The sequence below is a fragment of the Streptomyces sp. MMG1533 genome (assembly GCF_001279775.1).
Taxonomy (GTDB): domain Bacteria; phylum Actinomycetota; class Actinomycetes; order Streptomycetales; family Streptomycetaceae; genus Streptomyces.
The window spans coordinates 1-47,284 of sequence record NZ_LGDG01000265.1; the positions used below are offsets into that span (position 1 = coordinate 1).

The window sequence follows — 47,284 nt, forward strand, 5'->3', positions numbered from 1 at the left end:
GATCGCCCACCTGCTGGGCTCCGTCCCGTACCAGGAGGTGCCGCCGCCGGTGCTGGAGTTGCCCCCGCGGCCGCCCTCGACCGGCTACCAGCGCCCGCCGCGCGATCTGCAGACCTACGTCCCCGATCACGCGGCAAGCCTCTGAGCCGGTCACCGTGCTCACTCCGAGGCGGGTATGACGGCCACCGGGCAGGCGGCGTGGTGCAGCACCGCGTGGGCGACCCGGCCGAGGTGTCCGTGGCGGCCCCTGGAACCGACGACCAGGAGGTCGGCGTGGTGCGAGGCCTCCACCAGCACCCTCCAGGGGTGGCCCTCGGCAGTACGGCGGCGCACGTCCACGTCCTGCGGAGCGTCCCGCAGCGCCGTCTCCAGCGCTTCGACGGCCCGCTTCTCGTGCAGCCGTCCGGGCTCACCCGCGAGCAGGGGGTGGTCGGTGGCCTCGGGGGCGGGGCACCGCCAGGCCCGGACCGCCTCCAGCGGCACCCCGCGCAGCCTCGCCTCCTCGTAGGCGAAGCGCACGGCTTCCGACTCCTTGCCGTCCTCCCCGACGCCCACGAGCACCCGGCCGTGGCGCGGGGCCCGGTTCTGGTCGTCGTGGCTGCCGCGGACCACGATGACGGGACAGTGGGCATGCGTGGCCACCGTCAGGCTGACGGAACCCAGCAGCGCTTCGGCGAGGGCACTGCGGCCGCGGGTGCCGACCACCACCGCGGTGGCGTGCCGTCCCTCCCGCGGAAGGGTGTACTCCGGCTCCTCCGGCGCCACGTCCACGGACATCATCAGCGCCGGGTACCGGCTGCGGACCCGCCGGGCGGCGGCCGCGACGATGTCGTCGGCCATGACCTGCTCCGACGGCTTGTCGAGGTCCGCGGAGAGCGCGGCGCCCTCGTAGCGCTCCCACAACGAGGCGTACACCACCCGCAGCGGCACCCCGCGCAGCGCGGCCTCATCGGCCGCCCAGTCGACGGCCCGCAGGCTCGGCTCGGAGCCGTCCACTCCCACGACCAGGGGACGTTCCCTCATCGTCGTCACCGCCCCGCACCCAGGTCGAACACGATGCGGGCCTTGACCTCGCCGCGCAGCACTTCGTCGATGGACTCGTTGACGGAGGCGAGCGGACGGGTCTCCTGGATCACCCTGGTGCGTCCGGCGGCGTGCAGCCGGAAGACCTCGGCGAGGTCCTGCCGGGTGCCGACGATGGAGCCGATCACCGAGGTGCCGTTCAGCACGGTGTCGAAGATCGGCACCTGGATCGTGCCGTGCGCCGGCAGGGCGACCATGACGAGCTTGCCGCCGCGTCGCAGCCCGGAGTGGACCGCGGCGAACGCGGCCTCGTTCACGGCGAGGGCGATCGCGGCGTGCGCGCCGCCGTAGCGCTTGAGCGTCTCGCCCACGTCGTCCTTGCGGGCGTCGATGACGAGGTCGGCGCCGAGTTCCGCGGCGAGGTCGAGTTTCTCGTCGGTGACGTCGATCGCGGCGACCTGCGCGCCGGCGATCTTCGCGTACTGCACCGCGAGGTGCCCCAGTCCCCCGACGCCGGATATGGCGACCAGTTGCGTGGGCCGTACGCCGGCGACCTTCAGCGCCTTGTAGGTGGTCACGCCCGCGCAGGTCAGGGGTGCGGCGTCGAGCGCGGTGACGCCCCGGGGCACCGGCTGCGCGAAGTCGGCCGAGGCCAGCATCTTCTCGGCGTACCCGCCGTCGCAGCCGTACCCGGTGTTGACCTGCTGCTCGCACAGCGTCTCCCAGCCGGACAGGCAGTGCTCGCACCGCCCGCACGCCCAGCCCAGCCACGGCACCGCGACGCGCTGTCCCACCGCGAGGTGGGTGACGCCGTCGCCGAGCTTCTCGACCAGTCCGACGCCCTCGTGTCCGGGGACGAACGGCGGGTTCGGCCTGACGGGCCAGTCGCCGTGCGCGGCGTGGATGTCGGTGTGGCACAGGCCGGACGCCTCGACCCGGACACGGACCTGTCCGGGGCCGGGCTCGGGGTCCGGGCGTTCCTCGATGACCAGGGGCTCACCGAAGGCCCGTACGACCGCTGCCTTCATGATTGCTGCTCCTCGGATTGCTTCAGTCGTGCGGGACGACGGCGACGGGGGCGGTGGAGTGGTGCAGTACGGCGTGCGTGACGGGGCCGACGTGGGCGCCGAGCGGGCTGCGCCGGATCCGGCGGCCCACCACGACCAGAGAGGCATCGCGGGAGGCGTCCACCAGGTGGTTGGCGGGGCTGCCGGAGCGGGACTCCTCGACGACCTCGACCGCCGGGTACTTCTGCCGCCAGGGACGCAGCGCCTCGGTGAGCTCGGCGGCCTTCTGGCGGGCGATCTCGCCGTGCAGCTCCAGGTCGGCGGCCAGGCCGTAGACGTAGTACGGCGGCAGGTTCCAGCCGTGCACGACCCGCACGGAGGTGCCGCGGCGGACGGCCTCCTCGAAGGCGAACGCGAGCACCGCGTCGTCGGGGCCGTCCGTGTCGAGACCGAGCACGACGGGCCGGAACGGGGTCGCGGCGGAAGGGATGCCGGCCGGGTCCATCTCGTGCTCGTCGGCGGCCTGTTCACCGGCCCGGACCAGGACGATCGGCCGCTGGGCGTGCGCCACCACGGAGAGTCCCACCGAACCGACCATGAATCCGGCGACCCCGCTCAGCCCGCGCGTGCCGAGGACGAGCAGTTCCGTGTCCTTCGACAGGCCCGCCAGTACCTCGCCGGGCCGGCCGTTCAGCTGCTCGGCGATCACTTCCAGGCCGGGGTGACGCAGTCGGAGCCCTTCGGCCGACTCCCGGGGAATCCGCTCGGTCCAGTGCTGTTGTGTCTCGGCGCCGAGGAGCGGTGCCTGCGCCATGGGCTCCGGTACCGGCTCCCAGACGTTGACCAGCTTCAACGGCAGTTCGAGCAGCTGTGCCTCGCGGGCCGCCCATTCGGCGGCGGCCTGGCTCTCGGGTGAGCCGTCGAGGCCAACGATGACGGTGCGCGTCATGATCTCCACCTTCTGAATCGGGGGGCTCCGATTCGAGCATCGTCTTCCAACGGGGTCCTTTGCAGGGGCCGCAGGTCCTCCATGGGGGCCGACCGGCCCTACCGACGGGCCGGCACGGCGGACCCGGACCCCCCGGTGGGGTCCGCCGTGCCTCCCGAGGTCAGCGCAGCCGGCGGCTGCGGCGAACCATCGGGAGCCTGGCCCAGAGCTTGCCGACGCCCAGGGTGTCGCCGGCGGAGGTCACGGCCAGGGCGATCAGGACGACGGCGTAGACGACGTGGTAGTCGACGAACGGGTTGGTGGACATGCTCGGCGAGCCGTCCGACAGGTGTCGGGCGGGCGGCCACTCGGCGATCCACATCAGCGCCATCATCGCGACGCCCGCGAAGGCGGCGAGCCGCAGAGCGATGCCGCCGATCAGGGCCAGCCCGATGCCGAGCAGGCCGGCCATGAACAGCCAGTCCGCCCAGGTGTCCCCCGCCCAGGAGTGGAAGGTGGACTCCATCGGCCCTGCGGCGACACCGCTGAGGAAGCCCTTGGTCGGCGAGCCGCCGTCGATCCAGCCCTTGCCGGACGAAGTGGCGTAGCCGAGGCCGAACGCCTTGTCGAGGAAGGCCCACAGGAAGACGAACCCGGTGAGCAGACGCAGGGACGCGAGGGCGTAGGCCTGCACGGTCCGTGTGTCGCCGAGTGCCGACACGGCCGGCCCGGAGGAGGAGGCGGTCCGGCTCCTGCGGAAGGACGGCAGGCCAAAGCCCGGGCTCCGATGAGGGTGCTCGTGTACGGACATGGCGGTGATCCCTTCGGGGATGTCCGGTCGGTGCCTGACGCCCCTCACTCTGGTGTCGCGCGCCGGTGCCCGCCGGATGCCGAAGGTCCGCGGCCGCTGGGCTGAACGGCCCTGGCCGCGAGGCCCGTTGGGCCCGTTGTGGCCAACCTGACGGTTCGCCATCGGTGTATGTCTCGCGGCTGGTCGCGAGTCGGTGGATCCTGAGGTCATCCGGCGAAAGGTGACTCATGGTCCAGGGCTCGGGCGGGCACGCCTCGAGGTGGCTCCGGCTGGTGCCCGGGCTCGGCGTCCTCCTCGGCTACCGGCGCTCGTGGCTGAAGGGCGACCTGCTGGCCGGCGTCACCGTGGCCGCGTATCTCGTGCCGCAGGTCATGGCCTACGCCGGTGTGGCCGGGCTGCCTCCGGTGGCGGGACTGTGGGCGATCCTGCCCGCCCTCGGGCTGTACGCGCTGTTCGGTTCCTCGCGCCTGCTCTCGGTCGGCCCCGAGTCCACGACCGCGCTGATGACGGCCACGGTGGTCGGCCCGCTCGCCGCCGGAGACCCGGGGCGTTACGCCGCGCTGGCAGCTGCCCTGGCCGCCACGGTCGGACTGCTGTGCCTCGCGGCATGGGCGGTACGACTGGGCTTCCTCGCGGACCTGCTCTCCCGCCCGGTCCTGATCGGCTATCTCGCGGGAGTGGCGCTGATCATGATGGTGGACCAGCTGCCCAAACTCACCGGGGTGGGGACGACGGGGACCAGGTTCTTCTCTCAACTGTGGTCGTTCTTGGCGAATTTACCGGACGCGCATCCCACCACCGTCATCTTCTCGGCCGCCGCACTCACCTTCCTCTTCGTGACGGCACGGTACTTCCGTGCCGTGCCCGGCCCCCTGCTCACCGTGGTCCTCGGCACGGTGTCCGTGCTGGTCCTCGACCTCGACGACCGGCACGGCCTCAAGGTGATCGGCGACGTCCCGTCCGGGTTGCCCGACCTGGCCGCACCGGACCTGGGCGAGCTGCCCCACCTGGTCCTGCCCGCCCTCGGCGTGCTTCTCGTCGCGTACACCGACTTCATCCTCACCGCACGGGCCTTCCGCGGCCGCGACGACGACGGCCCCGGTCTCGACGCCGACCAGGAGTTCCTCGCCCTGGGCACGGCCAACCTCGGAGCCTCTGCGTTGCACGGCTTCCCGGTGAGCAGCAGTGCCAGCCGCACCGCCCTCGCCTCGTCGGCGGGCGCCCGCAGTCAGGCGTACTCCCTGGTGGCCGGAGCGGCGGTCCTCGCCGTCCTTCTCTTCCTCAGCCCGCTGCTCGCCCGGACGCCCTCCGCCGTCCTCGGCGCTCTCGTCGTCTACGCCGCGATCCGCATGATCGACCTCGCGGGCTTCCGCCGGCTGGCGTCCTTTCGCCGCAGAGAGCTGCTCCTGGCTCTCGGCTGTCTGGCCGGGGTACTCGCCTTCGGCATCCTGTACGGCGTTCTGGTCGCCGTCGGCCTGTCGGTGGCCGAACTGCTGACCCGGGTGGCGCGCCCCCACGACGCGGTCGAGGGACTGGTGCCCGGCGTGGCCGGCATGCACGACGTCGACGACTACCCGCAGGCCCGCACCATCCCCGGCCTGCTGGTCTACCGCTACGACTCGCCCCTGTTCTTCGCGAACGCGGAGGACTTCCGTCGTCGGGCTCTGGCCGCCGTCGACGAACAGAGCGACCCTGTCCGCTGGTTCGTCCTCAACACCGAGGCCAACGTGGAGGTCGACATCACCGCCCTGGACGCGGTCGACGAGCTGCGCCGCGAACTCGCCCGGCGCGGCGTCGTGTTCGCCCTCGCCCGGGTGAAGCAGGACCTTATGGACGACCTGAAGGCGTACGGCCTCGTGGAGTCCGTGGGGACGGACATGATCTTTCCGACCCTGCCGACCGCGGTGACCGCCTACCGGACATGGTGCGGCGATCAGTAGGCCGCAGACCGGATGGTCAGGGCGGGCAACCGTGCCGGCCGGCCCCGGCCCGAGGGCCGGGTGGCCCATGGCCCGTCACACGGAGCGGATTCACGCTGGGAATGGCAGTTCTCGGGTTCCGTCGGGAGGCACGCCATGACTGCTCCGCCCCCTACCCCCAGCATGTTGCGCGCGCTGCCCGCAGAGCACGGGCAGCGGCTCATGCGCATCGCCCGGGAGGTCTCCGTCCCGCAGGGGACGCGCCTCTTCGAAGAGGGCTTCCGCGCGGACCGGTTCTGGATCATCCGCACCGGCACCGTCGAACTCGACATGCACGTGCCCGGCCGCCGCGCAGCGGTCATCGAACGCCTCGGACACAACGAACTCATCGGCTGGTCCTGGCTGTTCGCACCGCACGTCTGGCACCTGGGCGCCCAGGCGACGACCCCGGTTCGGGCGTACGAGTTCGATGCCGCTGCCGTTCGCGCGATGTGCGAGGAGGACCCGGCCCTCGGGCATTCCGTCGCCCAGTGGGTCGGCGAGGTACTGGCCCACCGCCTGCGTTCCGCCAGGATCCGCCTTCTGGACCTGTACGCCCCCTATGGCTCGGGCAGTGTCGTCTGACCAGCCCTCGACCGGCAGTGACGGAGGAGTCACGATGCACGGCACCCCCCACGTCAGCGATGTCATGACCCACACGGTGACCGCCGTCGGCCGCAGGGCCACCTTCAAGGAGATCGTGCAGCTGATGCAGGACTGGAAGGTCAGCGCCCTGCCGGTCCTCGAGAGCGAGGGCCGCGTCGTCGGTGTCGTCTCGGAAGCCGATCTGCTGCACAAGGAGGAGTTCCGCGACAGCGACCCCGACCGGTACACACAGCTGCGGCGCCTGTCCGACCTGGCGAAGGCCGGCGCGGTGACCGCCGGAGAGCTGATGACCTCTCCCGCCCTCACCACCCGGCCCGACGCGACACTCGCCCAGGCCGCACGCACCATGGCGCACGCCAAGGTGAAGCGGCTCCCCGTGGTCGACGAGCTGGGCATGCTGGAGGGCGTCGTCAGCCGGTCGGATCTGCTCAAGGTGTTCCTGCGCGGCGACGAGGAGATCGCCGAGGAGGTCCGGCGGGAGGTCGTGGCCTACCTCTTCCCCGCCCCCGCGTCAGCGGTACGGGTGAAGGTCTGCGACGGAGTCGTGAACCTCGCCGGACGCGTCCGGGACACGTCCCTGGTCCCCGTGGCCGCGCGCCTGGTACGCGCTGTCGAAGGAGTGGTGGACGTGCAGTTCGAACTGTCCGGCCACGACACCCCGCCCGAGTTCGGGCGTGTGCCCTGAGGGAGCACCCACCCCCTCGTCGGACCGACCGGCCCGGCCTCCGCCCGACCTCCGCGAGGGCCGCCTCATCGGATGACCGCAGCCGGGAGGGGCCGCCGGACCGTGGCCGTTGAGCCGAATGCGGTCACTCCCCCGGTTCGATGGGGCCGGTCGGCCCTAGTGCATCCGGCCCCGGCGAGTGATGATCGTCGTCACGGACAGTCCGCGGTCCGTACGTCACGTCGTCGGGGAACCAAGGGGTCGTCATGGCCGAGGCACACACCTTCAGCGAGCAGCACCCCATCCGTGTGTTCCTCCTGGACGACCACGAGGTCGTACGGCGCGGCATCACCGACCTGCTCGACGCCGAACCGGACATCAGTGTGGTCGGCGACGCGGACACGGTCGAGCACGCACTCGTGCGCGGCCCCGCGCTGCGCCCCGATGTCGCCGTGCTCGACGTTCGGCTGCCGGACGGCGACGGCATCACGGTCTGCCGGGAACTGCGCAGCCGGATGCCCGAGCTGGCCTGTCTGATGCTGACGTCGTTCGACGACGAGGACGCCCTGCTCGACGCCATCATGGCCGGGGCCGCGGGCTACGTCCTCAAGCAGATCAAGGGCTCGGACCTGATCTCGGCGGTCCGCACCGTCGCCTCGGGCCAGTCGATGCTGGACCCCGCCACGACGGCCCGTCTGATGCGCTCGCTGCGCGCAGACCCGGCCGAGGCCCCGGCCGTGTCGCCCGAGCTGGCGAGTCTGTCCCCGCGCGAGCGGGACATCCTCACCCTGATCGGGGACGGGCTGACCAACCGCGAGATCGGCAAGAAGCTCTACCTCTCGGAGAAGACGGTCAAGAACCACATCAGCCGGCTGCTGGCCAAGCTCGGCGTGCAGCGCCGGGTCCAGGCCGCGGTCCTCGCCTCCCAGCTGGAGCAACCCGATTCGGGCGAACGCTCCGCACACTGACGAACGCCTGGGCCATCAGGGCCCGCAGAGGGCCCAACGGCCCCTGCCGGGCGCGCCCCCCCGGACGACACGCTGGAGCGGTCCCGAGAAGCTCCGTGCCCCGTAGGAGGCGTGGGGCGGGGAGGAGCTTCCCATGCCTTCGGCAGTGCTCGACGTCCCGACCCTGGAGACCCTCGTCTCCGCGGCCGTGGCCGCGCCCTCGATCCACAACACCCAGCCCTGGCGCTTCCGGCTCGACCCGGACACGCTCACCCTGGAGATCCGCGCCGTAGCGGAACGAGGCCTGCACCGCATCGACCCGACCGGACGAGCCCTGCATCTCTCCGTCGGCTGCGCCGTCCTCAATCTGCGGTTGGCGGTCGCGCACTTCGGCTGGGCACCCGTGACCCGGCTGCTCCCGCGCCCCGACCAGCCGGACCTGCTCGCCACCGTGCGCATCGGTGGCGCCGTCCACGGCACCTCACTCGGCCTGTACGACGCCCTGTGGCGCCGGCACAGCAGCCGCTTCCCCTTCTCCGAGCGGCCACCGCCCGCCGCCGTACTCACCGAACTCGCCGAAACGGCCCACGCCGAAGGGGCCCGGCTGCACCATCTCGCCACCCATCAGACCGAGCGTCTGCTGCAGCTGACCAGGGAGGCGGAGCACCGCAACACCGCCGATGCCGACCGTGCCGGCGAGAGCCGCCGCTGGGTGCACGCAGTGGACGACACCGCCCTGGGCATGCCGCCCGAGGCACTCGGGCGGCAGGACTTCCGCGACCACCTCCCGATGCGGGACTTCGGCGCCCACCGCCACCCGGACGTGCTGGCGGCCCGCCCCTTCGAGAAACACCCCTCCATCGCCGTCCTGTCCACCACCCACGATCGACGCACGGACTGGCTGCGCGCGGGTCAGGCCCTCGAACGCGTGCTGTTGGTGGCCACCGTCCACGGCCTACGGGCGTCCCTTCTGCACCAGGCGCTGGAATGGCCCGACCTGCGCGAGCACATCGCACCGCCGGCCGACGAGAGCCGTGCCCACGCGCAGATGGTGATCCGCCTCGGATACGGCCCCGAGGGTCCCGCCACGCCGCGTCGCACAGCCCGGCAGACGCTGGCCGAGGAGCACGCCGCACACAAGGCGGAGTAACCCTGCTCGCGGCGGAGCCGGGTCGAAAGCCCCGGAGGCAGGACGCCCCGACTCCTGCCTCCCCCTCCCCCAGCCACCACCCATGCACGTCTGCACGGTTCAGCGCACTCTTCCCCGAGGTTTCAGCGGCACCGGCGGAAGCGCGGGAGCGGGCAGCGGAGCGCCGTCGTACCCCTTCACCTCACCGAAGCGCGACCCCGTCATCCAGTCCTCGCGAGCCTGCACGATCTCTTCCTGGGACCGCCCGATCCAGTTCCAGAACATGACCAGCTCCTCCTCGAACGGCTCACCGCCCAGGAGCATCAGGTCCGCGTCGGACTCGGCGCGCAGCGGGAGTTCGGTGCGGCCGCAGCCGAGGTAGAGCATCGAGCCCGGCAGTACCGGCACACCGTCCACGTGCGCCTCGCCGGACATGGAGAGCACGGCGTACTCGAAGTCCGGTTCCAGCGGCAGGCGTACGTCCGTGCCGCGGGCGAGGGTGAGGTCGGCGCCGACGATCGGGGTGTACGTCGTGCCGGGCGAGGTCGCGCCGTCGAGGCTGCCGAGGATGAGCGTCGCCGTCAGGCCCGGTGCCGTGACGAGGGGCAGCTCGGCGTGGTGCTCGAAGTGCGGGTCGGTGTGGCGGTGGCCGTCCGGGAGGGCGACCCACAGCTGGGCGCCGTGCAGGAACCGGGCGTGGGGCCTGGGGCTCTCCTCGGAGTGGCTGATCGCCCGGCCGGAGGTCATGAGGCCCAGTTCGCGCGGTCGGATCGTCTGGAGGCTGCCTGTGGAGTCGCGGTGCAGCACCTCGCCCTGGTGCAGCCAGCTCACGGTCTGCAGGCCCATGTGGGGATGCGGCGGCACCTGCATGCCGGGTTCTTCGGCGATGTCGTCGGGGCCGTAGTGATCGACGAAGCACCAGGCGCCGACCATACGGCGGCCCAGGTTGGGCAGCAGGCGGCGGACCTCGGTGGACTCGCCGAGCTTGACGTGGCGAGGGCTGAGGAGTTCCCGGACGGGCTCGGCCACCACGAAGCCGCGGCCGCCGCACAGGGCGGGAACCGCCTCGCGATCAAGATTGCTCATGCCGCTCAACCTAGCTCCGCGCGGGCTCCCGCGTCAGGCCAACAACCCCCCGTTCATTAGTAGCCATGGATATAATATCCATGTACTGTATTCACGGAATCGAGGAGCCGTGAACCGAGGAATCGAGGAGCAGTCATGACCACCACCGCACCCACCGTCGGCGGCCGCACCATCGGCCTGGCCCACTACGCCGGACGCGCCGTACTGGAGAACGTCCTGGCCCGCTACGGATTGGTGTTCCAGCAAGGGGTGACCCTGCGACTCGTCGCGGTCGCCGACGGCCCCGTCGAGCGCGACGGACTCGTCGCGCAGGTCGTCGACAGTCTCAAGACCGAGGCTGCGGACGCGCACGGCGTCGTCGACGAGCTGGCCGCGAAGCATCTGGTGACGATCGATGGCCCGAAGGTGCTGATCACGGAAGCCGGACGGGATCTGTACGTCGAGACGAGCACCGAGACCGGGAAGATCTCGGCCCGCATCTACGCCGGCATCCCCGCGGAGGACCTGGCGATCGCAGGGCGTGTGCTCGCCCTGGTCACCGAGCGGGCGAACGCGGAACTGGCCGCGCTCGCCGGGCAGTCACCCAAGTAGTGGAATGTTTGACCATCTCGCGGGGTTGAAGGCGGCGAAGGAGGTCAGCAGTGGAGATGACGTACTACGACCACGGAACGCCGACGGAGCGCTGGGAGCGCGCGCGGATGTTCTTCGACGCGAAGGACTACGCCGCCGCGGCGCGTGTCCTGGGCGGGCTGGTCGAGGAGGTGCCGGAGCAGACCGGACCGCGGCTCCTGCTGGCCCGCGCCTACTATCACTCGGCCCAACTGCGGCGCGCGGAGAGCGAGTTGCGCGTGATCGTCGAGCGGGACCCGGTGGAGCACTACGCGCGGCTGATGCTGGGCCGCACGTTGCAGCGGCAGGGCCGGCACGAGGAGGCGGAGCCGCACATGCGCCTCGCCTCGGCGCTCGCGGGCGACTTCGAACAGCTCTGAACGGACTGCGGCCCGGGCCCGGTTCCCTTTCCCGGGAACCGGGCCCGGGCCATGTGTCACGCCGCCCTCCGTCGTGCAGGTCCGCTACTTCGCGTCGGCGCCGCTCGCCTGTGTGCTTCGCCCCCGCCGGTGGGCGATCTCGCCGAGCAGGACGTCCACGACGATGAACGCGGCCAGCGGGATGCCGAGCAGCGGCACGAAGTAACCGAGCACGGCGATCACCGCAACGCACGGCAGCAGGATCTGCGGAGGCACCTGCTGCCAGGCACCGCGCGGGATCGGCCGCCCGAAGGAGGAGCCGCGGCCGCGCTGCCACCACATGCGGTAGCCCAGCACGATCAGCAGGATCAGCGAGAGCGCGAGCAGCATCAGCCCGATCTGGTTGACCAGGCCGAAGAGGACTCCGGTGTGCAGGTCGATGCCCCAGCGGGTCAGCTTGGCCAGCACCGGGTAGTCGTCGAACCGCAGGACGTCGGTGACCTCGCCGGTGGCCGGGTCGACCGCGACCGCGTCCTGTTTCTCGGGCCAGCTGCGCTGCACCTGCTTCACCACGTACGCCGACGAGGCGTCCGCCGGCGGGACGATCTCGACGGGGTCCCCGAGCCCTTCCGCGCGGGCGGCGGCCAGGATCTTGTCGAGGCCCACGCCGTGCTCCGCGTCCCCGGCCGAGGCGGACTCGCCGTGGCCCGAGTGGTCGCCGCCGGCGGTCGCCGTGACCGACGGGGTGGACTGGCCGAGCGAGGTGCGCAGTTCGTCGATGTTCGCGCCGGCATAGGTCGACCAGGTCAGGCCGGTCGCCGACAGGAAGAAGAAGCCGATCGCGGCCCAGACGCCTACGGTGCCGTGCAGGCCGAGCGTGCGGCGCCGCCCACTGGTGCCGCGCACCTTGCGCAGCGCACGCCGGCGGGCGAACCACAGGACCAGTCCGCCGGCCGCGATCACCGACAGCCAGCTGGCGGCGAGTTCGCTGTAGAGGCGGCCGTTCTCCCCCAGGTGCAGATCGCGGTGGAACTCGTCGATCCAGGTGCGCAGCGGCAGCGCGCCGGTGGAACCGTACTGCTCCAGCGCGCCCCGCACCTTCGCGGTGTACGGGTCGACGAACACGGCCAGGGTGTGGTTCGGGTCGACGCCCTTGACGCCGGCCAGCAGCACCCTGGTGGTCGCGTCGTCCTCCGGCGAGGGACGTACCGCCGAGACCGTGCCCTCGGGGTGCGCCTCGCGGGCGGCGGCCACCTGCTCGGAGATCGGCAGCTTGGCGTCGCCGACGGCGGAGACGGTCATCTCGTCGGCGTAGACGATCTTCTCGGCCTGGAACGCGCCGGCGTACAGGAACCCGGTGACGGCGGCGACGAAAAGGAACGGCGCGACGAACACGCCGGCGTAGAAGTGCAGGCGCAGGATCAGCGGGCGCAGTGGGGACCATGTACTGGGGGACGGCGGTGCCGGGGCGGCGGCGGGTTGCGGGGCCTCGTCCGTGGTGGTCGAGGGAACGGTGGACATCGGCGGACTTCTCCCGGGGCAGGGGGCGGTTCTCGGCTGTAGCGGTCCAGAAGTCGGGGGAAAGGGGCGCCGAGTTCCCGAGGGCGCGTGTGGCGTGCGTCACTCGGGACGGTGAGAGGTGCTCGGCGGCGTCGTGGCATCCTGGCGCGATGGTTTCTTCCCGTGATCGCGCGCCCCTGGCCGAACAGGTCGAGGAACTCCTGGCCACGGACGGCCCGTTGCCCATCGTCGCGGCCGGCGATCCGGTGCTGCGGCGCGGTACCGAGCGCTTCGACGGCCAGCTGGAGCCCGCGCTGCTGGCCCGTTTCGTCGAGGCCCTGCGGGTCACGATGCACGCGGCACCGGGCGTGGGCCTCGCCGCACCACAGGTCGGTGTGGGGCTGCGGATCGCGGTCATCGAGGACCCCGCACCCGTGCCGGAGGAGGTACGGCTGGTGCGCGGACGGGTTCCGCAGCCGTTCCGGGTGCTGGTCAATCCGTCGTACGAACCCCTCGGCACCGCCCGTGCCGCGTTCTTCGAGGGCTGCCTGAGCGTGCCGGGCTGGCAGGCGGTGGTGGCTCGGCCCGCCGAGGTGCGGCTGACCGGCGAGGACGAGACGGGCCGGCCGGTGGACGAGGTGTTCGCCGGCTGGCCCGCCCGGATCGTCCAGCACGAGACCGACCACCTCGACGGCATGCTGTATCTCGACCGCGCCGAACTGCGCTCGCTGTCCTCGAACCAGGCGATGGTCCGGTGGTGGGCGCAGCCGACGCCTCAGGAGGCGGCGGCCTGCCTCGGCTTCGAGCTGCCCCGGTGACAGGCCGGGTCAGTTGTCCCGGTAGGCCTCCAGCAGCCGCAGCCACACCTCGCTGATCGTCGGATACGACGGGACCGCGTGCCAGAGCCTGCTGATCGGTACCTGACCGGCGACCGCGATCGTCGCCGAGTGGATCAGCTCGCCGACGCCGGGGCCGACGAAGGTGACGCCGAGGAGGATCTCGCGTTCGAGGTCGACGACCATGCGGGCGCGTCCCTTGTAGCCGTCGGCGTACAGGCCCGCTCCGGAGACGGAGGCAAGGTCGTAGTCGACCGCGCGGACGCGGTGTCCGGCCTGTTCCGCCTCCGCCAGGGAGAGTCCCACGGCGGCCGCCTCGGGGTCGGTGAAGACGACCTGGGGGACGGCCGCGTGGTCGGCGGTGGCCGTGTGGGCGCCCCAGGGGTCCGACTCCAGGATGGGGACGCCAGAGGCGCGGGCGGCGATGGCGGCGCCCGCGATCCGGGCCTGGTACTTGCCCTGGTGGGTGAGGAGGGCACGGTGGTTGACGTCTCCGACCGCGTACAGCCACTGGCTGCCGGTGACGCGCAGGCTGTCGTCGACGTCCAGCCAGGAGCCGGGGTCCAGGCCGATGGTGTCGAGGCCGATGTCGTCGGTGCGCGGGGCGCGTCCGGTGGCGAAGAGGATCTCGTCGGCCTCGATGCGGTCGCCGCTGTCGGTGACGACCACGACCGTGCCGTTCTCGCGGGTGACCGACTCGACGGAGGTGCCGGTGCGCACGTCGGCGCCGGCCTCGACGAGGGCTTCGGCGACCAGTTCGCCGGCGAAGGGCTCCATGCGGTTCAGCAGGCCCTTGCCGCGGACGAGGAGCGTGACCTGCGAGCCGAGGGCCTGCCAGACGGTCGCCATCTCGGTGGCGACCACTCCCCCGCCGACGACGACCAGCCGGCCGGGCGCCGTCTGGGCGCTGGTGGCCTCGCGGCTCGTCCAGGGCTTGACCTCGGCGAGGCCGGGCAGGTCGGGCAGGACGGCGCGGGTGCCGGTGGAGACGGCCACGGCGTGCCGGGCGGTCAGCACCTTCTGCTCGCCGTCGGGGCCGGTGACCGTGACCGTGCGCGGTCCGGCGAGGCGGCCGTGTCCGCGGTAGAGGTCGGCGCCGATGCCGTCGAGCCACTGGATCTGGCCGTCGTCCTTCCAGTGGGAGGTGTAGTAGTCGCGGTGGGCGAGGACCGCGGCCGTGTCGAGGGGGCCCTGCACCGCCTGGCTCAGGCCGGGTGTGCGGCGGGCGTCGGCGCGGGCGATGACCGGGCGCAGCAGGGCCTTGCTGGGCATGCAGGCCCAGTACGAGCATTCGCCGCCGACCAGCTCGCTTTCCACGACCGCGGTGGAGAGGCCGGCCGCACGGGTGCGGTCGGCGATGTTCTCCCCCACGGGCCCGGCACCGAGCACCACGACGTCGTACGCGATGGTTTCCGTTTCCGTCATGGGGTCAGTCTGGTGGGTGGTGTGCGCGGAGGCCACATGGGTAAGCGCGCGGAATATGTACCGGGGAGGCCGTGTTGTGCCAGCGGTTTCGCCCCCCACCAGGAAGAGGGATCACGCCATGAGCAGCACCGTGGAGCTCACCAAGGAGAACTTCGACGAGACGGTCACGGACAACGAGTTCGTCCTGATCGACTTCTGGGCGGCCTGGTGTGGCCCGTGCCGGCAGTTCGCGCCGGTCTACGAGAAGGCGGCCGCGGAGAACCCGGACCTGGTGTTCGGCAAGGTGGACACCGAGGCGCAGCCGGAACTGGCCGCGGCCTTCGGCATCCAGTCGATCCCGACGCTGATGATCGTGCGTGACCAGGTCGCCGTGTTCGCCCAGCCTGGCGCCCTGCCCGAGGCCGCCCTGACGGACGTCATCGGGCAGGCCCGCAAGCTGGACATGGACGAGGTCCGCAAGGCCGTCGCCGATCAGCAGGCGCAGGCCGAGCAGAACGGCGCGTAAGCCCCCCACCCGCTCTTAGAAGGGGTAGGGCGCCACGTCCGCGCGTACCGTCGTCCAGCGCACGTCGGTGAAGGCCTCCAGGTTGGCCTCGCCGCCGAAGCGGGCGCCGGTGCCGGACGCGGCGACGCCGCCGAAGGGGGCGACAGCCTCGTCGTTCACGGTCTGGTCGTTGATGTGGACGATGCCGGTCGGGATCCGCTCGGCCAGGTCGAGTCCGCGGGCGGCGTCCCGGGTGACGATGCCGAGCGAGAGGCCGTAGGGGCCGACCGCGGCCAGGGCGGCCGCCTCCTCGGGCGTGCCGAACGACCGCACGGGTGCGACCGGGCCGAACACCTCCTCCGCATAGGCGGGCGTGCGGTCGTCGACGTCGGCGAGGACCGTCGGCCGGTAGAAGAGCTCCTCGTGCCTGCCGCCCGCGGCCAGCTTGGCGCCCTGGGCCGTGCTCGCCTCCACCAGGCCGTGGATCTTTGCGAGCTGGCCCGAGTCGATGACCGGGCCGAGATGGACCTGACCGCGGAACGGGTCGCCGACGGCGAGCGAGTCGGCCTTCGCCGCCAGCCGCTCGACGTACTCGCCGTACAGCGACTCGTGCACCAGGTGGCGGCCGGTGGTCATGCAGATCTGGCCCTGGTGGAAGAAGGAGCCCCAGGCGGCGGTGGAGATCACCGCGTCGAGGTCGGCATCCTCCAGGACGATCAGGGCGGAGTTGCCGCCGAGTTCCAGGTGCGCGCGCTTGAGATGACGTCCGGCTGCCTCGCCGACGGCACGGCCGGCCGCGGTCGACCCGGTGAAGGAGATGACCGGCACCCGCGGGTCGGAGACCAGGGCCTGGCCGGCGTCCGGTCCGCCCGGCAGGACGTGGAAGAGCCCCTCCGGCAGGCCCGCCTCGGCGAAGACCGCGGCCAGTGACAGCCCGCCGCAGACCGCCGTACGCGGGTCCGGCTTCAGGAGGACCGCGTTGCCGAGGGCGAGCGCCGGGGCGACCGAGCGGATGGAGAGGATCAGCGGGGCGTTGAAGGGTGAGATCACGCCCACCACGCCGACCGGGACGCGCCGCGTGTAGGACAGCCGGGGTGCCTCGCTGGGCAGGACCTGCCCGGCCGGGCGGGAGGCAAGGGCTGCGGCCTCGTAGCACTCCTGGGCGGCGACGTGCAGTTCGAAGTCGGCCTTGCCGGGGATGGACCCGGACTCGCGGACCAGCCATTCGCGCAGTTCGTCGGCGTGTGCGGCGAACAGGTCGCCGGCCTTGCGCAGCACTGCGGCGCGGACGAAGTGGGGCACGCGGGCCCACTCCGCCTGGGCGGTACGGGCGGCCTCGGCGGCGGTCCGGACGTCCTCGGCGGTGGCGAGGGTGACGGCGGCGAGCGTGTCGCCGGTGGCGGGTTCGGTGACGGCGTGTTCAGGTCCCGACAGGGTGCGGGACTGCCAGGTCTTGGGGTCGAGCAACGGCATGACGGCTCTCCGTTCGGTCACCGGCGGGACTCACAGGGCGAGCGGAAGTCCCGAGTGGTTCGCGGCCAGTTCGGCCGCCGCGTGGCGGGATGCGGTGATCCGGCGCAGCCGTGCGAGCTGCATCCGGTCGTCGAACGCCTCCCCATTTGGTTGAGCGTGCAACATCCTAGTCATGTCGTACGAGAACCGGGGGCGCCTGCCCCACCCGCGCCAGGGACAACTCAAAACAGCCGTCCAGGAGCTGTCCGGACGCCGTGCGGTGCAGCACGGCGAAGGCCGGCGCGAGGACTCGGACGTCGGACACCGCGAAGTCGAGGCCCTTGGCTCCGGTCGGCCGGACGGTGTGGGCGGCGCCCCCGGCGAGCAGCAGCCGTCCGCGGCGCATCGGCTCGTGGATGTGACTGCGCATCGGCGTCACGGACTCGGCGGTGATCGGGCAGGGTGGGCGCCTGCCGTGCGGGGCGCAGCCACGCTCGCCACGGGCGTAGATCAACTCGTCGCGGGACGGCAGGACGTCGGCCAGGATCCCCGGCCAGGAGTACGGGCAGTGGCGGGCGTACGTCCGGCTCGCCTCCGTCGGGAAGGCGTCACGGGCGACACCGTGGGAGCCGTCGCAGCCGGCCACCCGGTCGCAGGTGAGCCTCCGCTCGCGGCCCTCGTGCCGGAAGCGTACGACGGGCCGCCCGCTCTCCGCCTTCACGACCGCCGGCGCCTGAGCGTCGGACAACAGCGGTGGCCCGCCGACCGGTTGGAACCCGACAAGGTCCCTCACGGTCTCGGTCCGGGCGTAGCTCGTGACGGTACGGCCGCCGATGAGGGCCGGGAAGTCGATGCGGTGGCGTTCGCCCGCGAACCGCAGCTTGATGCCGTGATGCACCGGCCCCTCGGTGTCGAGCCGGTCGGCGGCGCCCGCCTCGCGCAGGGCGTCGACCGTGCCCTGCTCCGCCATTCCGGCGCGCCGGCGCCGTTCGACGTACTCCCGTGTCCCGCTCTCCGGACCGCACAGCCGATGCCGGCCCGGTGCAGCAGACGGGCCAGGGGCAGTCCGGCGAGGCGGCCGCCGATGATGCCGACCGTCGTGCGCATGGCCCGCCTCCCTGGAGGTCAGCTGGAGTCGCGGTGCACCACCGAGGCTCCCAGCACCGTGTGCGTCTCGGGCGCGGCGCCGGGGTTGCGCACCGCGCGGTCGACCAGTTCGGCCAGGTCGCGGCCGGACGGCAGCTCGATGTGGACGGTACTCAGTCTGGGCCGCAGCAGCCGTCCGAGCATCAGGTCGTCGGCGCCGATCACCGCCGTCTCCCCCGGGATGGCGACGCCCTCGTCCTGCAGGGCGCTCATCAGCAGCATCGCGTACTCGTCGTTGTAGGCGAACACGGCGTCCAGGTCGAGCTCGCGCCAGCGGGCGGCGAGCCGTGCGGCGGCGTCCTCCTCGTAGGCGAGGGGCAGGTCGGTGACGGTTGCGTCGGTGCCGTGCAGAGCCCGTCGCACGCCTTCGAGGCGGGGCGCGGAGAAGGCGTCCAGGCCGGGTTCCCCGGGTACGACGACGCCGATGCGGCGCCGGCCGCGGGCGTACAGGTGGGTTCCGGCGCAGTGGCCGACGGCCTCGTGGTCCATGAGCAGGGCGTGGGCGCCCTCGACGGCCTGGGGACCGAGGGTGACCACGGCCCGGGCGCCGGAGCGCTTGAGCACCGTGACGTCCTTGGGGCCGAGGCCGGAGCCGGGCACCAGGACGGCGACCGGGCGCAGCTCGGCCCAGGCGCGGGCGGCCTCGTCGCCGTGCAGACCGACCGTGCCGAACTGCACGACCGTGTAGTCCAGGCGCCCCAGGGCCCACTGGAGTTCGCTGATGAACTGGGTGTAGAGCGGCCCTACCGGGAAGGTCGGCGCGGGCATCAGGACCATCCGGCTGTGCCCGGCGCGCAGGCTGCGGGCAGCCGCGTGCGGCACGTACCCGAGCTCCTTGGCGGCCTCGTGGACGCGGCGGCGCGTGGGCTCGCTGATCCGGACGGCGCTGGTGTTGTTGAGGACGTAGGAGACGGTCGCGCGCGACACGCCGGCGAGGCGGGCCACATCGGCGCTCGTGGGCACGGAGCGCGGTACGGGCGACGCGGGCGTGGGCGTTTTCGGTATCTGCACCATGACGTACCGCATCTTTGCAGAACCTGTGCGTGAGCTTTCGGGTGGGGGAACTTCGCGGCGAAATCGATGGTCAGCGCGACTGTTCGCCCGCGGTCGCCGTCACCCGGTCGACCAGGTCGCACCAGCCGGCCTCCAGGCGCTCCATCGGCATCCCGCACTGCCTGGTCAGGTGGTGGATCAGGACGGGGCTCAGATATCCCATCAGCGTGTGGGCGAGGAGCTCGCTGTCGGCGTCCGGGACGGCCTGCCGAAGGAGCATGGCCACGTGGCTGCGCAGGACGCGGCGGGGCGGGACGGAGAACCGGCGTTCCGGGCTCGGTTCGGCCGCCAGCTGCAGGTCGAGTTCGTCGACCGAGCGGCGCAGCAGGGCGCAGCCGAACGCCCGCAGCCGCTCGGCGGGGGGTGCCCCGGGGCCCAGCGGCGGGGCGCCGCCGAGGAACGCGGCCTGGAACTTCTTCTCGGAGTGGTCGAGCAGTGCGGTCAGCAGGCCGGTGCGGTCCCCGAAGCGCCGGAAGACCGTCCCCTTGCCGACCTTCGCCGCGGCGGCCACCGCCTCCATCGTCACACCGGCCGCACCGTGTTCCGCCACCAGCCGGGCGGCGGCCTCCAGCAGCCGGGCCCGGTTGCGCGCGGCGTCGGCGCGCAGGCAGGGCTCCTCCTCGAAGGGCCCGACCTGCAGCAACTCGGGCTGCGCGACGGGCTCCTGGGGCTGCGGGAAGGGAGGCAGGACGGCGGACATGAAAACAGCGTAAAGCATCGGGAACAAAACTGGACCACGGTCCGGTTAGGGTGCTAGAAAGTTAAACGGACCTCGGTCCGGATCGTAACGGCAGTGTTTCAGCACTCGGGAGTTTCGCATGTCTGTTCGTATTCTTGCGCTCGTCGGCAGCCTTCGTACCGGTTCGACCAACCGCCAGCTCGCCGAGGCGGCCGCCAAGCACGCTCCCGAGGGCGCCGACGTGGTGCTGTTCGAGGGCCTGGCCGACATCCCCTTCTACAACGAGGACATCGACGTCGAGGGCAGCGTCCCGGCCGCCGCGGCCAAGCTGCGCGAGGCCGCTGCCGCCTCCGACGCCTTCCTGCTCTTCTCGCCGGAGTACAACGGCACCATCCCGGCCGTCCTGAAGAACGCCATCGACTGGCTGTCCCGCCCGTACGGCGCCGGCGCCTTCGGCGGCAAGCCCGTCGCCGTGGTCGGCACCGCCTTCGGCCAGTACGGCGGCGTCTGGGCGCAGGACGAGGCCCGCAAGGCCGTGGGCATCGCGGGCGGAAAGGTGATCGAGGACCTCAAGCTCTCCATCCCCGGCTCCCTGACCCGCTTCGCCGAGACCCACCCGTCCGACGACGCCGAGGTCGCCGCGCAGCTCACCGAGGTGGTCGCCCGCCTGCACGGCCACGCCGGCGAAGCGGTCGCCGCCTGACGGGTCCGGACCCCGGAAGGGGGCTGGAACCGCCGAATCGCCACAGGTCCCGCAGGGGGCCGGAGCACGCACAGCGCTCCGGCCCCCTCCGCGTGTTCCCGGGCGGGCGAGATCGCTCCCGCACCCAGGGGTGCGCGTCCCGGGCGGGCGACATCGCTCGTACGTCACGCCACCGCCGTGGGCGCCAGCTCCCGCAGCTCGGCCAGCGCGGCCACCACCGCGGGGCGTGTCCGGCCACCCCGGCGGGTGCAGGTGAGCAGCTTGCGGTGCGGGTTGCCGGTGCAGTGCACCCGCGCGATCGGCAGGTGCGGGGTGAGGTGGGCCAGCCGCGGGATCAGGGCGACGCCGAGCCGGTTGGCGACCAGATGGGCGGTGACGTTCCAGTCCAGGGCGTGATGGACGACGTCCGGCGTGAACCCGGCCTCACCGCACGCCGACAGCACATGCGGACGGCAGGGGCTCTCCGGCACCGGGGCGATCCAGTCCTCGTGCGCCGCCTCCGCGAGGTCGACGCCGGTGCGCCCGGCGAGCGGATGGTCCTCGGGGACGACCAGGTCGAAGGGGTCGTCCAGCAACGGCTGCTGGTCGAAGCGCGCGTCACCGAGCGGCGGGTTGTGCGGGGTCGCCTCGACGACCGCCAGATCCGTCTCCCCCTCGAAGAGCAGGTCGAAGCTCTCCGGCACCGCCGCCTCCTGGATACGGACGGCCAGCCGCGGGTGCCGCTCGCGCAGCCGGACCGCCATCGGCGCCAGCAGCACCGAGATGGCCACGGGGAAACCGCTCACGCGCAGCGGCCCGGCGGGCTCGCCGTGGTCGGCTCGCAGGTCGAGTTCGGCCTGTTCCCAGCGGGCCTGGATGGCGTCGGCGTGCGCGAGCAGGCTCTCGGCGGCCGGGGTGAGCCGTACCCCGCGCCCCAGCGGTTCGAGGAGGTCGACGCCCAGCTCGCGGGCGAGCTGGCGGATCTGCTGGGAGGCGGCGGAGGGCGTGAAGTGCAGGGCGCCGGCAGCGGCGGTGACCGTGCCGTAGTGCGCCACCGCCCGCAGGACATGGAGCCGGCGCAGATCAATCATGAAGCCCAGGCTTCAAGGTCGGCTCCAGAAAGTCAACCTGGACGTGTACGAAGACTTCGACGCACCCTGGCTGTGTCGCGACGGCCCACCAGACCTCCGTACGAAGGAGTCCCCCATGACCAGCACGACCGGCGCCGTCTGCCCGCACTGCGGTTGGCCCGACGGCGCCGAGCCCTTCCAGGTGGTGTCCCGGCACGGGACGGCGGCGGGGAGCACGGTGTGGACCCGCTGCGGCTGCGGCTCGCTGCAGGTCCGCGTCGTCGACGGCCGGGGCACGCGGATCGTCTCCCGCAGCCGCCCGGCCGCGGCTCAGTCCAGCTCGGCCAGCCGCTGAACGGCCGGGGCCGCGAAGCGCTCGATCCACTCGGCCGGCTCCCCGATGCGCGGCGCGAGGATCACCGTGTCGATGCCGAGCTTGCCGTAGCCCGCGATGTCCCGGGTGAAGGCGTCCAGGTCGCCCTCGGTGGCCGGCTCTCCCGTGTAGGCGACGGTCTTGCGGATCTCGTCGTCGTCGCGGCCCTCGGCCTCGCAGTGGGCGCGCAGGACGTCGAGCTTGTGCCGGACCTCTTCGGGTGAGGTGGCGAACAGATTGCAGGCGTCGCCGTACCGGGCGACCAGGCGGAGCGTCTTCCGCTCGCCACCGCCGCCGATCATGATCTCGGGGTGCGGGCTGCTCACCGGCGCCGGTACGCACAGGGTCTCGGCGAGCCGGTAGTGCTCGCCCTCGAAGGGGCCGTTCGCCTGCGGGTCCCACATCTGCCGGCAGATCCGCAGGGTCTCCTCCAGCCGTTCGAAGCGCTCCGCCAGCGGCGGGAACGGCACGCCGAGCCCGTCGTGCTCACGGTCGTACCAGGCCGCCCCGATGCCGAGGGTCGCCCGGCCGCCGGACAGTACGTCGAGGGAGGTGACGATCTTGGCGAGCAGCCCGGGGTGGCGGTAGGTCACTCCGGTGACCAGCGCGCCGAGTCGGACGGTCGAGGTGTGGGCGGCGAGATAGCCCAGCGTCGTGTACGCCTCCAGCATCGGGGCCTCGGCACCGCCGTTGAACTCCATCTGGAAGTAGTGGTCCATGACCGACAGCCGGCTCACGCCCGCCGCCTCCGCCGCGGCGCCGGTCGCCGCGAGTTCGGCGCCGAGGGCGGGGCCGCCCCCGCCGTGGTCGAACCGGTTGATGTGCACGCCCACCCGCATGTCCGCCTCCGCTCCCCGGGATCACCCGGACCTTCACCGACCCTGGTGACGCTAGGTCTTGAAGCGCTCTCGAAGTCAAGCGTGACCGCGGCGACGTCAGGCCACGCGCTCGGCCCCGACGGCCTCCTGCTTCTTGGCCGCCCGCAGGCTCGTCCACGTGGTGACCGCGAGAACGAGCACGATGAAGCCGAGCGAGAAGGGGATGCTGATCTCCGGGACGTGGACCCCGGACTCGTGCAGCGCGTGCAGGACCAGCTTGACGCCGATGAAGCCCAGGATGATCGACAGGCCGTAGCTGAGGTGGACCAGCTTCCTGAGCAGGCCGCCGATCAGGAAGTACAGCTGCCTCAGGCCCATCAGGGCGAAGGCGTTGGCGGTGAAGACGATGTACGGGTCCTGGGTCAGCCCGTAGATGGCGGGGATCGAGTCGAGGGCGAACAGGACGTCGGTGGAGCCGATCGCGAGCATCACGACCAGCATCGGGGTCATGACCCGCTTGCCGTTCTCCGTGATGAACAGCTTGGTGTCGTGGTACCGGTCGGCCACGCCGAAGCGCTTCTCCACCGCCTTCAGCAGCTTGTTCTCCTGGTACTCCTCGTCGTGCCCGTCCTTGCGGGCGTCCTGGATCAGCTTCCAGGCGGTCCAGATCAGGAAGGCGCCGAAGAGGTAGAACACCCACGAGAACGCGGAGATGATCGCCGCTCCGGCCGCGATGAAGCCCGCGCGCAGCACCAGCGCCATGATCACGCCGACCATCAGCACACGTTGCTGGTACTGGGACGGCACCGCGAACTTGCCCATGATCAGGACGAAGACGAAGAGGTTGTCGACGCTCAGCGACTTCTCGGTGATGTATCCGGCGAAGAACTCACCGGTGGGCCTCGCGCCACCGAAGAAGAACAGCCCGAGGCCGAACAGACAGGCGAGGACGACCCAGACGACCGTCCAGGTCCCCGCCTCTCTGATCGACACGTCATGGGGCTTTCGGCCTATGAAGAAGTCCGCGGCAACCAGCGCGCACAGGGCTGCGACGGTCAGCAGCCAGACGGCGAGAGAGACGTTCACTGATACTCCTGATGCATGGGGGGCATCGACAGCGTTGTCAGCGCATCCGATCCGTTCCACCGACAGAAGATGAAGAACAGGCCATGTCCTGGCAAAGAACAGCAGGTCACACTGAGGCATGGCCGGTAAACGCGGGTGCCCACCCGCCGTCCGGCGGGCAGGTCCCGCCGTCCGGCGGCGCCCCGGACGGCGGTCGGTGCGCGAATCATGGCGCAACGAGCCGCCGCGCCCCGCGTGAGGAGATCACATGAGTCACGTCCCGCCCCCGTTCGACCCGGAACTCGCCGCCGCCCTGGACCTGATCAAGGACGTCCTGTCGCCCGGTCTCACCCCGGAGGAGATCGACGACGTACGCCAGGGCCCGGCCATCCAGATGCTCGCCGAGCTGGACCTGACCATGGACGGGTTCTTCAAGGTCGAGGACCGTACGGTGCCGGGGCCCGAGGGCGCTCCCGACATCTCGCTGCTGATCTGCCGGCCCGCCGCCCCTGAGCTCGCGGACATACCGCAGCCGGTCGTCTACCACGTGCACGGCGGCGGCATGGTCATCGGCAACAACCGGGTCGGCGTGGACGGGCCGCTGGCCTGGGCGAAGGAACTGGGCGCGGTCGTGGTGTCGGTGGAGTACCGGCTGGCGCCCGAGCATCCGCATCCGGCCCCGGTCGAGGACGTCTACGCGGGGCTCCTCTGGACGGCGGAGCACGCGGCGGAGATCGGCGGCGACCCGGAGCGCATCGTCATCGCGGGCGCCAGCGCGGGCGGCGGCCTGTCCGCGGCGCTCGCCCTGCTCACCCGGGACCGCAAGGGCCCGCAGCCGATCGGCCAGCTGCTGTTGTGCCCGATGCTGGACGACCGCAACGACACCCCGTCCTCGCACCAGATGGCGGGCCTCGGCGTGTGGGACCGCACGGCGAACGAGACCGGCTGGGGTGCGCTGCTGGGCGAGCTGCGCGGTGGTCCGGACGTGCCCGCGTATGCGGCGCCGGCCCGCGCCGAGGATCTGTCCGGGCTGCCGCCGGCCTTCCTCGACGTGGGTTCCGCGGAGACCTTCCGGGACGAGGTCGTCGCCTTCGCCTCCCGGCTCTGGCAGGCGGGCGGGGTGGCCGAGCTGCATGTGTGGCCCGGCGGCTTCCACGGCTTCGACGGCTTCGCCCCGCAGGCGGCACTCTCGCAGGCGGCCCGGGCGGCGCAGCTGGCGTGGCTGCGGAGGCTGCTGGGTGGATGACCGAGGGATCACTGCGGCGTGAGTGGCGGCTGATCGCCGCGTCGTAGCGGCCGACTGACGGCCGACGGGTTACGGGTGACGTGACGGCTGACGGCTGACGGCTGACGGCTGACGGCTGACGGCTGACGGCTGATCGGCGACTGCGCAGGCTTCGGCGCGGTTGTTCCCGTGGCTGACTCCCGGCTGTTCCCGTGGCTGCCTCGTGACTGGCCCAGCTGTCCTCGCGGCCGACCCGCGGCTGACCCTGTTGCCGACCCGCGGCTCGGAGGCTTCCGGCCGACCGATGCGCGGCTGCCGGGAGCGCGTACGCGGCTTTCCGCGTCCCAGAAGGCCCAGGCCGTAGGGCTTTCTGGGACGCCCGCCGGCCTGCGGCGACACGGCCTTCGGGATACCGGCGGCCTCCCGGGCGGGACGGCTTCGAGGCGTCGGCCCTCCTGCTCGGCCGTAACCCGAAAAGCCCCCTTCCCCACAGCTCCACGGAACGTGACCGCATAGCGCACCATGGACGTATGAAAGAGCTGGCCGGGCGCCTGACCGCACTGGACCCGGACGCCGGTGCCGCCGTCCAGGTCATCGCCTACTTCGACCGGCTGGCCGAGTCCCGGGCCGGCCTGGAGGCGCTGGTGCGTGGGGCCGCGGTACTGGCCGGAGTGCCCGCGCGGCTGGTGGACGCCGACCGGCGGGTCTTCGTCCGTGTGGAAACCGACGGCACCCGCCGGGACACGGACCTGCCGCCGGACCCGGCGTGGCCGTCGGCGGCACTGACGCCGGGCGGGGCCGCCGCCCTGTGGCTGGAGCGGGCGGAGGCGGCGCCCAGTGTGGTCGACGCGGTGATCCTGGAGCGGGCCGCCGGTGCCCTACGTATCGTTCTCGACCGCACCCGGGGCAGGGTGCCCGCGGACGATCCCGCACTGGTCGAGACGGTTCTGGACGCCAAGGTCCCGGAACCGGCGCGGCTGCACGCGGCCCGCGGGCTGGGCCTGGATCCGACGGCGCCCGCGCGCGCCCTGGCCCTGTACGACGGGCGGACCCGGATCATCGCCGCGCACCCGGAAGCCAGGTTGTCCGCAGGCCGGCTCGGCGTCGGCCCCGCCGTCCCGGTGCTGGACCTGCCGCGCTCCTGGGCGGCCGCCCGTACCGCCCTGCGGTTCACCGCGGACGGCACCGCACAGGATCCCGGACCGCGTGTGGTGTACGCCGACGAGCTGGGCGGCGTCGCCCTGCTGGCCGACCTCGTCGCCCCGGGCGCCGAACCGCCGCCGGACGTCCGGACGTTGGAAGCGGCGGCCGCGTCCACGCCCTGGCTGTTGGCCACCCTGCACGCCGTGGCCGCGACGGCGAGCCTGCGGGCGGCGGCCGCCGAGATCAACGTGCACCACTCCACGCTCCAGGACCGGCTGACCCACGCCGAGCACCTGCTCGGCTGGCCGCTGCGCACACCGCAGGGGCGGCTCAGGCTGCACCTGGCCCTGACCATGCGGCACTTGGCACGGTCGTAACGGTCACGCCACCGCGCCCCGGACGGTCACGGGAACTCGTGCACGACCTGGATCTCGCCGACGATGTGGGCGTTGAACTCGTCGAGCTCCTCGGCGGGCACCCACAGTTCGAGGATCGTCCTCCCGCCCGCCTGGCGGACGGGATAGCGGCTCAGGAACTCCGTGTCGACGTCGAAGCGGGTGACGTAGCCGGCGCCGTCGTGCTTGACGTTCCAGTCCCGGGCGATCCGGACCGCGTAGTCCTCGTTGAGGACCGGGTAGAAGATCGGCTGCTCGGGCAGCCGCGGCGGCCAGGCACGCCAGTCCAGCTCGCGGACCAGGGCCAGCTCCGTGGGGCCGGTGGGGCGCCAGAGGGTGGTGGCGGCTCGGCGGCCGGTCATGGGAATCGCTCTCCGTACGGGGGCCGGCCGCGGGTGCGGCCGGGCAGGGACTGGACCTTATCGAGGGCGCGCGGACGAAGGCCACGGAGTTACGGTGATGCTTGCATGCGCGCAATAAGGGCATCCGCTGGAAATTTCACGGATGCCCTATCCTGGATGGTCAGTCACCTCGGGACGGAGGAGCAGGCCGCATGACCGCCACAGACCCCGCACTCACCGCCCTCGCACAGGGCTGGTGCGCCCTCTCCCTGCTGCACGGCAGGATCGAGGCCCACATCGAGCGGGCCCTGCAGGCGGGACACGACCTGAGCGTGCGCGAGTACTCCCTGCTCGACGTCCTCAGCCGCCAGCACGACGGCGAAGGCGGCCACCTCCAGATGAAACAGGTCGCCGACGCCGTCGTCCTGAGCCAGAGCGCCACCACCCGTCTGGTCACCCGTCTCGAAGACCGCGGCCTGCTCTCGCGCTACCTGTGCCCCACCGACCGCCGGGGCATCTACACCGACGTCACAGAGCCGGGGCTCAGGCTGCTGGAGCAGGCCCGCCCCACCAACGAGACCGCCCTGCGCGAAGCGCTGGACGCCGCTTCCCAGAACCCCGAACTCGCCCCGCTCGTACGGGCCGTCGAGACCCTCCGCACGCCCGTGTGAAGCCACGGCGCGCGCCGAGCGGGCCCCTTGCTGCGAGTCTCACTGGTGGTGGTTCATCAGGGTCAGGGCCTCGTCGGCGGCCGCTGTGACGATTCCTGTCGGCACTCCCGCCGTGGCGGCGACGTCCGTCACCAGCCGGACGTCCTTGCGTAGGAGTGGTCCGGCGTGGGCGGCGATGCGGTCGAGGGTGCCGCCCGCGGAGGTGATGCGGTCCAGGGCGAAGCTCGTACCGCTGCCGTGGGTGATGACGTGGGCCAGGGCCGCGGGGTCGATGCCGAGGTCGTGGCCCAGGGCGAGGGTGCCTGCGGCTGTGGCCAAGTGGGCCGTGAACAGGACGTTGTTGAGGAGCTTCGCGAGCTGGCCGGTGCCGAGCGGGCCCATGTGGACGACGGGGTCGGCGTAGGCGGCGAACACCGGGCGGCAGAACGCGACCGTACCGGGCTCGCCGCCCGCCATGACCACCAGGCGCCCCTGCGCCGCCGCCGGGCCGCCGCCGCTGACCGGCGCGTCGACCAGTGCGACCCCGTGGTTGCGGGCACGGTCGGCGAGGCGGCGGCAGGTGTCGGGGTGAACGGTGCTGTGCACGGCGATCACTCCGCCCTTGCGCAGACCCGCGAGGACGCCGGACTCACCGGTGAGGACCTCCTCGACGTCGGCGTCGTCGACCACGCACACGCAGACCAGGTCACTGACGGCCGCCAGGTCGGCGGGCGAGGAGGCTCGTTTCGCCGCCGTGTTCTCGAAAGGGGCGAGCGTGGCGGGGCGCCGGGCCCACAGCGTCGTCTCGAAGCCCGCGTCGACGATCCGACGGGCCATGGGGGCACCCTGACTGCCCAGGCCGATGAAACCGACACGCATCAGCGGGCCTCCTGTTCCACGGGGTCGGTGGTGACCTCGGGTTCCGCCGCCGGCCGCGGACGCCAGAACATCGCCAGCAGGCCCGCGGTCGACACCACGGCCACGCCCAGGGCGAGGCCGCCGCCGGTCCAGCCGGTCACCTCGATGCCGCTCACCTCGTCCACCGACACGCTGCCCGGGCCCAGCACGGCGAGAGCCAGTGCCACGACGGCGAGCGTGAGGACGTACTCGTAGCCGTCCTTGAAGACGAAGAAGCCGTGCGGGCGGTGGGCGAGGAGGCCCGCGACCAGCATCACCGAGATGACGGCCGCGCAGGCCAGCGGTGTCAGCAGGCCGAGCAGCAGGAGCGCGCCGGCACCGATCTCGGTGACCACGCTCAGCCAGGCCTGCAGACGCCCCTGCCTGAGGCCGAGGCCGGTGAACCAGCGGGCGGTGCCCTCGATACGGCCGCCGCCGCGCCAGTGGTTGAGGCCGTGCGCGATCATGGTGGCGCCCAGGACCAGGCGTACCAGCAGCAGTACGACCGTGTCGGCGTCGTTCATCCTGCCCTCCCCTCCTGAGGCGGTGCGGCGGCCTCACCCTCACGGCTCACGGCACACTCTTCGGCGAACGACAGCACCTTCAGGTGGTAGGCCCGGGCCGCGTATCCGAGGCTCAGGTTGTGGCCGCTGTTCGGCTGTTCATTGCACCGGACCCGAGGCGAGGCGGTGAACAGCGCGGCGATGTCGGCCAGGCCCGCGGCACCGGGCCGCCACACCAACTCGTGGTCGCCCAGGCTGAATTGAACGGGGATCCGGACGCGTGCGGCGAGTTCGGGGAACTCCTCCACCCAGCCGCGCGCCTCCCACTCGTAGGCGGGCGAGGCGGCGGAGATGGCGTCGCCCTCGAAGACTTCCGGCGGGTACAGCCGGCTCGGCCCCCACAGCAGGTCGCGCATGTGGGCGCGCCGTCGGGCCGCCGGTCGTACCTCCGCCTCGCCCGGTTCCACGAACCGCGCGGAGAAGCCGGGATGGTGCTGTCGTCCGGTGCCGGCGATCTCCAGGCCCAGCAGTTCCCGACCCCGTGCGTCGGCGGCCATGCGGATCGCCAGTTCGCTGCCCGCGGAGTGGGCCATCAGGAACACGCCCGCTCCCCGGGGGCGGGCCGCGAGGAGCCGGTCGAGCGCGGCACGGGCGAGGTCCACCCGCCGTGCGGGGTCGGCGAGTTGCTCCGCGTGGCCGAGCGAGGCGCCGTATCCCGGCCGGTCCAGGCCGATGACGGTGAAGCCGAGCGCCGCCCCGGTGCGCAGGAGCGAGAGCCGTGGTTGGGTCGGACAGTCGAAGTACGTCGAGTTCGTCCCGCCGCCGTGCAGGGCGACAACGACCGCGCGCGGCTGCCGTACCCAACTCGCGAGATACGACACGGGGATGCCGTCGATGTCGACGACACCCGGAACGGGCCCGGTCAGCACTTCGAGCTGGGGATGGCTGTGGTTCACGTGTCCGTCCTGAGGAGAATGACCCCGCTGGGCGTGAGGCCGCCGGAGCTGACCACGGCGACCCGGGCGCCGGGCACCTGCCGGGCGCCGCCCTCCCCGCGCAGCTGGACGATCGCCTCGTGGACGAGGCCCATGCCGTGGGTGCGTCCGTGGGAGAGCTGACCGCCGTGGGTGTTCAGGGGCAGTACGCCGTCTCGTGCGATGTTCTTTCCTCCGTCCAGGAAGTCCTTCGCCTCGCCCATGCCGCAGAAGCCCAACCCCTCCAGCCAGGAAAGGCAGTTGAAGGTGAAGCCGTCGTAGAGCTGGGCCACGTCGACGTCGGCGGGGCGAAGCGAGGTGCGCGACCAGAGGTGGGCGGACTGGCCGAGGACCTGGGGTTCGTGGGTGAGGGTGCTCTGGTCCCATTCGAGGCGTTCGGCGATTTGGGTGCCGACCGCCTCGACGAGGACGGGGGGCCGTGCGAGGTCCCGGGCGGCGTCGACGGCCGAGACGATCACGGCGACGGCTCCGTCGCAGGGCACGTCGCAGTCGTAGAGTCCGAACGGCGTGGTGATGGGCCTGGCTTCGAGGTAGTCGTCCATCGTCATCGGGTCGCGATAGATCGCCGTCGGGTGCAGGGCGGCGTTGGCGCGCTGGTTGAGGGCGATCCAGCCGAGGGTCTCGCGGGTGGTGCCGTAGCGGTGGAAGTGGCGCTGGGCGTTCTGGGCGAGGGTGTGCGCGGCGGAGATCGCCCCGAAGGGCTTCAGCCAGCCCGGGTCCGAGCCGGTCGTGTTCGGCTGGATCTCACCCCGCTTGATCCGTTCGCCGTACGAGGCCTCCCACAGGGTGCGGAAGCAGAGCACGTGCCGGGCGAGCCCGCCGGCGATCGCCAGCATCGCCGAGATCAGCGAGCCGCCGGGGCCGAAGGTCTCCCCGCCGCCTTGGTGCCAGGTGGGCCGGATGCGGAGAGCGGACTCCAGGGCGGTGATCCCGCCCTCGGCGAAGCCGCCGTAGGGGCCGGCGCCGGGGTAGGTGGCCAGGCCGTCTATGTCGTCGAGGGTGAGGCCGGCGTCGCTGACCGCGCGTTCGCAGGCCTGGAGGGTGAGGGAGAGCGGAGGGACCATCAGGCGGCGGCCGAGTGCGGAGCTGCCGATGCCGGTGATCGCGACCTTGTCCTCGAACTTCTCCCGGGTGAGCATCGGGCGTACCCGGGGTGCGGGCTCGTCCTCGGGGAGCGGTGTCGGTTCGCTCTGCTGTGCCGTGGGGCGGAACAGCGGCAGCCATACGTCCCCGGCCTGCTCGAAGACCACCTCCATGCGCATGCCGAGTGCGAGTTGCCCGGGATCGCACTCGACGGCGTTGGTGGTGAGCCGGACCCGGGGGTCCTCTTCGAGGGCGACCTGGGCGACGACGTACGGCGCCGGCAGTCCGGGCAGGCTGAAGCGGTGGTTGACGGTGAAGCCGATCAGCGTCGCGAAGCCGGAGACGGTGCGCACGCCCATCCGGTGGCCGCGGCAGTACCGGCAGACCGGCTGGGGCGGGTGAACGAGCGCGGCGCACGACGCGCATTCCTGCACGCGCAGTCCGCCGTCCGCCCCCGAGGTCCAGAAGAACTCGTTCTGCTCGGTGAGCAGGGGCAGGGGGCGTCCCGGGGATCCGGCCACCTCGGTTCCTCCGTCTCAGCGGGCGGTGTCCGCCCGGGCCGTGCGTACGGTGACCGGTTCGGCGAGGCGTTGTTCGACGCATGCCTTCTGGAGGATCTCCAGGGTCTCGTCGAAGGCGGGACCGAGCCGTTTGCCGGGTGTGAAGGTCGCCGGGAGGTGGCGCATGCCCTGGATCACGCCGATGGTCTCGTAGTGCACGGTGCCGTCGGGGTCGCACCGGTAGTCGGGCATGCGGTCGAGTACGGCGGTCACCATGCGCTTGAACACCGTGCGCGCGACGTTCGAGCCGATGCAGCGATGGATGCCGAGGCCGAAGCTGCTGTGCCGGTTGCCCTTGCGTCCCAGGTCGACCCGGTCGGGGTCGGGGAAGACGGCGGGGTCCCGGTTGGCCATCGCCCAGGACAGCCAGAGGCGTTCGCCCTCCTTGAACTCCTGGCCGGCGATCTCGCAGTCGGCGGAGAACGTGCGCCCGTCGCCCGGTGCGGGCGTGAAGAAGCGCAGGAACTCCTCGGTCGCGGGGTCCAGCAGAGTGGCTCGCTCCCGGCCGAGCCGGTCGCGCTCCGCGGGGTTCTGCGACAGCCATTCGAGCGCGTGGGCGGTGAGTGCCGTCGTGGTGTCGAAGCCGCCGCCGATGAGCAGGGCCAGGACGCCGACCAGTTCCTCGTCGGGCGGGGTCTTCCCGTTGATCTCGGCGTGCACGAGGGCGTCCACCAGACCCGGCCGTCGCTTCTCGCGGGTCTCCAGGATCGCCATGTACAGCGCCCGGCCCATGTTCCGGCCCATCTCCGCGACCCGTGGCATGTCGGGCGAGTTGGGCGGGGTGTACACGGAGGCGTGGGCCGGCTCGTTGTAGACGGTCCAGTCCTTGAGGGGAATTCCCATCATCGCCAGGGTGAGGACGGCCGGCACCACGTTGGCCAGGTCGTCCACGAAGTCGATCCGCCCCTCCTCGATCTTCTCGTCGAGGCAGGCGCGCACCACCTCGTCGACGAAGGGCACCCAGCGGCTGACGGCCGCCGGGGAGAGATAGGGGTTGAGCGTCTGCCGGTAATGGCGTTGTTCCGGCGGGTCCATCTCCAGGAATCCGCCCTGTACTTCCCGGGCTCGGGGCGGCGACGGGATGGTGATGCCCTTGTAGCCGCGCCGTTCCCCTTTCACATCGTGGTCGTTGGAGAGGAATTCGGCGGACCGGGCCAGTTCGAAAACCTCACTGTTGCCACTGGCGACCCAGTGACCGTCGTAGGTGTCCGTCCAGGCGATGGGGCACTTGCCCTGCAGCTCATGGGTGATCTCTTCGAACCTGTGCCGGTATTCCGGTGTGTGCCGGTCGAAGTGCACCCGGTGCTTCTTGCGGTCGTCGTCCTTGTCGGCCTCGGTCATGGATCAACCTCCTTTCAGAAAAGCTGGATCGCCCGCTCCGGACAGGAGTGCACGGCTTCCCGTACCTCCTCTTCCTGGTCGGCCGGGACTTCCTCGGCGACGGCCGAGGAATGGCCGTCGATCTCGTCGAGCTCGAATGCCTTCGGCGCGATCATCGCGCAGAGCGTGTGCCCCTGACACCGCTCCGGATCGACACGGACCTTCACGGCTTTCCTTCCTGTCGTGGTCGGTGGATTCCTGGTTTCAGCGGTGCCAGTCGTGCCACTTGAGGTAGCCGCCGGCGTCCACGCGCAGCTGTGTGCCGGTGATGTAGCGGGCCTCGTCGGAGGCGAGGAAGAGGACGGCGTTGCTGATGTCCCGCGGTTCGACGTACGAGATCGGCATGGCCTGCTGCACCGCGAAGGACGGCTCGGCGTCCTCGCGCGTCGGGTGTTCGAGATCGGGCCGGAACGACTTGTACATCGCCTCGCTCTGCAGCATCCGGGTGTCGACGTTGGTCGGGTGGACGACGTTGGCACGCTGGTTCAACGGGGCGAGGTTGCGGGCGAGTTCGTGGACGTACTCCGACAGGGCCCGCTTGGCGAAGACGTAACCGGAGCCGCCGGGGTCGGAGCCCGGGTTCTGCACCACGCCGTGGTCCATGAGGGCGGCGGTCGAGCCGGTCGCGATCACCGACGCGCCCTCGCGCAGGTGCGGGAGACAGACCTGGATGGCGTTGATCGTGCCGATCAGGTCGACGTCGATCGCGTCGCACCAGGCCTGGAGTTTCGGCTCGCCGCGCAGCGGGGCGATCCCGGCCTGCGCCACCACGATGTCCAGGCCGCCGAATTCGGCGAGGCCGGACTCGAGGGCGCCGCGCAGTTGCCCCGCGTCACGCACGTCGGCCTGGAGCGGCACGATGCGCCGGCCCTGCTCCGCGACCAGCCGGGCCGTCTCCTTCAGGTCCTCCGGGGTGGCCATCGGGTAGCCGACCGTCTCGAAGTCGCGGCACACGTCCACCGCGATGATGTCGGCGCCCTCCTCGGCCAGCCGTAGGGCGTGACTGCGCCCCTGGCCTCGTGCCGCGCCGGTGATGAACGCGACCTTGCCGTCAACTCGTCCCATGGGTGGGTCCCTTCGTGTCTGGGTCGTGCCGTTCAGCCCGTTCCCGCGGGCGCCCCGGCCGCGGAGAGGGCGTCGATCGCGGCGGACAGAGCACCGAGGTCTCCCCCGAGTTCACCGGCGACCTGCTGGACAACATGGAGGTCCTTGCCGAGGAACTCCTCTGTCGCCCGCGCGAATTCGGCGACCGACCCGCGGCGTACGACGCCCTCCAGTGCGCGGCTCGCTGCGCTGCCGTGGGTGAGGGCGTCCAGGAGGACCGTCTCGTCGAGGCCCCACTGCCGTCCCAGCCGGGCCGCGTGGGACAGCAGCCCGATCTGGGCCGCGAACACCGCGTTGTTGACCAGCTTCACCCGCTGTCCGGCGCCCAGCGGACCGACGTGCAGCACCGGATCGCCGTATCCGCGCAGCACGGGCCGGATCCGGGCGACGGCGTCGTCGGCGCCGCCGACGAAAAGGGTCACCCGTCCCGCCGCCACGTCGGGCGGGCCGCCGCTGACCGGGGCGTCGACGACATCGGTCCCGCGCGCGGCGACGGCTTGGACGGTGTCCGGGCTGCCGGTGGTGTGCACGACGAGGACGGCTCCGCCGGGCATCGCGGCCGGCAACCCCGAGTCGAGGCAGACCTGCCGCACCTGGTCGTCCGTGGAGACGCACACCAGCACGGCAGCGGCGCCCGCGGCGACCTCCGCGAGACCGGCGACCACCTGCGCCCCTTCCCGCGCGAGCCCCGCGAGCCCGGCGCGGGAATCGGCCGACCGGCCCTGCACCCGCACCTCGTGGCCCGCCGCGACGAGCCGCCGCACCATCGGCCTGCCCATCCGCCCCGCGCCCACGAACCCGATGCGGGTCACGGGATCAGCGTTGGGCAGGTAGTTCCGTCCCGGATCACAAGAATCTCCCTTCCGGATGCGAGAACCATACTTTCAAGTCGCTGCCCCCGGAACCCCCCGTGTGGTGACTTTGTGTCATGGTGTGACACGAAGCGACGGATGGACTCCCGACTCGTGACGCCCTTTCGGCGCGGAGGTATCGTTCTCATCTACCTGACTCTCAGATCTCCAATTTCGAGAACCTTGTTTCCATGTCCGGGAAGGGGATGGGATGCCACTCGCGAACAGCGCGCCGACCACGGCGGATGCCGCACGGCGGCTGCTCGTCGACGGACGACTCGTCGACGCCGAGAGGACGTTCGCCACGCTGAATCCCGCCACCGGCGACGTCCTCGGCCACGCCCCCGACGCCACGGCCGAGCATGCGAAGACCGCGGTGGCGGCGGCCCGCCGCGCCTTCGACACCACCGGCTGGACCACCGGCAAGGAGTTCCGCGCCCACTGCCTCGACCAGCTCCACCGGGCGCTCACCGAACACCTGCAGGAGCTGCGGGAGTTGACGATCGCCGAGGTCGGCGCGCCTCGCCTGCTCACCCACGGCCAGCAGCTCGACGAGCCCGTGGAGCTGGTCCGCTACTACGCCGACCTGCTGCGGACCCACCCGCTGACCGAGGACCTCGGCGAGGTCGAGTACCTGGGCCGGCGTCATCGCCGCTGGGTGGAGAAGGAGGCGGGCGGGGTCCTCGCGGCGATCGTGCCGTACAACTACCCCACCCAGCTCGCCCTCGCCAAGCTGGCCCCGGCGCTCGCCGCCGGCTGCACGGTCGTCCTCAAGGGCGCCCCGGACACCCCGCTGATCACGCTGGCCCTGGGTGAGCTGATCGCGCGGCACACGGACATTCCGGCGGGCGTGGTCAACGTACTGACCTCGTCCGGCGCCGAGATCGGCGAACTGCTCACCACCCACCCCGGCATCGACATGGTCAGCTTCACCGGCTCCACCGCCACCGGCCGCCGCGTCATGGCCGCCGCGAGCGGCACGGTGAAGAAGGTCTTCCTCGAACTGGGCGGCAAGTCCGCCCTGATCGTGCTCGACGACGCGGACTTCGCCGCCGCCTCCATGTACGCGGCGTACATGATCTGTCTGCACGCGGGGCAGAGCTGCGCGATCACCTCCCGGATGCTCGTGCCGCGCCGGCACCATGACGAGATCGTCGAGCGGGTCGCGGCCGCACTCGACCGCGTGCGGTACGGCGATCCAGCGCACCCGAAGACGTACATGGGCCCGCTGATCAGCGAGCGGCAGCGCGAGAAGGTCGACGGCATGGTCCGGCGGGCGGTCGCGGCCGGCGCGACCCTGGTGATGGGCGGCAAGCGGGTGGACCCGGGCTTCTTCTACACGCCGACCCTGCTCACCGGGGTCGATCCGGCGAGCGAGCTCGCGCAGGAGGAGGTCTTCGGCCCGGTCCTGGCGGTGATCCCGTACGACGACGAGGACCACGCCGTCCGTATCGCCAACAACTCCGTCTACGGCCTTTCCGGCGCGGTCCACGGCCGCGACCAGGAGCGGGCGATCGCGCTGGCGCGGCGGATCCGCACCGGCACGTTCAGCATCAACGGCGGCAACTACTTCTTCTCCGACACCCCCTTCGGGGGCTACAAGCAGTCGGGCATCGGCAGGGAAAAGGGCGTCGACGGTCTGGAGGAGTTCATGGAACGCAAGACGTTCGGTGCGGTGGTCGCATGAGCACGAGCGGGGCCGCGGCGGCCGGCACAGGTACGGGCCCGCTCGCCGGAATACGGGTGCTGGAAGTCGCGATGTACGGGTTCGTGCCGTCCGCCGGTGCCGTGCTCGCCGACTGGGGCGCGGACGTCGTCAAGGTCGAGCACGCCGTCAACGGCGATCCGCAGCGCGGGCTCAGGCAGACCGGTGCGTTCAAGGTCGAGGGCGACCCCAACCCCAATGTCGAACACGCCAACCGCGGCAAGCGCAGCCTGGGCCTCGACATGGCCCGGCCCGAGGGCAAGGAGGTGCTGCACGGCCTCATCCGGCGCTCGGACGTGTTCCTGACCAGTTTCCTGCCCGCGGCCCGCCGCAAGCTCGGCATCGACGTGGACGACGTCCGCGCGGTGAACCCGCGGATCGTCTACGCCCGGGGCAGCGCGCTGGGCCCGCGGGGCCGGGAGTCGGACAAGGGCGGGTACGACATGACCGCTTTCTGGGCCCGGGCCGGCACGGCCGCCAGTCTCACCCCGGCCGGCACGGAAGGGATGATCCCGCCCCCCGGTCCGGCCTACGGGGACACCATCTCCGGCACGAACCTGGCCGGAGGCATCGCGGCGGCGCTGCTGAAGCGCGAGCGGACGGGCGAGGCGTCGGTCGTGGACGTCTCCCTGCTCGGCAGCGGGGTGTGGGCGCTGGGTCACGGGATCGCGCTGTCCGTCCATCTCGACAAGCCCATGATCGCGCCGCCCGTTGGGGCGCACGGCTCTCCCACCAACCCACTGTCGGGTCTGTACCGCACGGCCGACGACCGCTATCTGGCCTTCGTCATGATGCAGCCCGGGAAGTTCTGGGCGGACGTGTGCAGGCACGTCGACCGGCCGGAACTCGCCGACGACCCGCGCTTCGCCGCCCCCCAGGACCTCGTGGCCAACACGGAGGAGGCCGTCAAGATCCTGCGCGAGGTGCTCGCCACCCGCACGCTCGCCGAGTGGACCGAGCGGTTCGCCACGCTGGCCGGTCCGTGGGCCCCCGTGCAGGACTCCCTGCAGGTGGGTTCCGACCCTCAGGTGCGGGCGAACGAGTACCTCGTGCGGGCCGGGGAGCTCGAACTGGCCGCGAGCCCGGTGCAGTTCGACGTAGGCGCTCCGCGGCTGGGTCCGGCTCCGGAGTTCGCCGCGCAGACCGAGGAGGTCCTGTTGGAGCTGGGGCTGGACTGGGAGCGCATAGCGGAGCTCAAGGCGGCGGGGGCGGTGACCTGACGCCATGGCAGTCACCGTCAGGGAACTCGGCCCGACGATCGGCTTCGAGGTCTCCGGCCTCTCCGGCGGCCGGCTGGTCGACCGGGGCGTCGCCGAGGAATGCCGGGCCGCACTGGCACGGTGCGGGGTCGTGATCTACCGCGAGGCCGACATCGACGACGCCGATCTGGTCGCGTTCAGCCGACTGCTCGGGCAGGTGGTGCCGGTACCGATGGGCGGCCACGCGGCCCACCCGGAGATCCAGCGGATCACCCGCGACCCGTCCAAGAGCCCGCTGGCCGCCTACCGCGAGGGCACCTTTCACTGGCACATCGACGGCACGACCGACGAAGTACCCAACAGCACAACGCTCCTGACGGCACGGCAGATATCCGACGCCGGCGAGGGCGACACCGAGTTCGCCCACACGTACGCCGCGTACGAGGCGCTCGCCGAAACGGAGAAGAAGGAACTGGACGGCCTGCGCGTCGTGCACAGCTTCGCCGCGGCGCAGCTCCTCGTACAGCCCGACCCGTCGCCCGAGGAGCGGGCGGTCTGGGACCGCCGCCCGTCCCGGGAACACCCTCTTGTCTGGACCCGCCGCAGCGGCCGCAGGTCCCTGCTGGTCGGCGCGACGGCCGGCGAGGTCGTCGACCGGCCCGCCGAGGAGGGCCGGGCGCTGCTCGACCGGCTGTTGGACTGGGCGACGCAGCCGCGGTTCGTGCTCCGTCACCGCTGGCGCCAGGGCGACCTCGTCCTCTGGGACAACACCGGCATGCTGCACCGGGCGCTGCCCTACAGCGCGTCCTCGTCCCGGCTGATGCACCGCACGTGCGTGGCGGGCGAGGAGGCGGTCGCGTGAACACGGGCCTCTTCGGCACGGGCAGCTCCGGCACAGGCATCCTCGGCACCGGTCAAGGAAGGCGTGACGCATGACGCAGCGACGTACGGCGGTCGTCACGGGCGGCGGCTCGGGCATCGGGCGCGCGATCGCCCTGCGGCTCGCCGAGGACGGCTTCGCCACCGCCGTCCTCGACCTCGACGAGGAGTCGGCGGAGCGGGTGGCCGAGGAGGCCCGCCACAAGGGGCACCAGGCGGTCGCCGTCGGAGGCGTCGACGTGTCCGACCGTGCGCAGGTCGACGACGCCGTCCGGAGGGTGCAGGGGACGCTGGGCGGTCCGGTGCTCGCGCTGGTCAACAACGCGGGTGTGGCCAGGACCGAGGGCTTCCTGAAGATCACCGACGACTCGTGGGAACGGATCATGGCCGTGAACCTCAACGGCCCGTTCTACTGCTGTCAGGCGGTCGTACCCGGCATGAAGGAGGCGGGGTGGGGCCGGATCGTGAACATCTCGTCGTCGAGCGCGCAGTCCGGGCAGCCGTACATGACGCACTACGTGGCGTCGAAGGCCGGCCTCATCGGCTTCACCAAGGCCCTGGCGCTCGAACTGGGCCCGGCGGGCATCACCGTGAACACCGTCCCGCCCGGTTTCGTCGACACCCCGATGCTCCGCGCCTCCGAGGAGCGCGGTCTGCTCGGCGGGTCGGTGGAGCACCACGCGGAGCTCACACCCGTGCGCCGGGCAGGGCGGCCCGAGGACATCGCGGCCACGTGCTCCTTCCTGGTGTCCGAGGAGGCCGGCTACGTCACCGGGCAGGTGATCGGCGTCAACGGGGGACGCAACACCTGAGTCCGGCGGTCCGCGTCACCCGCCGTCGCCCGGCCGCACCGGCAGCCGCGGCGGCAGCCGCACATGGTCGGCCCGGCCCGAGTCGGGCCGGTTGTGATTGCGGTACGGGGCGACGGCCGAGTACGTCGGCGGCTTCAGCCGTTCGGGCGCCGTGGCCGCGTGGGCGAGCGCCCCCAAGGGGTCGAGGGTCTGGTGCCCGCCGGAGGCCGGCCATCCGGCCCGGGGACGGGATGTTCGCTCAGCGACTGGGCGTCGAAGCCGAACCGCTCGGCCGCGGCCGCCACTTGCCGTGGCCGCCACTTGCCGCGGCGGTCCGGCGTCGAGGACGTTGCCGTCGGGGACGTCGCCGTCGGGGCCGCCGGCCTCCGGGTGGTGGAAGGCGAACCGCATCGCCACCTCCGCGAATCGAGCACGTCCAGTCGAACACGTCCAGAGCCCTCGGTCTCCTCCGCCACGGCCCCGATGATGTGTCCGTGACACCGGGGTGTGTCGGGGCTCTTGGGACGGACCGCGCACGCTCGCTCGGCCTCCGGTTGTTCGTCGAAGGCTCCGACAGCGAAGCCCCGAGCACGAGTTCCGGTCACTTCCTGCGGGTCATGGCCCGCTCCGCAGCCTCCCAGTGCGCGTCCGCCGCCCAGAGCCGGGCAAAGGCGCGTACCGCCTCGTCCGCCGAAGTGCCGTCCGAGACAACGCGCTTGATCTGCCCGGCCGGAGTGGTGGCCAGGGACCGGGCCAGGGTGCGCCAGCCCTCCTCGAACGAGTCCCGCGTGAGGACCCGGTCCACGAGGCCGAGCCGCTCGGCCTCGGCGGCGTCCAGCACGGCTCCCGTTCCCGCGAGCAGCAGGGCCCGGCCCCGGCCGACCAGGGCGGCGAGCCGCTCGGCGCCACCCCACGCGGGCATGATCTCCAACGTCGCCTGGGTGAAGCCGATCCGGATGTCGTCCGCGGCCACACGGATGTCGGCGGCGACGGCGACCTCGGCCCCGCCGCCCAGCGCATGGCCGTTGAGCGCGGCGATCACGGGTGCGGGGAAGTCCGCGATCCGGTCGCAGATGCCGCGCATCCGCCAGGCCATCGCCGCCGCCTCGTCCTCGGTGCGGATCGCGGCGAGTTCCTTCAGGTCGCCGCCGGAGACGAACGCCCGGTCTCCGGCCCCCCTGATCACCAGGGTCCGGGCACCCGCGGCCGCGTCGAGCGCCTTCTCCAACTCGCCCATGGTGTCGAGCGAGATGGCGTTGCGCGCGTGGGGGCGGTCGATGGTGACGACGGCCAGGCCCTGGTCCAGTTCGAGGTCGATCACGTGATTCCCCCCGAGGGATATTGGCATTCTCACATGGCGAGAATAGCGTATGCGCCGCCGATCGCCCGCTCGTCCGACCGGGCACCGCCCCGGCGGAGCCGCCCGCAGTACCGGAGGGAGCAGACCCATGCGAAAAATCCCTGCAGAGCTGGTCGAACGCTATGAAGCGGAGGGCTGGTGGACCCGGGACTCGATCGGGGACCCGCTGACCCGAGGCCTGGCGGCCGCCCCCGACACCGAGTTCCGGGTGCACTCCGCCGTACGTCCCTGGTCCGGCACCTTCAAAGACGTCGAACGGACCGCGCGCAGGCTCGCCGGCGGACTGCGCGAGCGAGGGGTGGTCCCCGGCGACACCGTCGCCTTCCAGCTGCCCAACTGGATGGAGGCCGCGGCCGTCTTCTGGGCGTCGGCGATCCTCGGGGCGGCCGTGGTGCCGATCGTCCACTTCATCGGCATGGTGAACGCGTTCCTGATCCCCGTCCTGGACGGCGCCCCGGTCCACCTCGTCGACGTGTGGGACCCGGGCCGGGCACTGGAGTTGATGGCCCGCCACGACGTCCACGTCGGCGGCGGGGCCCCGTACTACGTCACCAGCCTCCTCGACCACCCCGACTTCACCGCCGGACATCTGCGGCACATGCGATACGCGGGCCTGGGCGGCGCGTCCGTCCCGGCGGCCGTGACGACGCGGCTGGCGGGTCTCGGCATCCGGGTCTTCCGCGCGTACGGCAGCACCGAGCACCCCTCGATCACGTCGTCCCGGTACGACGCGCCCGAGCCCAAGCGGCTGTTCACGGACGGGCACGTCCTGCCAGGAGTGGAGATACGGCTGGCCGAGGACGGCGAGATCCTCAGCCGGGGCCCGGACCTCTGCCTCGGCTACACCGACCCGGCTCTGACGGCGAGCGCGTTCGACGACGACGGCTGGTACCGCACCGGCGACATCGGCACGCTCGACGAGGACGGCTACCTCACCATCACCGACCGCAAGTCCGACCTGATCATCCGGGGCGGCGAGAACATCAGCGCGGCGGAGGTCGAGGAGGTGCTGCTGACGGTGCCCGGGATCGCGGAGGCCGCGGTGGTGTCCGCCCCCGACGCACGGCTCGGCGAGCACGCGGCGGCCGTCGTCCGCATGCTGGCGGGACATCCCCTCCCCGCACTCGAAGAGTTGCGCGCCCACTTCGACCGGGCCGGGCTGGCCAGGCAGAAGTGGCCCGAGGAACTGCACCAGGTCGAGGACTTCCCGCGCACGCCGAGCGGCAAGGTCCAGAAGTTCCGACTACGCCGGGACATTGCCGTACGCAATTGAAGAGAATATGGTTCTCTCAAATCGCAAAGGAGGGTCTCATGCCGTCGCGCACGCTGCCGTTCCCGCTCTTCGATGCGGACAACCATCTGTACGAGACCGAGGAGGCGCTGACCAAGCACCTCCCGAAGGAGTACGCGGGCACGATCGAGTACGTGCAGGTCCGCGGTCGTACGAAGATCGCGATCCTGGGTCAGATCAGCGAGTACATCCCGAACCCCACCTTCGAGGTGGTCGCCCGCCCCGGCGCGATGGAGGAGTACTTCCGCGTGGGCAACCCCGACGGGAAGACCCGCCGGGAGATCTTCGGCGAGCCGATGCGCTCGATCCCGGCCTTCCGTGAGCCGGGACCGCGCGTGGAGCTGCTGGACGAGCTCGGGGTCCAGCGGACGCTGATGTTCCCGACGCTGGCCAGCCTCGTCGAGGAGCGGATGCGCCACCACCCCGAACTGATCCACGCGGTGATCCACTCGCTCAACGAGTGGCTGTACGAGACCTGGTCGTTCAACTACAAGGACCGCATCCTCACCACCCCGGTGATCACCCTGCCCATCGTCGAGAAGGCGATCGCCGAGCTCGACTGGGCCGTGGAGCGCGGCGCGAAGGCGGTGCTGATCCGGCCCGCGCCGGTGCCCGGGTACGGCGGCTCGCGCTCCTTCGCGCTGGAGGAGTTCGACCCGTTCTGGAAGCGCGTCGTGGAGAGCGGCGTGCTGGTCGCGATGCACTCCTCCGACAGCGGGTACGCCAAGTACACCAGCGACTGGGAGGGCAGCACCGTCGAGATGCTGCCGTTCAAGCCGAACGCGTTCCGCGCGGTGTCCGAGTGGCGGCCGATCCAGGACGCGGTGGCGGCCTGGGTGTGCCACGGCGCCCTGTTCCGCTTCCCCGAGCTGAAGATCGCCCTGATCGAGAACGGTTCCTCGTGGGTTGCGCCCCTGCTCGACCAACTCTCCGACGTCTACAAGAAGATGCCGCACGAGTTCCTCGGCGACCCGGTGGAAGCCATCAGGAACAGCATCCATGTCAGCCCGTTCTACGAGGAGGACCTGGGCGAACTGGTCGACCTCATCGGCGTCGACCGGGTGCTGTTCGGCTCGGACTACCCGCACCCGGAGGGTCTGGCCCAGCCGACGTCGTACATCGACGCCATCAAGGGACTGAGCGAGACCGACCAGGCCAAGATCATGGGCGGGAACCTGGCCAGGCTGATCCCGGCATGAAGTGGGAGTCCGTCCCGCAGATGGTGCTGAGCGCGGCCGACCGCTTCGGTGACGCCGAAGCGGTCGTCGACGGCCCGCTCCGCCTCACCTTCGCCGAACTCACCGACCGGGTGCGGAAGGCCGCCGGCGCGTTCGCCTCGCTGGGCGTGGAGAAGGGCGACCGGGTGGCGATCTGGGCGCCCAACTCGGCGGAGTGGATGGTCGCCGCCTTCGGCCTGCTGACCGCCGGCGGGGTGCTGGTCCCGGTCAACACCCGGTTCAAGGCGGACGAGGCGCACGACATCGTCACCCGCAGCGGCGCCAAGGCCCTCCTGGTCCAACAGGGCTTCCTGGGGCTGGAGTTCGCGGGCCCGCCGGGGGTGCCGGTGATCGACCTGAAGGGCGGCTTCCTCGGCAGCGGTCGGCCGCTCGAACGCGAGGTGAGCGGCCAGGACGTCTGCGACATCATCTTCACCTCGGGGACGACGGGCCGGCCCAAGGGCGTCCTGATGAGCCACGCCCAGAACCTGCGGCTGTTCGCCGAGTGGTGCGACCTGGCCGATCTGCGGGAGGGCGACCGCTATCTGGCCGTCAACCCGTTCTTCCACATGTTCGGCTGGAAGGCGGGCTGTATCGCCTCCCTGATCCGGGGCGCCACCGTCCTGCCCGTTCCGGTCCTTGACATGGACCACGTGCTCGACCTGGTGGAGCGCGAGCGGGTGACCATGCTGCCCGGCCCGCCCACGCTCTACCACGCCCTGCTGCAGACCCGGGCCCGCGGCGACCGGGACCTGTCCTCGCTGCGCGCCGCGGTGACCGGGTCCGCCGACATCCCGGTCGAACTCGTGCGCCGGATCAGCACCGAACTCCCCTTCCGGTCGATCATGACGGGGTACGGCCTGACCGAGGCGGGCACCGTCACAGCCTCGCGGGCCGGCGACTCCTTCGAGGACATCGCCCGGACCGTCGGCACCCCGTGCGAGGGCCTGGAGGTCCGCATCGCCGCCGACGGCGAGGTCCTGGTGCGCGGCTACAGCGTGATGCTCGGGTACCTCGACGACCCCGCCGCCACCGCCGAGGCGATCGACAAGGACGGCTGGCTCCACACCGGCGATCTCGGCACACTCGACGACCGGGGCCGGCTGAGGATCGTCGGCCGCAAGAAGGACATGTTCATCGTGGGCGGCTTCAACGCCTACCCGGCCGAGATCGAGGGCTTCCTGCTGGAGCACCCGGCGGTGGTACAGGTCGCGGTGGTCGGCGTCCCGGACGAGCGACTGGGCGAGGTGGGAAAGGCCTTCGTGGTGCCGCGCAGCCCCGTGTCGGAGGGCGAGCTCATCGCCTGGAGCCGGGAGCGGATGGCCGGATTCAAGGTGCCCCGGTCCGTTGAGTTCCGCGAGGAGTTGCCGCTGACCGCCACGGGCAAGGTGTTGAAGGACCAGCTATGAACGGAGATCCATCGTGCCGATGAAGCACGCCGCGGAGCTGACGGCGGAGATGTCCCTGAACCGGATAGCGCGTCTCGACGAGGAGATCATCGGGCTCCTGGCCCGCCGCCGGGCGATGGCGCAGGAACTCCCGCCGCCCGCCCGGGCCCGCGCCGTCGACCCCGACTTCGCGGAGACGGTACGGGAGATCACGACCCGCTACCGCCAGGAACTGGGCGGGGCCGGTGAACTCGTCGCCCGTGCCGTCATGGTGCTGTGCCATCCGGACCGGCAGTCCTGAACGGACTTCGGTGCGGCCGGCTGCCGCATCGGTGCGTACAAAGCGCCGGCTCGGCGCCGAGGGCCCTCCCCCGGACACCAGGACAGTGGCGAAGAGCACAGGTGACGGGCGGAGGGCCGCCGTTGACATGCTCTCGAATTTGGCCGTACAAATGGGCCCCATGAGCGTCCCGCAGCGTCCCCTGTCCGGGATCACCGTGGTCAGCCTGGAACAGGCCGTGGCCGCTCCTTTCGCCACCCGGCAGCTCGCCGACCTCGGCGCCCGTGTGATCAAGGTGGAGCGACCGGGCGACGGCGACTTCGCCCGCCGGTACGACACGACCGTCCACGGCCATTCCAGCTACTTCGTCTGGCTCAACCGCTCCAAGGAGTCCCTCACTCTGGACCTGAAGGACCCGCGGGGCCTGGAGATCCTGCACCAACTGCTCTGCGGCGCCGACGTGTTCGTCCAGAACCTCGCACCGGGCGCCACCGACCGCCTCGGCCTCGGCGCGGCCGCCCTCGCCGAGCGACACCCCCGGCTGATCCCGTGCACGATCTCCGGCTACGGCACCTGGGGCCCATGGGCCGACCGCAAGTCGTACGACCTGCTGGTGCAGTGCCAGACCGGTCTGGTCTCCCTGACCGGAACCGCCGACGAGACCGCTCGCGTCGGGATCTCCGTCGCCGACATCGCCGCCGGGATGTACGCCTACAGCGGCATCCTCACCGCCCTGTACACGCGCGCCACCACCGGTACGGCACACCCGGTGGAGGTCTCCCTGTTCGAGGCGCTGGCGGAGTGGATGGGCCAGCCCGCCTACTACACCCGGTACGGCGGCACACAGCCCGCGCGCCTGGGCACCCAGCACGCCACCATCGCGCCGTACGGCGCCTTCACGGCCGCCGACGGCAAGGACGTGCTGTTCTCCATCCAGAACGAACGCGAGTGGATCGCCCTGTGCGCCGGCTTCCTCGGCCGCCCCGAACTCGCCGACGACCCGCGCTTCGCCACCGGCTCCGACCGGGTCGCGCACCGCGAGGAGCTCAACGCCGTGGTGGCCGAACGCTGTGCCCGGTCCGACCTCGCGGAGATCCTCCAGGACCTGGAGGGCATCGGGGTCGCCTGCGCCGGGGTCAACGACGTCGCCGCGTTCCTCGACCACCCGGTCCTGGCAGCCCGCGACCGCTGGCGCGAGGTGGGCGTGCCGGGCGGCGCCACGGTGCGGGCGCTGCTCCCTCCCGCAGACCTCGCGGGCCTGCCCGCGCGAATGGACCCCGTCCCGGCGGTGGGCGAACACACCGGGGCGATCCTCGCCGAACTCGGCCGCAGCCGCGACGACATCGAGGCGCTGCGCGCCGACGCGGTGGTGTGAGACCTGCCGTGGAGGAGACACGAGTGGCTGCCGTGGAGGAGACACCAGCGATGAGCGTGGCGGTCGCGGCGCGGTCGGTGGCGCGGGGTGGGCCGCATGGTTGAGCCGGCACAGCGCGAAAGCACGTATCTGCGGCTCGCCCGTGAGCTGCGGACGGCGATCCTGCGGCACGACTATCCCGAGGGCGTACGGCTGCCCACGGAGGCCGAGCTGGCGGAGCGGCACCGCGTCAGCAGGCAGACCGTGCGGCGGGCGTTCCAGGATCTGGTCGCCGAGGGGCTGGTCCACCGGGTGCCGGGCCGCGGCACCTTCGCCGCGCCCCGCGAGGAGCAGTACCTGCGCCAGTTCGGCTCGGTGGACGACCTGATGGGGCTGTCCATCGACACCCGCATGGACGTCGTCACACCCCTGCACCGCCGCGTCGACGTCGACGCGGCGGGCCGCCTCGGCCTGCACACCGACCGGGTGTACAAGCTCGCCTTCCTCCGGCTGCACGAGGACACCGCGTTCTGTCACACCTCCGTCTTCCTGCCGCCCGGCGTCGGACGGCTGCTGGAGCCGGTTCCGGAGCTGGCGGAGCCCGGCACCCCCAGCGCCTTCACCGTCATCGGCCTGCTCGACGGACGGCTGCCCGAGCCGATCGCCGAGGCCGAGCAGAGCATCACCGTCGCGGAGGCCACGCCCGAACTCGCGGGGCATCTGGGCTGCGAACCGGGCCGGGCGCTGCTGCGCATCGACCGCGTCTACCAGTCGGTCGCCGGACAGCTCGTGGAGCTGGCGATCAGTCACTTTCTGCCCGAGCACTACTCGTACCGTGTGCGGCTTCGCCGCAGCGGTCGCTGACACGGAAACAGGAGAGGGTTGTGAGCTTGAGGATCGTTGTCACTGTGAAGTACGTGCCCGACGCCACTGGCGACCGGCACTTCGCCGATGACCTGACCGTCGACCGGGACGACGTCGAC

The 47,284-nt window shown here is 71.7% G+C and carries 48 protein-coding genes and 3 pseudogenes; 26 read left to right on the forward strand and 25 right to left on the reverse strand.

All coding sequences use genetic code 11. From position 1 onward, the window contains the following. Positions 1-145: pseudogene (locus ADK57_RS49515) on the forward strand (polyphosphate kinase 2); the annotation flags it as partial. Between the two features lie 14 nt (positions 146-159). On the opposite strand, the gene ADK57_RS40215 reads toward ADK57_RS49515, so the two are convergent. The 4 genes from ADK57_RS40215 to ADK57_RS40230 all read right to left on the reverse strand — a co-directional run bounded on the left by ADK57_RS40215 (position 160) and on the right by ADK57_RS40230 (position 3,769). Then, complete coding sequence (locus ADK57_RS40215) at positions 160-1,023, reverse strand: universal stress protein (RefSeq protein WP_053754684.1); 864 nt, start codon at positions 1,021-1,023, stop codon at positions 160-162. Positions 1,024-1,028: 5 nt separating this feature from the next. Further along, positions 1,029-2,051 carry a zinc-dependent alcohol dehydrogenase gene (locus ADK57_RS40220; protein WP_053754685.1) on the reverse strand — a complete coding sequence of 341 codons (1,023 nt, stop codon included), beginning with the start codon at positions 2,049-2,051 and terminating at the stop codon, positions 1,029-1,031. A gap of 22 nt (positions 2,052-2,073) precedes the next feature. Then, positions 2,074-2,979: a universal stress protein gene (locus tag ADK57_RS40225; RefSeq protein ID WP_053754686.1), complete on the reverse strand. Its 906-nt coding sequence runs from the start codon at positions 2,977-2,979 to the stop codon at positions 2,074-2,076. Between the two features lie 160 nt (positions 2,980-3,139). After that, on the reverse strand, positions 3,140-3,769 hold the full coding sequence (locus ADK57_RS40230) for a DoxX family protein (protein WP_053754687.1): 630 nt from the start codon (positions 3,767-3,769) through the stop codon (positions 3,140-3,142). 227 nt (positions 3,770-3,996) lie between these two features. On the opposite strand from ADK57_RS40230, the gene ADK57_RS40235 reads away from it, so the two are divergent. The 5 genes from ADK57_RS40235 to ADK57_RS40255 all read left to right on the forward strand — a co-directional run bounded on the left by ADK57_RS40235 (position 3,997) and on the right by ADK57_RS40255 (position 9,094). Further along, positions 3,997-5,709 carry a SulP family inorganic anion transporter gene (locus ADK57_RS40235; protein ID WP_053754688.1) on the forward strand — a complete coding sequence of 571 codons (1,713 nt, stop codon included), beginning with the start codon at positions 3,997-3,999 and terminating at the stop codon, positions 5,707-5,709. 135 nt (positions 5,710-5,844) lie between these two features. Then, positions 5,845-6,312 carry a Crp/Fnr family transcriptional regulator gene (locus ADK57_RS40240; RefSeq protein ID WP_053754689.1) on the forward strand — a complete coding sequence of 156 codons (468 nt, stop codon included), beginning with the start codon at positions 5,845-5,847 and terminating at the stop codon, positions 6,310-6,312. A 34-nt stretch (positions 6,313-6,346) separates the two neighbouring features. Further along, on the forward strand, positions 6,347-7,018 hold the full coding sequence (locus ADK57_RS40245) for a CBS domain-containing protein (RefSeq protein ID WP_053754690.1): 672 nt from the start codon (positions 6,347-6,349) through the stop codon (positions 7,016-7,018). A gap of 245 nt (positions 7,019-7,263) precedes the next feature. After that, entirely contained in the window at positions 7,264-7,965 is a 702-nt protein-coding gene (locus ADK57_RS40250; protein WP_053754691.1) for a response regulator, read from the forward strand. 133 nt (positions 7,966-8,098) lie between these two features. Continuing rightward, positions 8,099-9,094, forward strand: coding sequence for an Acg family FMN-binding oxidoreductase (locus tag ADK57_RS40255; protein WP_053754692.1), 996 nt, complete (start codon positions 8,099-8,101; stop codon positions 9,092-9,094). Positions 9,095-9,193: 99 nt separating this feature from the next. Here ADK57_RS40255 and ADK57_RS40260 read toward each other — a convergent pair whose 3' ends face one another. After that, positions 9,194-10,159, reverse strand: a complete 966-nt coding sequence (locus ADK57_RS40260; protein ID WP_053754693.1) for a pirin family protein — start codon at positions 10,157-10,159, stop codon at positions 9,194-9,196. 135 nt (positions 10,160-10,294) lie between these two features. Here ADK57_RS40260 and ADK57_RS40265 point away from each other — a divergent pair, with 135 nt between their 5' ends. Both ADK57_RS40265 and ADK57_RS40270 read left to right on the forward strand, forming a co-directional pair. Then, positions 10,295-10,750, forward strand: coding sequence for a hypothetical protein (locus tag ADK57_RS40265; protein WP_053754694.1), 456 nt, complete (start codon positions 10,295-10,297; stop codon positions 10,748-10,750). Positions 10,751-10,800: 50 nt separating this feature from the next. Continuing rightward, a complete protein-coding gene (locus ADK57_RS40270; protein ID WP_053754695.1) occupies positions 10,801-11,148 on the forward strand; it encodes a tetratricopeptide repeat protein in 348 nt (115 codons plus the stop codon). A gap of 84 nt (positions 11,149-11,232) precedes the next feature. Here the strand turns inward: ADK57_RS40270 and ADK57_RS40275 are convergent, their stop codons facing one another. Continuing rightward, entirely contained in the window at positions 11,233-12,648 is a 1,416-nt protein-coding gene (locus ADK57_RS40275) for a PepSY-associated TM helix domain-containing protein (protein ID WP_053754696.1), read from the reverse strand. A gap of 149 nt (positions 12,649-12,797) precedes the next feature. Here ADK57_RS40275 and ADK57_RS40280 point away from each other — a divergent pair, with 149 nt between their 5' ends. Then, positions 12,798-13,445, forward strand: coding sequence for a peptide deformylase (locus ADK57_RS40280; RefSeq protein WP_053754697.1), 648 nt, complete (start codon positions 12,798-12,800; stop codon positions 13,443-13,445). Positions 13,446-13,454: 9 nt separating this feature from the next. On the opposite strand, the gene ADK57_RS40285 is transcribed toward ADK57_RS40280, so the two are convergent. Next, complete coding sequence (locus ADK57_RS40285; protein WP_053754698.1) at positions 13,455-14,888, reverse strand: dihydrolipoyl dehydrogenase family protein; 1,434 nt, start codon at positions 14,886-14,888, stop codon at positions 13,455-13,457. A gap of 118 nt (positions 14,889-15,006) precedes the next feature. On the opposite strand from ADK57_RS40285, the gene trxA reads away from it, so the two are divergent. After that, complete coding sequence (gene trxA / locus ADK57_RS40290) at positions 15,007-15,393, forward strand: thioredoxin (RefSeq protein ID WP_053754699.1); 387 nt, start codon at positions 15,007-15,009, stop codon at positions 15,391-15,393. Positions 15,394-15,408: 15 nt separating this feature from the next. Here the strand turns inward: trxA and ADK57_RS40295 are convergent, their stop codons facing one another. The 4 genes and pseudogenes from ADK57_RS40295 to ADK57_RS40310 form a co-directional block, all read right to left on the reverse strand. Then, positions 15,409-16,845, reverse strand: coding sequence for a benzaldehyde dehydrogenase (locus ADK57_RS40295; protein ID WP_053754700.1), 1,437 nt, complete (start codon positions 16,843-16,845; stop codon positions 15,409-15,411). A 30-nt stretch (positions 16,846-16,875) separates the two neighbouring features. Then, positions 16,876-17,931 (reverse strand): annotated as a pseudogene (locus ADK57_RS40300) (FAD-dependent monooxygenase). 18 nt (positions 17,932-17,949) lie between these two features. Next, complete coding sequence (locus tag ADK57_RS40305; RefSeq protein ID WP_107091769.1) at positions 17,950-18,996, reverse strand: LacI family DNA-binding transcriptional regulator; 1,047 nt, start codon at positions 18,994-18,996, stop codon at positions 17,950-17,952. Positions 18,997-19,054: 58 nt separating this feature from the next. Then, positions 19,055-19,723: a TetR/AcrR family transcriptional regulator gene (locus ADK57_RS40310; RefSeq protein ID WP_053754702.1), complete on the reverse strand. Its 669-nt coding sequence runs from the start codon at positions 19,721-19,723 to the stop codon at positions 19,055-19,057. Between the two features lie 118 nt (positions 19,724-19,841). Between ADK57_RS40310 and ADK57_RS40315 the strand changes: the two genes are divergently transcribed. Beyond that, positions 19,842-20,405 (forward strand): NAD(P)H-dependent oxidoreductase, encoded by a 564-nt coding sequence (locus ADK57_RS40315; protein WP_053754703.1) that lies wholly within the window; start codon positions 19,842-19,844, stop codon positions 20,403-20,405. 164 nt (positions 20,406-20,569) lie between these two features. Here ADK57_RS40315 and ADK57_RS40320 read toward each other — a convergent pair whose 3' ends face one another. Continuing rightward, entirely contained in the window at positions 20,570-21,475 is a 906-nt protein-coding gene (locus ADK57_RS40320) for a LysR family transcriptional regulator (RefSeq protein ID WP_053754704.1), read from the reverse strand. Between the two features lie 115 nt (positions 21,476-21,590). On the opposite strand from ADK57_RS40320, the gene ADK57_RS40325 reads away from it, so the two are divergent. Further along, positions 21,591-21,809: a hypothetical protein gene (locus ADK57_RS40325; RefSeq protein ID WP_053754705.1), complete on the forward strand. Its 219-nt coding sequence runs from the start codon at positions 21,591-21,593 to the stop codon at positions 21,807-21,809. On the opposite strand, the gene ADK57_RS40330 is transcribed toward ADK57_RS40325, so the two are convergent. Next, positions 21,785-22,666, reverse strand: coding sequence for an LLM class F420-dependent oxidoreductase (locus ADK57_RS40330; RefSeq protein WP_053754706.1), 882 nt, complete (start codon positions 22,664-22,666; stop codon positions 21,785-21,787). The two genes, ADK57_RS40325 and ADK57_RS40330, sit on opposite strands and share 25 nt — an antisense overlap. Before the next feature lie 96 nt (positions 22,667-22,762). Next, complete coding sequence (locus ADK57_RS40335; RefSeq protein ID WP_053754707.1) at positions 22,763-23,731, reverse strand: TerC/Alx family metal homeostasis membrane protein; 969 nt, start codon at positions 23,729-23,731, stop codon at positions 22,763-22,765. A gap of 247 nt (positions 23,732-23,978) precedes the next feature. Here ADK57_RS40335 and ADK57_RS40340 point away from each other — a divergent pair, with 247 nt between their 5' ends. Next, the gene (locus ADK57_RS40340) at positions 23,979-24,956 is read left to right on the forward strand and encodes an alpha/beta hydrolase (RefSeq protein WP_053754708.1); all 978 of its coding nucleotides are present in this window, start codon (positions 23,979-23,981) and stop codon (positions 24,954-24,956) included. A 509-nt stretch (positions 24,957-25,465) separates the two neighbouring features. After that, the gene (locus tag ADK57_RS40345) at positions 25,466-26,455 is read left to right on the forward strand and encodes a helix-turn-helix domain-containing protein (protein WP_053754709.1); all 990 of its coding nucleotides are present in this window, start codon (positions 25,466-25,468) and stop codon (positions 26,453-26,455) included. Between the two features lie 26 nt (positions 26,456-26,481). On the opposite strand, the gene ADK57_RS40350 is transcribed toward ADK57_RS40345, so the two are convergent. Further along, positions 26,482-26,835 (reverse strand): hypothetical protein, encoded by a 354-nt coding sequence (locus tag ADK57_RS40350; RefSeq protein WP_053754710.1) that lies wholly within the window; start codon positions 26,833-26,835, stop codon positions 26,482-26,484. Between the two features lie 191 nt (positions 26,836-27,026). Between ADK57_RS40350 and ADK57_RS40355 the strand changes: the two genes are divergently transcribed. Next, positions 27,027-27,485 (forward strand): MarR family winged helix-turn-helix transcriptional regulator, encoded by a 459-nt coding sequence (locus ADK57_RS40355; protein ID WP_053754711.1) that lies wholly within the window; start codon positions 27,027-27,029, stop codon positions 27,483-27,485. Positions 27,486-27,524: 39 nt separating this feature from the next. Here ADK57_RS40355 and ADK57_RS40360 read toward each other — a convergent pair whose 3' ends face one another. Genes ADK57_RS40360 through ADK57_RS40395 form a run of 8 tightly spaced genes read right to left on the reverse strand, consistent with a single transcriptional unit; the run spans position 27,525 to position 34,798 of the window. Then, positions 27,525-28,343, reverse strand: a complete 819-nt coding sequence (locus tag ADK57_RS40360; protein WP_053754712.1) for an NAD(P)-dependent oxidoreductase — start codon at positions 28,341-28,343, stop codon at positions 27,525-27,527. Next, entirely contained in the window at positions 28,343-28,885 is a 543-nt protein-coding gene (locus ADK57_RS40365) for a DoxX family protein (RefSeq protein WP_053754713.1), read from the reverse strand. The genes ADK57_RS40360 and ADK57_RS40365 overlap by 1 nt, the downstream gene beginning before the upstream one ends. Further along, positions 28,882-29,820: an alpha/beta hydrolase gene (locus tag ADK57_RS40370; RefSeq protein ID WP_234390559.1), complete on the reverse strand. Its 939-nt coding sequence runs from the start codon at positions 29,818-29,820 to the stop codon at positions 28,882-28,884. The genes ADK57_RS40365 and ADK57_RS40370 overlap by 4 nt, the downstream gene beginning before the upstream one ends. Then, complete coding sequence (locus ADK57_RS40375; RefSeq protein WP_053754714.1) at positions 29,817-31,463, reverse strand: thiolase C-terminal domain-containing protein; 1,647 nt, start codon at positions 31,461-31,463, stop codon at positions 29,817-29,819. The genes ADK57_RS40370 and ADK57_RS40375 overlap by 4 nt, the downstream gene beginning before the upstream one ends. A gap of 15 nt (positions 31,464-31,478) precedes the next feature. Then, positions 31,479-32,843: a cytochrome P450 gene (locus ADK57_RS40380; RefSeq protein ID WP_053754715.1), complete on the reverse strand. Its 1,365-nt coding sequence runs from the start codon at positions 32,841-32,843 to the stop codon at positions 31,479-31,481. Positions 32,844-32,857: 14 nt separating this feature from the next. After that, the gene (locus ADK57_RS40385) at positions 32,858-33,049 is read right to left on the reverse strand and encodes a ferredoxin (RefSeq protein ID WP_053754716.1); all 192 of its coding nucleotides are present in this window, start codon (positions 33,047-33,049) and stop codon (positions 32,858-32,860) included. 37 nt (positions 33,050-33,086) lie between these two features. Beyond that, entirely contained in the window at positions 33,087-33,947 is an 861-nt protein-coding gene (locus tag ADK57_RS40390) for a mycofactocin-coupled SDR family oxidoreductase (RefSeq protein WP_053754717.1), read from the reverse strand. Between the two features lie 32 nt (positions 33,948-33,979). Then, a complete protein-coding gene (locus ADK57_RS40395) occupies positions 33,980-34,798 on the reverse strand; it encodes an NAD(P)-dependent oxidoreductase (RefSeq protein WP_053754718.1) in 819 nt (272 codons plus the stop codon). Positions 34,799-35,048: 250 nt separating this feature from the next. Between ADK57_RS40395 and ADK57_RS40400 the strand changes: the two genes are divergently transcribed. From ADK57_RS40400 to ADK57_RS40415, 4 genes are all read left to right on the forward strand, one after another. After that, the gene (locus ADK57_RS40400) at positions 35,049-36,524 is read left to right on the forward strand and encodes an aldehyde dehydrogenase family protein (protein WP_053754719.1); all 1,476 of its coding nucleotides are present in this window, start codon (positions 35,049-35,051) and stop codon (positions 36,522-36,524) included. Continuing rightward, a complete protein-coding gene (locus tag ADK57_RS40405) occupies positions 36,521-37,762 on the forward strand; it encodes a CaiB/BaiF CoA transferase family protein (RefSeq protein WP_053754720.1) in 1,242 nt (413 codons plus the stop codon). The genes ADK57_RS40400 and ADK57_RS40405 overlap by 4 nt, the downstream gene beginning before the upstream one ends. Before the next feature lie 4 nt (positions 37,763-37,766). Beyond that, the gene (locus ADK57_RS40410) at positions 37,767-38,603 is read left to right on the forward strand and encodes a TauD/TfdA dioxygenase family protein (protein ID WP_053754721.1); all 837 of its coding nucleotides are present in this window, start codon (positions 37,767-37,769) and stop codon (positions 38,601-38,603) included. 70 nt (positions 38,604-38,673) lie between these two features. Further along, positions 38,674-39,432 (forward strand): SDR family NAD(P)-dependent oxidoreductase, encoded by a 759-nt coding sequence (locus tag ADK57_RS40415; RefSeq protein WP_053754722.1) that lies wholly within the window; start codon positions 38,674-38,676, stop codon positions 39,430-39,432. 15 nt (positions 39,433-39,447) lie between these two features. Here the strand turns inward: ADK57_RS40415 and ADK57_RS40420 are convergent, their stop codons facing one another. Both ADK57_RS40420 and ADK57_RS40425 read right to left on the reverse strand, forming a co-directional pair. Continuing rightward, positions 39,448-39,822, reverse strand: coding sequence for a hypothetical protein (locus ADK57_RS40420; protein ID WP_053754723.1), 375 nt, complete (start codon positions 39,820-39,822; stop codon positions 39,448-39,450). A 190-nt stretch (positions 39,823-40,012) separates the two neighbouring features. Further along, positions 40,013-40,732, reverse strand: coding sequence for an enoyl-CoA hydratase/isomerase family protein (locus tag ADK57_RS40425; RefSeq protein WP_053754724.1), 720 nt, complete (start codon positions 40,730-40,732; stop codon positions 40,013-40,015). Between the two features lie 127 nt (positions 40,733-40,859). On the opposite strand from ADK57_RS40425, the gene ADK57_RS40430 reads away from it, so the two are divergent. The 7 genes and pseudogenes from ADK57_RS40430 to ADK57_RS49520 form a co-directional block, all read left to right on the forward strand. After that, positions 40,860-42,044 carry an AMP-binding protein gene (locus ADK57_RS40430; protein ID WP_053754725.1) on the forward strand — a complete coding sequence of 395 codons (1,185 nt, stop codon included), beginning with the start codon at positions 40,860-40,862 and terminating at the stop codon, positions 42,042-42,044. A gap of 38 nt (positions 42,045-42,082) precedes the next feature. Next, positions 42,083-43,261, forward strand: a complete 1,179-nt coding sequence (locus tag ADK57_RS40435) for an amidohydrolase family protein (RefSeq protein ID WP_053754726.1) — start codon at positions 42,083-42,085, stop codon at positions 43,259-43,261. Continuing rightward, positions 43,258-44,688 carry a FadD3 family acyl-CoA ligase gene (locus tag ADK57_RS40440; RefSeq protein ID WP_053754727.1) on the forward strand — a complete coding sequence of 477 codons (1,431 nt, stop codon included), beginning with the start codon at positions 43,258-43,260 and terminating at the stop codon, positions 44,686-44,688. Before ADK57_RS40435 ends, ADK57_RS40440 begins: the two co-directional genes overlap by 4 nt. Positions 44,689-44,707: 19 nt before the next feature. After that, positions 44,708-44,968, forward strand: coding sequence for a hypothetical protein (locus ADK57_RS40445; RefSeq protein WP_053754728.1), 261 nt, complete (start codon positions 44,708-44,710; stop codon positions 44,966-44,968). 160 nt (positions 44,969-45,128) lie between these two features. Further along, positions 45,129-46,322, forward strand: coding sequence for a CaiB/BaiF CoA transferase family protein (locus tag ADK57_RS40450; protein ID WP_053754729.1), 1,194 nt, complete (start codon positions 45,129-45,131; stop codon positions 46,320-46,322). A 96-nt stretch (positions 46,323-46,418) separates the two neighbouring features. Further along, positions 46,419-47,165 carry a GntR family transcriptional regulator gene (locus ADK57_RS40455; protein WP_053754731.1) on the forward strand — a complete coding sequence of 249 codons (747 nt, stop codon included), beginning with the start codon at positions 46,419-46,421 and terminating at the stop codon, positions 47,163-47,165. Positions 47,166-47,185: 20 nt separating this feature from the next. Further along, positions 47,186-47,284, forward strand: a pseudogene (locus tag ADK57_RS49520) (electron transfer flavoprotein subunit beta); the annotation flags it as partial.

Bases quoted from the DNA above. Each gene is read 5' to 3' on its own strand.
- ADK57_RS40440 (WP_053754727.1), top strand. From the start codon at position 43,258: ATGAAGTGGGAGTCCGTCCCGCAGATGGTGCTGAGCGCGGCCGACCGC.
- ADK57_RS40315 (WP_053754703.1), top strand. From the start codon at position 19,842: ATGTCTGTTCGTATTCTTGCGCTCGTCGGCAGCCTTCGTACCGGTTCG.
- ADK57_RS40265 (WP_053754694.1), top strand. From the start codon at position 10,295: ATGACCACCACCGCACCCACCGTCGGCGGCCGCACCATCGGCCTGGCC.
- ADK57_RS40390 (WP_053754717.1), bottom strand. From the start codon at position 33,947: ATGGGACGAGTTGACGGCAAGGTCGCGTTCATCACCGGCGCGGCACGA.
- ADK57_RS40355 (WP_053754711.1), top strand. From the start codon at position 27,027: ATGACCGCCACAGACCCCGCACTCACCGCCCTCGCACAGGGCTGGTGC.
- ADK57_RS40455 (WP_053754731.1), top strand. From the start codon at position 46,419: ATGGTTGAGCCGGCACAGCGCGAAAGCACGTATCTGCGGCTCGCCCGT.
- ADK57_RS40350 (WP_053754710.1), bottom strand. From the start codon at position 26,835: ATGACCGGCCGCCGAGCCGCCACCACCCTCTGGCGCCCCACCGGCCCC.
- ADK57_RS40310 (WP_053754702.1), bottom strand. From the start codon at position 19,723: ATGTCCGCCGTCCTGCCTCCCTTCCCGCAGCCCCAGGAGCCCGTCGCG.
- ADK57_RS40240 (WP_053754689.1), top strand. From the start codon at position 5,845: ATGACTGCTCCGCCCCCTACCCCCAGCATGTTGCGCGCGCTGCCCGCA.
- ADK57_RS40255 (WP_053754692.1), top strand. From the start codon at position 8,099: ATGCCTTCGGCAGTGCTCGACGTCCCGACCCTGGAGACCCTCGTCTCC.
- ADK57_RS40325 (WP_053754705.1), top strand. From the start codon at position 21,591: ATGACCAGCACGACCGGCGCCGTCTGCCCGCACTGCGGTTGGCCCGAC.
- ADK57_RS40340 (WP_053754708.1), top strand. From the start codon at position 23,979: ATGAGTCACGTCCCGCCCCCGTTCGACCCGGAACTCGCCGCCGCCCTG.
- ADK57_RS40405 (WP_053754720.1), top strand. From the start codon at position 36,521: ATGAGCACGAGCGGGGCCGCGGCGGCCGGCACAGGTACGGGCCCGCTC.
- ADK57_RS40250 (WP_053754691.1), top strand. From the start codon at position 7,264: ATGGCCGAGGCACACACCTTCAGCGAGCAGCACCCCATCCGTGTGTTC.
- ADK57_RS40230 (WP_053754687.1), bottom strand. From the start codon at position 3,769: ATGTCCGTACACGAGCACCCTCATCGGAGCCCGGGCTTTGGCCTGCCG.
- ADK57_RS40295 (WP_053754700.1), bottom strand. From the start codon at position 16,845: ATGCCGTTGCTCGACCCCAAGACCTGGCAGTCCCGCACCCTGTCGGGA.
- ADK57_RS40430 (WP_053754725.1), top strand. From the start codon at position 40,860: ATGCGAAAAATCCCTGCAGAGCTGGTCGAACGCTATGAAGCGGAGGGC.
- ADK57_RS40445 (WP_053754728.1), top strand. From the start codon at position 44,708: ATGAAGCACGCCGCGGAGCTGACGGCGGAGATGTCCCTGAACCGGATA.
- ADK57_RS40380 (WP_053754715.1), bottom strand. From the start codon at position 32,843: ATGACCGAGGCCGACAAGGACGACGACCGCAAGAAGCACCGGGTGCAC.
- ADK57_RS40415 (WP_053754722.1), top strand. From the start codon at position 38,674: ATGACGCAGCGACGTACGGCGGTCGTCACGGGCGGCGGCTCGGGCATC.
- ADK57_RS40435 (WP_053754726.1), top strand. From the start codon at position 42,083: ATGCCGTCGCGCACGCTGCCGTTCCCGCTCTTCGATGCGGACAACCAT.
- ADK57_RS40285 (WP_053754698.1), bottom strand. From the start codon at position 14,888: ATGACGGAAACGGAAACCATCGCGTACGACGTCGTGGTGCTCGGTGCC.
- ADK57_RS40320 (WP_053754704.1), bottom strand. From the start codon at position 21,475: ATGATTGATCTGCGCCGGCTCCATGTCCTGCGGGCGGTGGCGCACTAC.
- ADK57_RS40305 (WP_107091769.1), bottom strand. From the start codon at position 18,996: ATGCGGTACGTCATGGTGCAGATACCGAAAACGCCCACGCCCGCGTCG.
- ADK57_RS40275 (WP_053754696.1), bottom strand. From the start codon at position 12,648: ATGTCCACCGTTCCCTCGACCACCACGGACGAGGCCCCGCAACCCGCC.
- ADK57_RS40420 (WP_053754723.1), bottom strand. From the start codon at position 39,822: ATGCGGTTCGCCTTCCACCACCCGGAGGCCGGCGGCCCCGACGGCGAC.
- ADK57_RS40410 (WP_053754721.1), top strand. From the start codon at position 37,767: ATGGCAGTCACCGTCAGGGAACTCGGCCCGACGATCGGCTTCGAGGTC.
- ADK57_RS40220 (WP_053754685.1), bottom strand. From the start codon at position 2,051: ATGAAGGCAGCGGTCGTACGGGCCTTCGGTGAGCCCCTGGTCATCGAG.
- ADK57_RS40345 (WP_053754709.1), top strand. From the start codon at position 25,466: ATGAAAGAGCTGGCCGGGCGCCTGACCGCACTGGACCCGGACGCCGGT.
- ADK57_RS40245 (WP_053754690.1), top strand. From the start codon at position 6,347: ATGCACGGCACCCCCCACGTCAGCGATGTCATGACCCACACGGTGACC.
- ADK57_RS40235 (WP_053754688.1), top strand. From the start codon at position 3,997: ATGGTCCAGGGCTCGGGCGGGCACGCCTCGAGGTGGCTCCGGCTGGTG.
- ADK57_RS40280 (WP_053754697.1), top strand. From the start codon at position 12,798: ATGGTTTCTTCCCGTGATCGCGCGCCCCTGGCCGAACAGGTCGAGGAA.
- trxA (WP_053754699.1), top strand. From the start codon at position 15,007: ATGAGCAGCACCGTGGAGCTCACCAAGGAGAACTTCGACGAGACGGTC.
- ADK57_RS40260 (WP_053754693.1), bottom strand. From the start codon at position 10,159: ATGAGCAATCTTGATCGCGAGGCGGTTCCCGCCCTGTGCGGCGGCCGC.
- ADK57_RS40330 (WP_053754706.1), bottom strand. From the start codon at position 22,666: ATGCGGGTGGGCGTGCACATCAACCGGTTCGACCACGGCGGGGGCGGC.
- ADK57_RS40365 (WP_053754713.1), bottom strand. From the start codon at position 28,885: ATGAACGACGCCGACACGGTCGTACTGCTGCTGGTACGCCTGGTCCTG.
- ADK57_RS40400 (WP_053754719.1), top strand. From the start codon at position 35,049: ATGCCACTCGCGAACAGCGCGCCGACCACGGCGGATGCCGCACGGCGG.
- ADK57_RS40215 (WP_053754684.1), bottom strand. From the start codon at position 1,023: ATGAGGGAACGTCCCCTGGTCGTGGGAGTGGACGGCTCCGAGCCGAGC.
- ADK57_RS40450 (WP_053754729.1), top strand. From the start codon at position 45,129: ATGAGCGTCCCGCAGCGTCCCCTGTCCGGGATCACCGTGGTCAGCCTG.
- ADK57_RS40360 (WP_053754712.1), bottom strand. From the start codon at position 28,343: ATGCGTGTCGGTTTCATCGGCCTGGGCAGTCAGGGTGCCCCCATGGCC.
- ADK57_RS40225 (WP_053754686.1), bottom strand. From the start codon at position 2,979: ATGACGCGCACCGTCATCGTTGGCCTCGACGGCTCACCCGAGAGCCAG.